57 protein-coding genes (2 of these 57 running past the window's edge) are annotated in these 55,716 nt (G+C 61.8%); 28 read left to right on the forward strand and 29 right to left on the reverse strand.

Annotated elements, in window-relative coordinates; all coding sequences use genetic code 11:
• On the forward strand, window positions 1-714 hold the 3' portion of the coding sequence (locus V8P86_RS00860) for an outer membrane protein assembly factor BamB family protein (RefSeq protein ID WP_336325343.1). 474 nt of this gene lie to the left of the window's left edge; 714 of the gene's 1,188 nt are visible here — the last part of the coding sequence; the start codon falls outside the window, past its left edge; its stop codon occupies window positions 712-714.
• A gap of 13 nt (window positions 715-727) precedes the next feature.
• Here V8P86_RS00860 and V8P86_RS00865 read toward each other — a convergent pair whose 3' ends face one another.
• The 6 genes from V8P86_RS00865 to V8P86_RS00890 all read right to left on the reverse strand — a co-directional run bounded on the left by V8P86_RS00865 (window position 728) and on the right by V8P86_RS00890 (window position 8,286).
• Window positions 728-1,681 carry an alpha/beta fold hydrolase gene (locus V8P86_RS00865; protein WP_336325344.1) on the reverse strand — a complete coding sequence of 318 codons (954 nt, stop codon included), beginning with the start codon at window positions 1,679-1,681 and terminating at the stop codon, window positions 728-730.
• 60 nt (window positions 1,682-1,741) lie between these two features.
• On the reverse strand, window positions 1,742-2,407 hold the full coding sequence (locus V8P86_RS00870; RefSeq protein WP_336325345.1) for a hypothetical protein: 666 nt from the start codon (window positions 2,405-2,407) through the stop codon (window positions 1,742-1,744).
• A gap of 46 nt (window positions 2,408-2,453) precedes the next feature.
• Window positions 2,454-5,153: a DNA mismatch repair protein MutS gene (gene mutS, locus V8P86_RS00875; protein WP_336325346.1), complete on the reverse strand. Its 2,700-nt coding sequence runs from the start codon at window positions 5,151-5,153 to the stop codon at window positions 2,454-2,456.
• Window positions 5,154-5,197: 44 nt separating this feature from the next.
• Complete coding sequence (locus V8P86_RS00880) at window positions 5,198-6,235, reverse strand: LLM class flavin-dependent oxidoreductase (protein WP_336325347.1); 1,038 nt, start codon at window positions 6,233-6,235, stop codon at window positions 5,198-5,200.
• A 46-nt stretch (window positions 6,236-6,281) separates the two neighbouring features.
• Entirely contained in the window at window positions 6,282-6,881 is a 600-nt protein-coding gene (locus tag V8P86_RS00885; protein ID WP_336325348.1) for a hypothetical protein, read from the reverse strand.
• Between the two features lie 97 nt (window positions 6,882-6,978).
• The gene (locus V8P86_RS00890; RefSeq protein WP_336325349.1) at window positions 6,979-8,286 is read right to left on the reverse strand and encodes an acetamidase/formamidase family protein; all 1,308 of its coding nucleotides are present in this window, start codon (window positions 8,284-8,286) and stop codon (window positions 6,979-6,981) included.
• A 145-nt stretch (window positions 8,287-8,431) separates the two neighbouring features.
• On the opposite strand from V8P86_RS00890, the gene V8P86_RS00895 reads away from it, so the two are divergent.
• Window positions 8,432-9,574, forward strand: coding sequence for an acyl-CoA dehydrogenase family protein (locus tag V8P86_RS00895; RefSeq protein ID WP_336325350.1), 1,143 nt, complete (start codon window positions 8,432-8,434; stop codon window positions 9,572-9,574).
• A 4-nt stretch (window positions 9,575-9,578) separates the two neighbouring features.
• Here the strand turns inward: V8P86_RS00895 and V8P86_RS00900 are convergent, their stop codons facing one another.
• Window positions 9,579-10,313, reverse strand: a complete 735-nt coding sequence (locus V8P86_RS00900) for an SDR family oxidoreductase (protein ID WP_336325351.1) — start codon at window positions 10,311-10,313, stop codon at window positions 9,579-9,581.
• A gap of 84 nt (window positions 10,314-10,397) precedes the next feature.
• Between V8P86_RS00900 and V8P86_RS00905 the strand changes: the two genes are divergently transcribed.
• Entirely contained in the window at window positions 10,398-10,853 is a 456-nt protein-coding gene (locus V8P86_RS00905) for a DUF5814 domain-containing protein (RefSeq protein ID WP_336325352.1), read from the forward strand.
• 45 nt (window positions 10,854-10,898) lie between these two features.
• A complete protein-coding gene (locus tag V8P86_RS00910) occupies window positions 10,899-12,032 on the forward strand; it encodes a serine hydrolase domain-containing protein (protein WP_336325353.1) in 1,134 nt (377 codons plus the stop codon).
• A gap of 34 nt (window positions 12,033-12,066) precedes the next feature.
• Here the strand turns inward: V8P86_RS00910 and V8P86_RS00915 are convergent, their stop codons facing one another.
• On the reverse strand, window positions 12,067-12,261 hold the full coding sequence (locus tag V8P86_RS00915) for a cold-shock protein (protein WP_336325354.1): 195 nt from the start codon (window positions 12,259-12,261) through the stop codon (window positions 12,067-12,069).
• A gap of 349 nt (window positions 12,262-12,610) precedes the next feature.
• Here V8P86_RS00915 and V8P86_RS00920 point away from each other — a divergent pair, with 349 nt between their 5' ends.
• The 3 genes from V8P86_RS00920 to V8P86_RS00930 all read left to right on the forward strand — a co-directional run bounded on the left by V8P86_RS00920 (window position 12,611) and on the right by V8P86_RS00930 (window position 14,334).
• A complete protein-coding gene (locus V8P86_RS00920) occupies window positions 12,611-13,783 on the forward strand; it encodes a tubulin/FtsZ family protein (RefSeq protein ID WP_336325355.1) in 1,173 nt (390 codons plus the stop codon).
• An 82-nt stretch (window positions 13,784-13,865) separates the two neighbouring features.
• A complete protein-coding gene (locus tag V8P86_RS00925; protein ID WP_336325356.1) occupies window positions 13,866-14,063 on the forward strand; it encodes a hypothetical protein in 198 nt (65 codons plus the stop codon).
• Window positions 14,064-14,154: 91 nt separating this feature from the next.
• On the forward strand, window positions 14,155-14,334 hold the full coding sequence (locus tag V8P86_RS00930; protein ID WP_336325357.1) for a hypothetical protein: 180 nt from the start codon (window positions 14,155-14,157) through the stop codon (window positions 14,332-14,334).
• On the opposite strand, the gene V8P86_RS00935 is transcribed toward V8P86_RS00930, so the two are convergent.
• Together V8P86_RS00935 and V8P86_RS00940 are read right to left on the reverse strand one after the other, a co-directional pair.
• Window positions 14,335-16,602, reverse strand: coding sequence for a CDC48 family AAA ATPase (locus V8P86_RS00935; protein WP_336325358.1), 2,268 nt, complete (start codon window positions 16,600-16,602; stop codon window positions 14,335-14,337).
• Window positions 16,599-16,841, reverse strand: coding sequence for a DUF7127 family protein (locus V8P86_RS00940; protein WP_336325359.1), 243 nt, complete (start codon window positions 16,839-16,841; stop codon window positions 16,599-16,601). The genes V8P86_RS00935 and V8P86_RS00940 overlap by 4 nt, the downstream gene beginning before the upstream one ends.
• 258 nt (window positions 16,842-17,099) lie before the next feature.
• Here V8P86_RS00940 and V8P86_RS00945 point away from each other — a divergent pair, with 258 nt between their 5' ends.
• The 9 genes from V8P86_RS00945 (at window position 17,100) to V8P86_RS00985 (ending at window position 25,261) form a co-directional block, all read left to right on the forward strand.
• Complete coding sequence (locus V8P86_RS00945) at window positions 17,100-17,657, forward strand: response regulator transcription factor (RefSeq protein WP_336325360.1); 558 nt, start codon at window positions 17,100-17,102, stop codon at window positions 17,655-17,657.
• A 46-nt stretch (window positions 17,658-17,703) separates the two neighbouring features.
• Window positions 17,704-18,168: a YbaK/EbsC family protein gene (locus V8P86_RS00950; RefSeq protein ID WP_336325361.1), complete on the forward strand. Its 465-nt coding sequence runs from the start codon at window positions 17,704-17,706 to the stop codon at window positions 18,166-18,168.
• A 65-nt stretch (window positions 18,169-18,233) separates the two neighbouring features.
• The gene (locus V8P86_RS00955; RefSeq protein WP_336325362.1) at window positions 18,234-19,271 is read left to right on the forward strand and encodes a saccharopine dehydrogenase family protein; all 1,038 of its coding nucleotides are present in this window, start codon (window positions 18,234-18,236) and stop codon (window positions 19,269-19,271) included.
• Window positions 19,272-19,332: 61 nt separating this feature from the next.
• Window positions 19,333-19,914: a DUF2150 family protein gene (locus V8P86_RS00960; protein WP_336325363.1), complete on the forward strand. Its 582-nt coding sequence runs from the start codon at window positions 19,333-19,335 to the stop codon at window positions 19,912-19,914.
• A gap of 92 nt (window positions 19,915-20,006) precedes the next feature.
• Window positions 20,007-20,921 carry an ABC transporter ATP-binding protein gene (locus V8P86_RS00965; RefSeq protein WP_336325364.1) on the forward strand — a complete coding sequence of 305 codons (915 nt, stop codon included), beginning with the start codon at window positions 20,007-20,009 and terminating at the stop codon, window positions 20,919-20,921.
• The gene (locus tag V8P86_RS00970; protein ID WP_336325365.1) at window positions 20,914-21,699 is read left to right on the forward strand and encodes an ABC transporter permease subunit; all 786 of its coding nucleotides are present in this window, start codon (window positions 20,914-20,916) and stop codon (window positions 21,697-21,699) included. The genes V8P86_RS00965 and V8P86_RS00970 overlap by 8 nt, the downstream gene beginning before the upstream one ends.
• Before the next feature lie 152 nt (window positions 21,700-21,851).
• The gene (locus V8P86_RS00975) at window positions 21,852-23,066 is read left to right on the forward strand and encodes a molybdopterin molybdotransferase MoeA (protein WP_336325366.1); all 1,215 of its coding nucleotides are present in this window, start codon (window positions 21,852-21,854) and stop codon (window positions 23,064-23,066) included.
• A complete protein-coding gene (locus V8P86_RS00980) occupies window positions 23,063-24,946 on the forward strand; it encodes a molybdopterin biosynthesis protein (protein WP_336325367.1) in 1,884 nt (627 codons plus the stop codon). The genes V8P86_RS00975 and V8P86_RS00980 overlap by 4 nt, the downstream gene beginning before the upstream one ends.
• A gap of 39 nt (window positions 24,947-24,985) precedes the next feature.
• Entirely contained in the window at window positions 24,986-25,261 is a 276-nt protein-coding gene (locus V8P86_RS00985) for a ubiquitin-like small modifier protein 1 (RefSeq protein ID WP_336325368.1), read from the forward strand.
• Between the two features lie 13 nt (window positions 25,262-25,274).
• Here V8P86_RS00985 and V8P86_RS00990 read toward each other — a convergent pair whose 3' ends face one another.
• Window positions 25,275-25,691: a MoaD/ThiS family protein gene (locus V8P86_RS00990; protein ID WP_336325369.1), complete on the reverse strand. Its 417-nt coding sequence runs from the start codon at window positions 25,689-25,691 to the stop codon at window positions 25,275-25,277.
• A 111-nt stretch (window positions 25,692-25,802) separates the two neighbouring features.
• Here V8P86_RS00990 and V8P86_RS00995 point away from each other — a divergent pair, with 111 nt between their 5' ends.
• The 4 genes from V8P86_RS00995 to V8P86_RS01010 all read left to right on the forward strand — a co-directional run bounded on the left by V8P86_RS00995 (window position 25,803) and on the right by V8P86_RS01010 (window position 28,086).
• Complete coding sequence (locus V8P86_RS00995; protein WP_336325370.1) at window positions 25,803-26,192, forward strand: DUF7971 family protein; 390 nt, start codon at window positions 25,803-25,805, stop codon at window positions 26,190-26,192.
• A gap of 19 nt (window positions 26,193-26,211) precedes the next feature.
• Entirely contained in the window at window positions 26,212-26,475 is a 264-nt protein-coding gene (locus tag V8P86_RS01000; RefSeq protein WP_336325371.1) for a MoaD-like domain-containing protein, read from the forward strand.
• Between the two features lie 4 nt (window positions 26,476-26,479).
• A complete protein-coding gene (locus V8P86_RS01005) occupies window positions 26,480-26,848 on the forward strand; it encodes a DUF8048 family protein (protein ID WP_442909359.1) in 369 nt (122 codons plus the stop codon).
• Window positions 26,849-26,982: 134 nt separating this feature from the next.
• Complete coding sequence (locus V8P86_RS01010; RefSeq protein ID WP_336325373.1) at window positions 26,983-28,086, forward strand: YihY/virulence factor BrkB family protein; 1,104 nt, start codon at window positions 26,983-26,985, stop codon at window positions 28,084-28,086.
• A 43-nt stretch (window positions 28,087-28,129) separates the two neighbouring features.
• On the opposite strand, the gene V8P86_RS01015 is transcribed toward V8P86_RS01010, so the two are convergent.
• From V8P86_RS01015 to psmA, 5 genes are all read right to left on the reverse strand, one after another.
• On the reverse strand, window positions 28,130-28,501 hold the full coding sequence (locus V8P86_RS01015) for a DUF8159 domain-containing protein (RefSeq protein WP_336325374.1): 372 nt from the start codon (window positions 28,499-28,501) through the stop codon (window positions 28,130-28,132).
• A 23-nt stretch (window positions 28,502-28,524) separates the two neighbouring features.
• The gene (locus V8P86_RS01020) at window positions 28,525-30,459 is read right to left on the reverse strand and encodes an aldehyde ferredoxin oxidoreductase family protein (RefSeq protein ID WP_336325375.1); all 1,935 of its coding nucleotides are present in this window, start codon (window positions 30,457-30,459) and stop codon (window positions 28,525-28,527) included.
• A gap of 113 nt (window positions 30,460-30,572) precedes the next feature.
• A complete protein-coding gene (truD, locus tag V8P86_RS01025) occupies window positions 30,573-31,907 on the reverse strand; it encodes a tRNA pseudouridine(13) synthase TruD (RefSeq protein ID WP_336325376.1) in 1,335 nt (444 codons plus the stop codon).
• 65 nt (window positions 31,908-31,972) lie between these two features.
• The gene (locus V8P86_RS01030) at window positions 31,973-32,662 is read right to left on the reverse strand and encodes an Ntn hydrolase family protein (RefSeq protein ID WP_336325377.1); all 690 of its coding nucleotides are present in this window, start codon (window positions 32,660-32,662) and stop codon (window positions 31,973-31,975) included.
• Complete coding sequence (gene psmA / locus V8P86_RS01035) at window positions 32,655-33,395, reverse strand: archaeal proteasome endopeptidase complex subunit alpha (protein WP_336325378.1); 741 nt, start codon at window positions 33,393-33,395, stop codon at window positions 32,655-32,657. Before psmA ends, V8P86_RS01030 begins: the two co-directional genes overlap by 8 nt.
• A gap of 382 nt (window positions 33,396-33,777) precedes the next feature.
• Here psmA and V8P86_RS01040 point away from each other — a divergent pair, with 382 nt between their 5' ends.
• The gene (locus tag V8P86_RS01040) at window positions 33,778-34,704 is read left to right on the forward strand and encodes a CheF family chemotaxis protein (RefSeq protein WP_336325379.1); all 927 of its coding nucleotides are present in this window, start codon (window positions 33,778-33,780) and stop codon (window positions 34,702-34,704) included.
• Between the two features lie 13 nt (window positions 34,705-34,717).
• Here the strand turns inward: V8P86_RS01040 and V8P86_RS01045 are convergent, their stop codons facing one another.
• On the reverse strand, window positions 34,718-35,002 hold the full coding sequence (locus V8P86_RS01045) for a DUF7967 family protein (RefSeq protein ID WP_336325380.1): 285 nt from the start codon (window positions 35,000-35,002) through the stop codon (window positions 34,718-34,720).
• A gap of 111 nt (window positions 35,003-35,113) precedes the next feature.
• Here V8P86_RS01045 and V8P86_RS01050 point away from each other — a divergent pair, with 111 nt between their 5' ends.
• Window positions 35,114-37,039, forward strand: coding sequence for a CheF family chemotaxis protein (locus tag V8P86_RS01050; RefSeq protein WP_336325381.1), 1,926 nt, complete (start codon window positions 35,114-35,116; stop codon window positions 37,037-37,039).
• A gap of 5 nt (window positions 37,040-37,044) precedes the next feature.
• Here V8P86_RS01050 and pth2 read toward each other — a convergent pair whose 3' ends face one another.
• Complete coding sequence (pth2, locus tag V8P86_RS01055) at window positions 37,045-37,383, reverse strand: peptidyl-tRNA hydrolase Pth2 (RefSeq protein WP_336325382.1); 339 nt, start codon at window positions 37,381-37,383, stop codon at window positions 37,045-37,047.
• Between the two features lie 87 nt (window positions 37,384-37,470).
• Between pth2 and dcd the strand changes: the two genes are divergently transcribed.
• From dcd to V8P86_RS01070, 3 genes are read left to right on the forward strand one after another with little or no spacing between them, the layout of a single operon-like run.
• Window positions 37,471-38,058 carry a dCTP deaminase gene (gene dcd, locus V8P86_RS01060; RefSeq protein WP_336325383.1) on the forward strand — a complete coding sequence of 196 codons (588 nt, stop codon included), beginning with the start codon at window positions 37,471-37,473 and terminating at the stop codon, window positions 38,056-38,058.
• A gap of 3 nt (window positions 38,059-38,061) precedes the next feature.
• Window positions 38,062-38,961: a thiamine-phosphate synthase family protein gene (locus tag V8P86_RS01065; protein WP_336325384.1), complete on the forward strand. Its 900-nt coding sequence runs from the start codon at window positions 38,062-38,064 to the stop codon at window positions 38,959-38,961.
• Entirely contained in the window at window positions 38,954-39,619 is a 666-nt protein-coding gene (locus V8P86_RS01070) for a class I SAM-dependent methyltransferase (protein ID WP_336325385.1), read from the forward strand. The genes V8P86_RS01065 and V8P86_RS01070 overlap by 8 nt, the downstream gene beginning before the upstream one ends.
• An 18-nt stretch (window positions 39,620-39,637) precedes the next feature.
• On the opposite strand, the gene V8P86_RS01075 is transcribed toward V8P86_RS01070, so the two are convergent.
• Both V8P86_RS01075 and V8P86_RS01080 read right to left on the reverse strand, forming a co-directional pair.
• The gene (locus V8P86_RS01075) at window positions 39,638-40,402 is read right to left on the reverse strand and encodes a DUF7001 family protein (protein ID WP_336325386.1); all 765 of its coding nucleotides are present in this window, start codon (window positions 40,400-40,402) and stop codon (window positions 39,638-39,640) included.
• 124 nt (window positions 40,403-40,526) lie between these two features.
• Window positions 40,527-42,272 carry a DUF7096 domain-containing protein gene (locus V8P86_RS01080; protein WP_336325387.1) on the reverse strand — a complete coding sequence of 582 codons (1,746 nt, stop codon included), beginning with the start codon at window positions 42,270-42,272 and terminating at the stop codon, window positions 40,527-40,529.
• Between the two features lie 146 nt (window positions 42,273-42,418).
• Here V8P86_RS01080 and V8P86_RS01085 point away from each other — a divergent pair, with 146 nt between their 5' ends.
• Window positions 42,419-43,534 carry a helix-turn-helix transcriptional regulator gene (locus V8P86_RS01085; RefSeq protein WP_336325388.1) on the forward strand — a complete coding sequence of 372 codons (1,116 nt, stop codon included), beginning with the start codon at window positions 42,419-42,421 and terminating at the stop codon, window positions 43,532-43,534.
• A gap of 3 nt (window positions 43,535-43,537) precedes the next feature.
• Here the strand turns inward: V8P86_RS01085 and V8P86_RS01090 are convergent, their stop codons facing one another.
• The 7 genes from V8P86_RS01090 to V8P86_RS01120 form a co-directional block, all read right to left on the reverse strand.
• Window positions 43,538-44,365 (reverse strand): ABC transporter permease, encoded by an 828-nt coding sequence (locus V8P86_RS01090; protein WP_336325389.1) that lies wholly within the window; start codon window positions 44,363-44,365, stop codon window positions 43,538-43,540.
• Window positions 44,362-45,462, reverse strand: a complete 1,101-nt coding sequence (locus tag V8P86_RS01095; protein ID WP_336325390.1) for an ABC transporter ATP-binding protein — start codon at window positions 45,460-45,462, stop codon at window positions 44,362-44,364. The genes V8P86_RS01090 and V8P86_RS01095 overlap by 4 nt, the downstream gene beginning before the upstream one ends.
• A 43-nt stretch (window positions 45,463-45,505) precedes the next feature.
• Complete coding sequence (locus tag V8P86_RS01100) at window positions 45,506-46,288, reverse strand: acetoacetate decarboxylase family protein (RefSeq protein WP_336325391.1); 783 nt, start codon at window positions 46,286-46,288, stop codon at window positions 45,506-45,508.
• Window positions 46,289-46,293: 5 nt separating this feature from the next.
• Window positions 46,294-47,658, reverse strand: a complete 1,365-nt coding sequence (locus tag V8P86_RS01105; RefSeq protein WP_336325392.1) for an alpha/beta fold hydrolase — start codon at window positions 47,656-47,658, stop codon at window positions 46,294-46,296.
• A 776-nt stretch (window positions 47,659-48,434) separates the two neighbouring features.
• On the reverse strand, window positions 48,435-48,791 hold the full coding sequence (locus V8P86_RS01110; RefSeq protein WP_336325393.1) for a DUF7344 domain-containing protein: 357 nt from the start codon (window positions 48,789-48,791) through the stop codon (window positions 48,435-48,437).
• A gap of 175 nt (window positions 48,792-48,966) precedes the next feature.
• The gene (locus tag V8P86_RS01115) at window positions 48,967-49,482 is read right to left on the reverse strand and encodes an Lrp/AsnC family transcriptional regulator (protein ID WP_336325394.1); all 516 of its coding nucleotides are present in this window, start codon (window positions 49,480-49,482) and stop codon (window positions 48,967-48,969) included.
• Between the two features lie 83 nt (window positions 49,483-49,565).
• The gene (locus V8P86_RS01120; protein WP_336325395.1) at window positions 49,566-50,900 is read right to left on the reverse strand and encodes a hemolysin family protein; all 1,335 of its coding nucleotides are present in this window, start codon (window positions 50,898-50,900) and stop codon (window positions 49,566-49,568) included.
• 171 nt (window positions 50,901-51,071) lie between these two features.
• Between V8P86_RS01120 and V8P86_RS01125 the strand changes: the two genes are divergently transcribed.
• Together V8P86_RS01125 and V8P86_RS01130 are read left to right on the forward strand one after the other, a co-directional pair.
• Window positions 51,072-51,629: a MaoC family dehydratase gene (locus V8P86_RS01125; RefSeq protein ID WP_336325396.1), complete on the forward strand. Its 558-nt coding sequence runs from the start codon at window positions 51,072-51,074 to the stop codon at window positions 51,627-51,629.
• A gap of 170 nt (window positions 51,630-51,799) precedes the next feature.
• Window positions 51,800-53,908 (forward strand): hypothetical protein, encoded by a 2,109-nt coding sequence (locus V8P86_RS01130; protein WP_336325397.1) that lies wholly within the window; start codon window positions 51,800-51,802, stop codon window positions 53,906-53,908.
• Window positions 53,909-53,989: 81 nt separating this feature from the next.
• On the opposite strand, the gene V8P86_RS01135 is transcribed toward V8P86_RS01130, so the two are convergent.
• Together V8P86_RS01135 and V8P86_RS01140 are read right to left on the reverse strand one after the other, a co-directional pair.
• A complete protein-coding gene (locus tag V8P86_RS01135; protein ID WP_336325398.1) occupies window positions 53,990-54,949 on the reverse strand; it encodes an acetamidase/formamidase family protein in 960 nt (319 codons plus the stop codon).
• 168 nt (window positions 54,950-55,117) lie between these two features.
• Window positions 55,118-55,716, reverse strand: partial view of a ferritin-like domain-containing protein gene (locus tag V8P86_RS01140; protein ID WP_336325399.1) — the 3' portion only. The gene runs 442 nt beyond the window's last position; the window shows 599 of its 1,041 coding nt (coding positions 443-1,041); its start codon lies off the right edge, out of view; the stop codon is at window positions 55,118-55,120.

Consider the following 55,716-nt stretch of genomic DNA (forward strand, 5'->3'; position numbering starts at 1 on the left):
ATCGACACCCCGGGGGTTCCGGGTGATCCGACACCGTACGGCGACACCGTTTACGTCGGGACGGACGACGGAACGCTGCTCGGCATCGACGCGCCCTCGGCCGACGTACGAACTCGGATCGATGCGGGCGAGGCGGTGATCACTCCACCCGCAGTAACCGACCAACTGCTGTACGTCGGGTGCGGACAGGATATGCTCGACAACGAAGTGTTCGCGTTCGGCCGGGGCACCGGGACCGAACAGTGGCGGGCGGAGAGTTTCGGACCACAAGCAGTCGTCGCGACCGAGTATCGTATCGTGACTGTTCGCCGAGATGGGTTGTACCTATACAACCACAGCGGAGAGATCCGCGGCCAGTCGAGCGCGTCGATACCGCCGGCCGCGACCGGAGAAGTCCTCTACACCGGTGGCGGGACCGTCTCACCGATTTCGCTAGTTGAGGGCGGCCCTGACTGGGTCCACTGGCTCGAGAAGAATACTGATGCCCAGCCCGAAGTTACCGGGGGCATGAGCCTCGGCGAGACCACGTTGTGCGTTCCATATGCGAACTTCGACGGCGAGACACCGGAACCAGTGTTGTTGGGCTTGTCGACGGACTCCGGCAACCAGCAGTGGAAGCGAGCCCTCCCGGACGGATTCCCGACTGCGCCAGTCCTCGCCGACGAAGGAATTTTCGTCGGGACCGACAGCGGCACCCTGCTCGCCCTCGATTGATTGCCCTGGGCTGTCAGACCTGATCGGTTCGTTCGCGCTCGCTCTCTCCGAGTTCACCGCGAACCACGTCGACGAACTTCTCCGGGTGTTCGATGTGTGGGAGCAGTTTCGCTCGATCGAAGACGATCAGTCCGGCGTCGACGTGTTCGGCGAGTTGTCGGCCCTCGGAGATTGGTGTCACGTCGGCGTTGCGGCCCCAGACGAAGGTGATCGGGATGTCGACGTTCGAGAGGTGTTCTTCGAGCGAGCCCTCCGGATTGAGAAAGCCGCTGACGAAGGAGGCGGGCGCGAATCGGGAACCGGGCTGGTGACCGCTCGTCCACTCGTAGTCGACAATCTCCTCCGACAGGTTCTCGGCGTCGTAGTAGCCGTGATCGGTGTTGAAGTAGCGAATGGAAGGCTTGCTAACCATGAGATTGTACAGCCCCGTCCCGATCACCGGCGAGCGAAGCAGCGCGCGGACCAGCACCTGTCGGCTCCCCATCGAGGAATCGGTCGGACAGATACAGATCAGCCGGGACATCTCGACGTTCTGGGCGGCAGCGGCCGCATAGGAGTTCGTCAGCGAGGAGGCGACGACAATCGGCTCGTCGGTCAAGTCCTCGATCAGATCCTCGACGAACGCCTCGTACAGGGACGCGGAATACAGAAGCGGGGGGCGATCCGAGTGGCCGTACCCGGGTAGATCCGGCACGATGACGTGGTACTCCTCGGCGAGTGTCTCTGCGACTGTATAGTACTCGTGGCCCGACGCCGCGGCACTGGTTCCGTGCAACAAGAGGAGGTCCTCGTCGGCGGGGTCACCGAGTTCGGTGTAGCTGATGCCGAACCCGCGCCAGCGGTAGGTTCCCTGATCGCCGTCGAGATACGGCTCGAACTCCCCAGCGCGCGATTCCAGCACGCGATTGACGAGGGCGGTTGCACCCACGGCACCGGCCGCGCCGAGTACGACGTTTCGCAGTTTCATATCACGTCGTTGGTCCGTCGCAGATATATAAGTAGCCTTCCCCGTCGTCACTGCCGGGGGTCAGGCGGCAGCGAGTTCTTCGACCCGTTCGGCTAGCTCAACGGTCGTCGCCGAGAGCTGTTCGAGTTCTCCCGATTCGAGCCTGGTGAACGGGACTTCGCACTCGATTTTGCTTCCGGTGATCGTGAACGTCCCGATGGTCTCGACATCCATCAGCATCGCCTGCACCTCGGGGGAGAGCAACTGGCTGACATTTTCTTTCGACCCCCGGATCACGAACGCATCATCGAGCGCGTCGTTGCCGGTCTGGATCCCCTCGTCGGTCCCCCCCGAGCCGACGTATCGAAACTGGACGGTGAAGGAGGCACTCACTCCCTCGACGGCCGTCCGAATCGTCATGTGTGCCTGCGAGAAGACATCCGGAATCTGTGTTCGAACAGTGACCGAACGGCCGGCTTTGATCGTTTCGAGATCAGCCAGCGTGGTCCCCGTGTTGGTTTTGAACGACGACTGCTCGACCATCTGACTCCAGTGTCGGCGGTCGTACAGCGCGATGATCACCAGCCCGGCGATCCAGACGGTACTCAGCGAGAGAAACACTTCGGGACGGAGCAGTCCGCCGACGACCGGCTGGATGAGTTGGATGCCAGCACCGACCGCCAGTGCGAAAATCGTCCACAGTGCCTGCAAAAACTGCGTCCCAGTGACCCGACGCCAGTCGTCCATCGTTCTCCCCGTAGACGCACTGCCTCAAAATACCCGGGGATTCCGGTCAATCTCGTGATTCCAGCCGCCGCTGCACCGTCGCGAGCAGATTCATCGCTTCGAGTGGAGTCATCGTCGCGATATCTGCCTGCCGGATCTCCTCGAAGATGTCCGCTCCCTCGCCGTCGGGTGGATGTGCGGCCGTCTGTCCGCCCGTCGCAGATCCCGGTTCATCCTTCGGCTTTCCTCCGACGGAATCACTCTGGCGTGGACTCTCGCCCCGACCCGTCGTCTCGCCGTTCGTTCTGACGCCCCGTGTCGTCTCTCCGGGGGGCTGTCCAGTCTCGTCAGCCAGCACCTCGCGCGCCCGCTCGACGACAGTGGGTTCGATACCCGCCGTGGCCGCCACTTCGACGCCATATGAGGCGTCGGCGGTGCCGCGGGTCAGATCGTGTTCGAAGACGACGCCGTCGTCGGTCTGTGCCGTCTCGAAGTAGCGATTCGTCGCCCCATCGAGCGATTCGGCTACCCCTGTCAGATCGTGGTGATGCGTCGCAAAGAGCGTGAGTGCACCGGCCTCGTCGTGCAGAAACTCGGTGACAGCCTGTGCGATTGCGAAGCCGTCTGCCGTACTCGTTCCGCGGCCGACTTCGTCGAGCAAGACGAGTGACTGCTCGCTCGCGTGGTCGAGAATATCGGCGAGTTCGGTCATCTCGACCATGAACGTCGAGCGCCCGCCGGCGATATCGTCGCTGGCACCCACCCGAGTGAAGATTCTGTCGACGAGTTCGAGGCGGGCCTGCTCTGCCGGGACGAAACTCCCGGCCTGTGCGAGAATCACGATCAGCGCGACCTGACGCATGTAGGTCGATTTGCCGCTCATATTCGGCCCCGTGATGACGGCGACGCGCTCGTCGTCGTCGAGTGCGGTGTCGTTTGGGACGAACGAGGCCTGTGTCTGCTCGACGACGGGATGACGGCCTGCCTCGATATGGATGCCTTCGACGGCAGGATCGTCCGGACCGACGACGACCGGTCGACTGTACTCGTACTCGGCGGCGACAGTCGCGAAGGTGACTAACACGTCGAGTTCCGCCAACACGGCCGCCAGCGCCTGTAGATCCGCCGAGGCGTCGGCGACCGTCGAGCGAACCTCGCAGAACAGTTCGTATTCCAGGTCGTCGGCCCGAGTCTCTGCCCGAATAATCTCGTCCTCTCGTTCTTTGAGTTCGGGTGTGTAGTACCGCTCTGCGTTTTTCAGCGTCTGGCGGCGTTCGTAATCGTCGGGCACGCGGTCGAGATTCGCGTCGGTCACTTCGATGTAGTAGCCGTGGACGGAGTTGTGTCCGACCTTCAGCGAGTCGATGCCCGTCCGCTCACGCTCTGTGACTTCGAGATCGTCGATCCAGTCTTTCCCAGTTCGCTCGGTCTCTCGCAACTCCGCGAGTTCCTCGTCGAAGGCGGGCTTGATGATTCCACCCTCTGTGATCTCTCGGTCAGGGTCTTCCTGAATCGCGTCGTCGATCAAGATCCGCACGTCGTCCAGCGGGTCGAGTCGCTCCCGGATGGATCGCAGTTTCTCACACTCGGGGTCGCCGAGGGCCTCGCGCAGTTGCGGGATCACGTCCAGTGTCGCTTTCAGCGAGCGCAGATCACGGGCGTTGGCCCGTCCGCGGCCGATCCGCGAGACGAGTCGCTCGATATCATAGACATCCCGGAGGTGGTCGTGCAGTTGCTCGCGTGTCCGTACGTCGTCGCGTAGTTCACCGACGGCGTCGTGGCGGTCGCTGATCGCGTCGGGATCGATCAACGGCCGGCGCAGCCACTCGTCGAGTTCGCGCCGGCCGAGCGCAGAGGCGGTTTCGTCCAGCACGCCGGCGAGTGTGGCCTCTCCGTGTCCGCGGACGCTCCGCCGCTCGAACAGTTCCAGGCTCTCCAGCGCGACGGCGTCCAGCAGCATGTACTCTCGCGGGTCGTACCGGGTCAGATGGTTGAGGTAATCGAGTCGGTCTTCGGTGCCGCCGCGGGCGTACTCCGCGTATGCGAGGACGGCCCCGCAGGCGCTGATCTCGGCGTCTGTCGCGAGCAGGCGATCCGGTGCGCGGAAGTACTCGCCGACTTTCTCTGTCGCTCGCGACCCCTCGAAGGCCTCGTCCTCGAACGGGCTGACAGTGTAGGAGTCGACCAAGTCCTCGGGGACATCCGGGCCGACGATGACCTCCGCGGGGTCGAATCGGCCGAGTTCGTCGCCCACGGTCTCTGGGTCGTTCGCACTCGTTGCGTAGAAATCGCCGGTCGAGATATCGAGCACCGCACAGCCGATCTGACCCTCGACGGCCACCGCGGCGAGGTAGTTGTTTCGCTCGGTGTCGAGCAGTTCGTCTTCGGTCAGCGTCCCCGGCGTGATGATTCTCGTCACTGCACGGTCGACGACGCCGGTCGTCTCCTCGGGATCCTGAACCTGATCCGCGACAGCGACTCTAAAGCCTGCGTCGAGCAGGCGGTCGATGTACGATTCGGCGTTCTCGATGGGAATCCCGGCCATCGCGTACTCGCCGGTGGAGTCCTCGCGCTGGGTGAGCGTGATCTCACACGTGCGCGCAACCGTCTCCGCTGCTTCGCAAAAGGCTTCGTAGAAATCTCCAACTTGAAACAGAACGAGCGCCTCGTCGTACTGCTCACAAAGCTCGAAATACTGGGCCATCATCGGCGTCAGATCCTCGCGCCGGTCGGCCATCTTCTCTGGTGGACCCAGTGCCTGATCCATAGCTATGTGGCCGTCTTCCGGGGACTAATACCTTTCATCTCCCGCTAGTCCTGTTCAGATTCGGTCAGTCCGACTCCGTCTGCCAGCAGTTCGTGCGAGCGCAGGGCCTCGTCGTGATCGGTGACGACGTGCTGAATCATCACCTCGTCGACGCCGACACGATCAGCCAGTTGATTGAGCAGTCCCGCGAGCGTCTCTGGACTCCCGGAGATAGCTCGCGGCCACTCGCCCTCGTCGAGCGTGGCGGGTGTCGGGTCGGGGACCGATCCCAGTTCGTCAATCGCTTCTTCGACGGACGGCCTCGTCCCGACGACGCCGCGTTGCATCCGCTTGTAGGTGGCCTCGGCCACCGCTCGCAATCGAGCCGCTGCCTCGTCAGAGTCGGCACAGACGGCGTTCACCGCAACCATCCCGTCCGGTTCGTCGATCCCGCCGCCGAGTTCGGAGGGCTGGAACTGCTCGCGGTAGGTCTCGAACGATTGGACGGCCAGTTCAGGTCGAATGAACGCTGCGAAACAAAATCGAAGACCGAGTTTTGCTGCGATCGCCGCGCTCGATGGGCTCGACCCGAGCACCCACGGCACGGGTGGTTCCTCGCCGGAGCGAGGTAGTTCGAGGTCACTGTAGGCGTGTCCGTCCGGGTATTCGTCGTAGAGGTGGGTGACGACCGCCTCGATTTTCTCGGCGTGGTCCTCGTCGGGGTTCTGGACTCGGCGGCTGGTTCCGAGAGCACGGTCGGCGGCCGGCGATCCGTTCGCCCGACCGAGGCCCGCGTCGATTCGGCCCGGTGCCAGCGCGTCGAGCGTGCCGAACTGCTCTGCGACTTTGAACGGACTGTAGTGGTTGAGCAGGACGGCCCCGGAGCCGAGTCGGATCGAGTCGGTCTTCGCGGCGAGATGGCCGAGTAACACCTCGGGTGTCGTCCCGGCAAGTGTTTCGGCCATGCCGTGGTGTTCGGCCACCCAGAACCGCTCGAATCCGAGTCGTTCGGCCTGCTGTGCTGTCTCGACGGTCTGTTCGTAGGCAGCAGTCGCCGTTCCGTCTTCGGGGACCGGAGAGAGATCGACCGCGGAGAGTTTCATAGACCGGGTTCGCGCTGGCGAAGGTTAGCTGCTGCGAAGCCCAGTTTCAGTAGCCCCACCGGATGCCAGACATCGTGGCGACGACAGCAACCATCAACACGAGTTCGATCAGACTCAGCATGCCGTACTTTTTGTTCAGGGCAGCGAGTCGTTCGTGGTCGGTCTCTTCGGCTGCGAGTTCGTCGAACATTCCGGAGGTGAAAGAATGGAGCGGCCCGAAACCGAGGACGAGCAGTGCGATGCTGAGCGCCAGTGCAGCCCACAGCGATGGGGTGGGCGAGGCCCACAACTCCAGCATGCTGGCGAGGCCGATTCCCGACCCGACGACGCCGACGGAGACGGGTTCCATGAGGAGGTTCATCTTCGGAACGAATCCCTCGGCGAACTCTACGTTCGCTTCGTCTGAGAGACTCCCCATGACAGGACCGAGCACCACCGCACCGAGGACGGCCGTTCCGAACCAGAACGCACCGAGAAAGAGGTGGATGGTGAACATGAGCTGGTAGCTGCCCGAGACGTAGCCAAAGATGGGGAGCACCAGCGGCAAGACGACGGCACCGACCGTGAACGGTCGGCTCGCAGCATCAGCCATCAACCGATACCGTTCGCGTCGTGTCGCGGGCCGTTGTGCATCAGCTAGTGACACGTACGATCACCGTACATGGAATGTCCATTATAACCATCTCACAAAAAAGTGGTGAGCACAGCCAATATTGCAGGGGTCGCGCGTGGAGTTGCCTCCCCTACAGATCGTATTGGTCGCGAACGAGTCCGTCGATGCCGCGGTCTTCGAGGATATCGAGTGGCGCGAGCATGTCGAGTTGGACGACACCGGGGAGTCGGCCGATCTGGACGCCGCCGGTGAAGGTACACCGCGCTCGGATCTCGCCTTCGCTCATATCGAGCAACTGGCCCGTCCGGTCGAAGGCGTTCTGCGTGGCGTCGTTGACGGTCGCACCGGAGCCAACGACCTGAATCGGCCCCATCTCTTCGTCGACTTCGACGCCGTGTTCTTCACCGAGTCCCCGACCTGCTTCGCGCTCCTCGTCGCTGTACGGTTTGCTGATAAATGGCAGATCCTCCTCGTTGGGGAGTAGGACTGGCCCATCGAGTTCGAGGCCGTCGATCACCTCGACATCCATCGTCACTGTGCCGCTCACGTCGGTGGTGTGCAGCGACAGTTCACCGTCGCCTTGATTCGCGTGCAGATCACCGACGTAGACCCCACCGCCCTCGATATCCACAGGGCAGATCAGCGTCGCGCCCGGCCGAACCTCCGAGATGTCCATGTGACCGTCCGTGCGCTTTTCGAGGTCTTCCTCGGTTTCGACGCCGTAGTCGTGGTCCGCCCCGATGAGGTTCTGGCCGAAGTCACCTGCGTTGTGCGAGTCCGGCATCGTCACCGAGGGCGTGGTCCCGATGTTGCCGATGAAGGGTTGGAGACGGCCGAGTGTGCCGGGCATCCCGTCGGGTTCGTACAGCAAAATCGGGTGCTGGCGGGAGTTCTCGGGGATGTCCATCACTTCCTCGGCGTTGGTGGCGAGTTCGTGCGCGCCGTCCTTGTCGAGTGTTAGCCCCACTGCATTCTCGTGGTCGAAGGCGACCGTGTAGCCGTACTCGAAGCCGAATGAAGAGGCGTTTGCCCCGCACTCGGCGCATTTGATCGCGTCTTCTCCCGTTCCCTCAACGACGGAGTCGGGCCACGTCGTCCCGCACTCTGGACACTTGTGGTCGACGAACGGGTCGTCGCCGAAGGCTTCCTCGCGTTCGGCCATCGATCCCGTGCTGGTCGCCATGCTCGTCACTTCCACGTCACGGATGTGGATCGCCACGGCGTCACCGACTTCGGCCCCTTCGACTCTGATCGGCCGTGTCACCTCGTGGCCGCCGCGAAACGAAGGTGTAACCATCGGTCCCCAGCAACCCGGCGGTGTGTACGTCTTGACTGTTCCCCCGTCAGCGACGGTCCCGGCCCACTCCTGGTCCGGACCGACGAGTCCGACCGTGTACTGATCCACGTACAGTTCCTCCTCGACACTTTGTTGTGACATACCATAACATAGAACGGCGCTGAGAAAAATAACACTGGCGCTCGCGGCACAGCAGGAAAGCCCCGCCTGTTCAGTCACGTGGCCCTCGTCGGGCGGTGCATCACCAAAGTGCTTAGTAATCCAGTGTGAGTGTGTCTGGGGTATCATGGAGTTCCAGCTAACTAAGGCCCAGCGCCACCTCCGCGAGGAGGCCCGGAGGTACGCACAGGAGGTTATCGAACCACAGGCAATCGAACTGGATCGGGCCGGAGCACATCCGACCGATATCCTCGACGAACTCGGCGAGCGGGGGTACGCGGGCATCACAGTTCCAGAACAGTACGGCGGAATGGGGGAGGGACCGGTCGAACTCGCAGTTCTGATCGAAGAACTCTCCGCCGCGCTCATGCCCGTCGCGAGTGCGCTCGGGCTACATCTCGGCGTCGCGGAAGTCATCGAGCGGTTCGGCACCGACGAGCAGCGCGAGCAGTATCTTCCGGAGATGGTTACCTACGATACGGTCGGCGTCCTCGGACTGAGCGAGGAACACGCCGGCAGTAACAAACTCCAGATGGAGACGACCGCACAGCGTGAGGGTGACGAGTGGGTTCTGGACGGGCACAAGCAGTGGCTGACCAACTTCCTGCACGGCGATTACGTCCTCACCTACGCCAAGACGGGTCCCGAGGAAAAGAGTCCGAACAACATCACGGCGTTTCTCGTTCCAACAGCGGAATTCGAGGTCGAGGAGGTCTGGGACACCCACGGCGCTCGAACCGTCAAATCACCGCGGGCTTCGCTGTCGGGGGTGCGGGTGCCAGACGCCCAGCGCGTCGGAGCGGTCGGTGAGGGGTACGTCCAGCGCGGCGAACTCACGACGGGGATCAACGTGCCCGCCCGCGGCATCGGTATCGCCCGGGCAGCGCTCGACGACACTGTCGACTACACCAGCCAGCGCGAACAGGCCGACCAGCAGATCAGCGACCATCAGGGCGTCAGGTGGGAAGTCGGTGAGATGGCCCAGCGTGTCGATTCCGCACGGCTGTTGACCCTCCGGGCGGCGTCCCGTGCCGACCGCGGAGCAGACACGGCCCGCGAGTTCAGTATGGCCAAGGTGACTGCGACGGAGGCTGCCGTCGAGAACGCCAACACGGCGATGCAACTCCACGGCGGTATCGGCTACACGACCGAAACACATGTCGAGCGATATCTCCGGGACGCCAAGCTACTCACACTCGCCGGCGGTCCGAACGAAGGCCACAAGGACACGCTCGGGGATGCGGTCTACGCGGCCCATCCTCGTGAATGAACGCTCACAGAAGCTTCTGCTCCCAGTCGTCGGCCGCGAGTGATTCGCCGGTGATCCCGTCGGGGCCCTGGGCCAGCAGCGCAACGGCGGCGTCGTCCATCACGTCGGCATCGAGAATGTCTTCGCGCTCCTCGTCCGGCAGTTGATCCCAGAAGCCGGTATCGACGCGGCCACCCGGATCGAGGCCGTTGACGTTGACACCGTGCTCTTCGAGTTCCATCGACTGCGTCCGGAGGATCCCTTCGAGGGCCCACTTGGTCCCGACGTAGGGACCGAAGTTCGGAGCCCCTCGCCGCCCGAACCCGGAGGAGATGTTGATGATGTTGCCCCGCCCTGCGTCGACCAGTTCGGGCACGACGTATTTCGAGAAGAGGAACACGCCCGTGATGTTCACGTCGACAATTTTCCGGAAGTCCTCGGTTTCGACTTCGTGCAGCGGCATTCCGCCGCCGTACATGCTCAACAGGCCGATGCCGGCGTTGTTGACGAGGCCAGTCACTTCTCCGTACTCCTCGACGGCCGCCTCGACGACCGCCGACACCTCGGATTCCTCGGTTACGTCCGCCGTGGCGACGAGCGTCTCGCCGTCGGCCTCCGCTGCAACCCGATCGAGTTCGTCTTTGCTGCGGGCCGTCAACACGACGTTTGCGCCCTCACGTGCGAATCGCTTCGCCATCGACTCCCCCAGTCCTGCGCTCGCACCCGTTACGATTACCGTCTCACCGTCCAGTGTCGTCATGCCTCGCTGTTCGACCTCCGGTGATTTGTATGCTGTGTCAAATCGGACTGTTTTTGCGAACCCGTGACGTAACGTAGGCTAACTGTGGCGATCACCGACAAAATCTATCTGAAAAACCACCAACAGATCGTCTCCCAGATGGAGACATCCTTCCCGAAGGGCGCGTTCAACGGGGCGACGATGGACATCCTCTATCAGGGGTCGGGGCTGGCCGAACTCGACGACGCGACCAGAGACCGTATTCTCGACTTCGCCGAGGATTTCCTCGATTGTGACTGTGAGGCCAATCCCCACTGTGGCTGTCCGGAGCGGAAATTCACTCGCTACCTCCTCGAACTCCGCGAACAGGGTCTCGGGCCGGACGCCGTCGTCGACGTGATGGGCGACGACTACATGCTCTACGCCTACCCCGGCGACATCCTCTCCTTTCTGGATAGTTCGGTCCGAACACTCGAAGCAGCCGAAACCCTCGCCGACGTGGACGGCCAGACCGAGGCTGGCGAGCAGATCCGCGCAGTCCGGGAGAATCTCGTCCGATAGTTCCGCCGCCCGTACTTTTAACTCACGTCCTGCGGAGTATCCGGTATGTCATCACTGACAGACGAGGAAATCGAGCGACTGCGCGGGGCGTTCGACCGGCATATCACAGTCGGCCTCCACCACGGCGCACAGTTGGCGGTCTACCTGGACGGCGAGTTGGTCGTCGACTTCGCAGGCGGGACGACCGGCCCCGACGGCGAGGAGACGACGAGCGACCAGCGTCATCTGGTCTTCTCCTGTACGAAACCGTTCGTCGCGACGGCGATTCACCAACTCGTCGAGGAAGGTGAACTCTCCTACGACGACCGACTGGTCGAGTACTGGCCAGAGTTCGCCAACGAGGGCTCTCAGAAGGCCGAGATCACTGTCGAGAACGTCCTCGATCACACGGCCGGCATTCCCGTCGGCGAACTCGACGAACACACCGAGCGGTGGACCGACTGGGAGGCCGTCGTCGAGGCGATGGAAGAAATCGAGCCGCTGTTTACGCCGGGCGAACAGCCCGCCTATCACCCCACGAACTACGGCTGGCTCACCGGCGAACTCATCAACCGCGTGACCGGCACGCCGGTCCGAGAGGTCGTCGCAGAGCGTGTCTTCGACCCGCTGGGGATGGACGACAGTTCGATCGGGGTCGGCGAGGACGGGGATCCGGACGACGTCGCGACACTGGCTGGGTTCGAGGAGTTCGACCGCTGTCGGGATCCAGGAGAAGGACTCGGCATTCCAGCCCCCGGGTCGGCGAAAACGTTCAACGATCCGGCGATTCGGCGGGCGGTCATCCCCGCGGCCAACGGTATCAGTACGGCGCGGGATATGGCGCGGTTTTACGCCTGTCTCGCCAACGGCGGCACCCTCGACGGCGTCGAACTGCTCTCGGAGGACACCGTCGAGCACGCCACGTCGATCCACGCCGAAACCGACTCGGACGGGACGCTCAGTCGGCCCGCTCGCTACGGCCTCGGCGTCTGGATCGGCGGCCTCGCGAACGACATGTTCGGCACGGTCAGCACCGATTCGGCGTTCGGTCACGCCGGACTCGGCAGTAACTTCGGCTGGGGCGATCCGGAGTTGAACGTTGGCTTCGCCTACGTGACCAACGGGATCCGTGAGGAATCGTACGAACAGGCAGCCAGAATGAACGCCATGGCCGACGCTGTTCGATTAATAGTAGAGTAATTACGTCGCCGTCAGGCGACGGAGAAATCCCGAATTAGAGTCGAACGACGTCGGTCGCGCGTGGACCCTTCGGTGCGTCCTCAATCTCGAATTCGATCTCTGTACCTTCACTTAGATCCTCGCCGCCAACGTCCTCCATGTGGAAGAAAACGTCTTCGTCGGAATCGTCCGTATCGATGAAACCGTAACCGCCTGTATCGTGGAAGAAATCCACCTTACCGTTTACCATTGCAAATAGACGGATGTGATGTCGTTATATAAAGGTTCTGGATAAGTATCCAGTACTCCCTCCAGCAAAAGTACGAATGACTACTACGGTTCGGGATCTGAAGACATTGTCCGGTCAGTGTTTCGGGCGAATACAGCCGGGAGTTAGCTTTCGATCGGTATTTGTGTCGGATCGGCAGTTCTCCGAATGTCGTCTGCCCGGTATCGCCTCACCGGACGGTCGAGCCGGAGTGTGCGATAGGTGCGCAAATCTTGCCTCGGCGGCCGGTCGTCGGAGTAACGAACTATTACTTCGACCGGCGGGGAGTAACCAGCGATATACAAAGTGCAATCTCCGATACGATTCAGTGATGAAATTAGCAGTCATTGGATTCGGCAACGCGGGCGGGAAGATCACAGACAAACTGGTCTGGTACCAACAGGCGGCCGATCGTGATCTGATTCGGTCCGCGATCTCGGTCAATTCAGCGCGGGTCGACCTCGCGCGACTCGAGCATCTGCCCCGGGAGAACCAAATTCTGATCGGGCAGACCGACGACCGCGTGAAAGGTCACGGTGCCGGAGCAGATCCGGACCTCGGCGCAGAGATTACGGAGAGGGATCGCCACGAAATCGACCGGGCACTGGACATGGTTCCGATGTACGAAATCGACGCCTTCCTCGTCGTTGCCGGCCTCGGCGGCGGGACCGGCAGCGGCGGCGCACCCCGAATCGCCGAACAGATCAACGACCGCTACGACGAGCCAGTCTACGGGCTCGGGGTGCTGCCGAGCAAAGACGAAGGCGGTCGGACCGTACTGAACGCTGCTCGCTCGTTTCAGTCCTTCGCCGACGCGACCACGAATCTGATCCTCTTCGACAACGATGTCTGGCGGGGCAGCGGCGACTCGGTGGAGGCCGGCTACGAGCGAACCAACGAGGAAATCGCGCGGCGGATCATCACGCTGCTGGGTGCGGGTGAGATCGATAGCTCCAACATCTCGGAACACGCGATGGATTCAAGCGACATCCGGCGGACGCTTTCCGGCGGCGGGGTCAGCACCATCGCGTACGCCGAAAGCAAGGAGGTAATCGATTCGGGCGGACTGCTCAGCAGCCTCCGATCGAACGGCACCAAGCCACTGGACGATCCAGACTGGGCGACCAAGGTCAACGGACTGGTCCGACAGGCGGTCCAGTCTCGGATGACCTGTCCTGCCGAGATCGACTCGGCCGAGCGGTCGCTGATCGTCCTTTCCGGCCCGCCCGAAGCACTCTCCCGGAAGGGGCTCGAAAGCGGTCGCCGCTGGCTCGAACAGCAGACCGACAGCGTCGAAGTACTCTCCGGCGACGATCCTCGTCCGGGCGCAGGCTCTCTCGCCGCTGTGGTCTTGCTGGCGAACGTGACCGATGTCCCGCCGATCGACGCACTCCAGGAACTGGGCGTGAAAGCAAAAGAGAATATCGAAGCCCAGCGGGAACGTCGAGAAGAGCAGTTCGAAGAGCTCGTGACCGACGACGATGACGCACTTGACCCCGTGTAGGGTTCGATTTCTATACGTGTTTGTCAATCGTTACCGTGAGAGGAACTATTAAGATGACGTAGTCCAACCTTGTCGTGATAGTATGTACTGTGTGTACATGTCGGCAGAGCACCTAGAAGAGGAGCCAGCCGAGGAACTGTACGGCGACTTTATCGACGAGAACTACGAGTGGCGGCCGGGTGCAGCGGAGGAGGCTGACACCGACGACGGCCCCGACTTCTTGAACGACAATTCGGATGCCGACGTGGATTTGATGACTGGCGAAGGGAGCGACCGGTAGCTCACTGACCGGTTTTCGCGGTAGGCGTGCTCTCCGATGAGAGATCGCCACAAATCACAAACAGCATCCGTTTGGCACTCCCAGAACGGATATGGAACCGTGGCGATTTCTGGTCTCGATGGCTATCCTGCTGGTCGTTTACGCCGTGATCGTGACTGCACTCGGTGATCCGCCGGGCCCGATCGAACTCACGTTCGCGACAATTTTCGCTACGATCGGGCTGTACGTCAGCGACCGACTCACTCAGCGGGCCGCCGAACCGGAGGAGTAGTTACTGGAAGGTCCGGCTGACAGTTCCCTCGTCGGGGCTGTCGGGTTCGCGGCTGCCGAACTGCTCTTCGAGTTGTTCGTAACGCTCGCGGGTCGATTCGTCGACGCTCGCCGAGACTTCATCCAGCGCGTGATCGAAGTGTTTGCTGGTAATCCGGACGTTGCCCACGGAGTCGTCGACATCATCGGGATCGACGCTGCCGATGAACTCACGGGTGGCAGCCATCGACGCTTCGCGCGTGAGCGCTTCCAGATCGGCACCGACGTACCCCTCGGTCCTCCGGGCCAGTCGATCCAGATCCACGTCGTCGGCCAGCGGTTTGTCGCGGGTGTGAACGTCGAGGATCTTCCGTCGACCATCCTCGTTTGGCACCGGCACGTGGATGTGTCGGTCCAGTCGCCCAGGACGGACGAGTGCGGGATCGATCAGATCCGGTCGGTTGGTCGTGGCGATGACCACAACATCTTCGAGTTCTTCGAGGCCGTCGAGTTCGGTCAGCAGCTGTGAGACGACGCGTTCGCCGACGCCGGAATCACCGCTGTTCTGCCCACGCTTGCCCGCGATGGAGTCGATTTCGTCGAAGAACACCACCGTCGGTGCGTTCGCGCGGGCCTTCTCGAAGACCTCCCGAACGCCCTTCTCGGATTCACCGACGTACTTATTGAGCAGCTCCGGTCCTTTGATGGAGATAAAGTTGCTCTGAGATTCGTTGGCGATTGCCTTGGCGAGCAAGGTTTTCCCGGTCCCCGGCGGACCGTACATCAACACACCCTTGGCGGCCTGCATGTTCATCTGCTCGAAGACCTCCGGGTACTCAAGCGGCCACTGGATGGCCTCGCGCAGGCGTTCTTTGGTGTCTTCGAGTCCGCCGACATCCTCCCAGGTGATATCGGGAACCTCGACGAAGACCTCACGCAGCGCCGAGGGCTCGATTCCCTTCATCGCCTGCTTGAAGTCCTGCTCGGTGACCTGCAGTTTTTCGAGCGTTTCGGCGTCGATCTCGTCCTCTTCGAGGTCGAGTTCGGGACGGATCCGTCGCAGCGCGTTCATCGCCGCCTCTTTGCTGAGTTGGGCGATATCCGCGCCGACGAAGCCGTGGGTGCTCTCGGCGTACTGATCGAGGTCGATGCCGTCGACCAGCGGCATCCCACGGGTGTGGACCTGCAGGATCTCCTTGCGGCCTCCCTTGTCCGGGACGCCGACTTCGATTTCACGGTCGAAGCGGCCGCCACGGCGCAGGGCTGGATCGATAGCGTCGACGCGGTTGGTCGCGCCGATGACGATGACCTGTCCGCGTTCTTCGAGACCGTCCATCAGCGAGAGCAGTTGAGCGACGACACGCCGCTCGACATCGCCGGAGGTTTCGCCCCGTTTGGGCGCGATGGAGTCGATCTCGTCGATGAAGATCACGGCGGGGGAGTTCTCGGAGGCTTCGTCGAAGACCTCACGGAGTTGCTCCTCGGACTCTCCGTAGTACTTCGACATGATCTCCGGGCCGGAGATATCGGTGAAGTAGGCGTCGATCTCGTTAGCAACGGCGCGGGCCATCAGCGTCTTCCCAGTCCCAGGTGGGCCGTGCAGGAGGACGCCTTTCGGCGGCTCGATGCCGAGCTGTTGGAACAGTTCCGGGTGGCGCATCGGCAGTTCGATCATCTCCCGGACTTGTTCGAGTTCGTCGTCGAGCCCGCCGATGTCCTCGTAGGTCACGTCGGGCGTCTCGCGCTCGCCTTCGGGGGCCTCTTCGGCCAACTGCTCGGCCGGCTGTTCGCTGATTTCGACTTCCGTCGAGTCAGTGATGACGACCGTGCCGCTTGGCTCGGTGTCGGCAATCTTCAGCGGGATCTGCTGGCCCGACATCGAGGAGAGCGGCCCCAGTCCAAAGGAGACGGGAACCGTCTGGCCCTGCGTGACCGCCTGTCCGCTGAGGTTCTGTCGGATCATTGGCCCGACATTACCCCGAACGCGGAGGTTCTGCGGGAGCGCGACCGTCACCGAGGTTGCTGGCTGCACGTCAGCCTTCTCGACGGTGACGGAGTCGTCGATCCCAGTGCCGGTCTCCTTGCGGAGTCGGCCGTCGATTCGGACGATATCCTTGCCCTGATCTTCCGGGTAGCCCGGCCAGACGCGGGCGACGGTTCGTCCCGAGTCGCCTTTGATGATGATGTAGTCGCCGTTTTCCAGTTCCATCTCGGTCATCGCCTGGCGGTCGATGGCCGCGAGTCCCCTGCCCGCGTCTTTCTGTTTGAGCGGTTTGACAGTGAGTTTCATGCTTGGGCCTCCTCAGTCACTTCGACAGTAAGAACGCCATTTTTGATAAACGCTTGCGCGGAGCCGTCGACCTCCAAGTCGTAGGTCTCCTCCTCCGCGACGACGATAACCGTGTCGCCGACGACATCCACAGTGATGTCCGTGCTCGGGCCGAAATCAGCGATAAGTTCGTGGTGATCGCCGCGGTCCCGACGAGCGACTTCGATTCCTCGCTGCTCCAGCTTTTCTTGCAAATTCATACTAACTACAAGTAACCACTCAGAGTATTTAAAGCTATCGTCAAATCGGGCCGGAGCTTATATATAGCGCCAAATTAATTGAATTGCGGTTCAAAATAGCAGCATATAAACTTACTGGTCACTGGACCCAGCTTCGGCCAACTGCTTGCGTGCGCGCGGATAGACTCGAAACGAGCCACCACGTCCGAGGATCCTCGCGGGCTGTGGGATTCGAACCAAACAGCATAATTATAACTACCTACATATAGACATACACCTGTGACCGCCGGGACGGAGAAACCGAGTGTGTTGATCGTCGACGACGAGGAGCGTGTCGCCAATACGTACGAACTCCGACTCGGTGGCGAATACGAGACGGAGGTCGTCTTCAGCGGCGAACAGGCGATTCAGACGGTCGACGAGGAGACGGATATCATTCTTCTCGACCGTCGGATGCCCGGAATGTCCGGTGACGATGTCATCGAGCAGATTCGCAAACGGGGGCTGGACTGTCGGGTCGTTATGCTCACCGCCGTCGATCCGGATTTCGACATTGCTGACATGGATATCGACGACTACGTCGTCAAACCGGTCGACAAAGAGCATCTCCACGAGGTTATCGAACGAGCACTGACGATTTCCGAGTACAACGAACAGATGCAGGAACTCAGTTCGCTGAAGCTCAAACGGAACGTTCTCGAAGTCGAGCTCTCGGGCAACGAGCTGAGAGACAGTCGCGAGTACCAGCGGCTCACCGAACAGATCGAATCGCTCGAAGCAGAAATCGAGGACATGGAGGACACCCTCGACATCGATCAGGTCGATCTGTACCTCTAGTTCTGTGTTCCGATCATTCTAAGTATTCGCCGCGTCTGGCTGCTCTATGGACGAGTCTCAGGAGTTCGCCGACCGTGTCCACGAGGCCTACGGTATCGATATCAACATCCAGACCTTTCCCAAAGGGACAGAGACGGCCGCCGACGCGGCCGAAGCGATCGGTTGCGACCGTGCGCAGATCGCCAGTTCGATCGCCCTCGTCGCGGACGAACTCGTTGTCGTGGTTACCAGCGGTGCGAACCGCGTCGACACGCGGAAACTGGCCACGCTTCGTGGCATCCACACCGCGCGGATGGCCGACCCGGACGAAATCGACGAGACGCTCGGCTACGAAGTCGGCGGCGTCCCGCCCTTTTGTCACGACACGTCCGTGCCGGTTTATCTCGATGAAACGCTCACCGAGTTCGACACCGTCTGGGCGGCTGCCGGCTCACCTGATGCCGTGTTCCCGATTGCACCCGACGAGCTACTCGCCTGCGCCGACGCGACCGTGGCAGATATCACGGAGTAAGCTTACGGTACCGTTCACGAACCAGATGTAACGGGTTTTTAGTCCGGTCGTTCGAATCCTGTGACATGACAATCCTCGTTTATGGTGCGTACGGATACACCGGCGAACTGATCGCCGAGGAGGCCCGCGAACGCGATCTAGATTTCGTCGTCGCCGGGCGAAACGGGACGAAAACCCGGGGACTGGCGACGATGCTCGGAGTCGATGCTCGCGTGTTCGACGCCGAGGACGCGGCAGAGAATCTCGACGGTATCGATATTCTATTGAACTGTGCCGGCCCGTTCGTCCAGACGTACGAACCGCTCGTCGAGGCCTGTCTCGACACTGGGACACACTATCTCGATATCACGGGCGAGTTCGAGGTCTTCGAGGCGCTTGCAGAACGCGACCGCGACGCCGAAAAGGCGGGTGTCTGTCTGTTGCCAGGAATCGGCTTCGATGTCGTGCCGACGGACTGTCTGGCGGGCCATCTCCACGACCGCTTGCCCGACGCGACCAGCCTCCGACTCGGTTTCGACGCGCTGGGGGCCGTCTCGGGCGGCACGGCCGCTTCGGCCATCGAGCACGGGAGTGGTGGTGGGAAGGTCCGCCGCGATGGCAAGATCCTCGATGTTCCTGTCGCGTCGGACGAACGGACCATCGATTTCGGCCGCGGCCCGACTCACGCCGTGACAGTCCCGTGGGGCGACGTGTCGACCGCCTATTACACGACCGGCATCGAGAACGTCGAGGTATACACACCGATGCCGAAACGTGTCGGACAGGCCCTGCGCCTGAGTCAGCCGCTGCTGGGCGTTCTCGGTGCCGGCCCCGTCAAACGGGGGTTGCAGGCGCTCGCGCGGAGTGCGTTCAGCGGCCCATCCGCGGAGCAACGTGAATCTGACCGCGCGTATATCTGGGGCGAAGCCGAGAACGACGAACAGACAGTGGTTTCGCGGCTGGAAACGCCGGAACCGTACGCACTCACCGTCGATGCCGCAACGACGGCAGCCGCTCGCTTCGACGACGGCGACGTCCCAACTGGCTACCACACGCCAGCGGCAGCGTTCGACCCGGGATTCGTTCTCGAACTCGACGACGTCGTGGGGTTCATCGACGACTGAGCCGGAACATGTCGGGCCAGCGGGTCGAAAGTAATAACCCAAGAGCGACGTACCGAGTAGTATGAGCAACGAGCCGCGGGAGTACTACACGGACGAACGGTGGCAAAACTGGATCGACCGATTACGCGAAGAAGAGATCGACCCCGAAGACGAGGATTCCGCCCGCCTGCTGTTGAATCTGCAGGACGACACCGCCATCGCGGTGGCGAAGATTATCACAGACTACGACGACGATGTGCTCGAAGAGGAGGCGGCCATCTCGGAACTGGAGGACATTCAGCAGGTCGTCCTCTCGGAAGTCGAGTTCGAGAACGAAGAGAAGGCGATGTTGATCGACGGCGTACAGACCTCGCTGATGTGTGTCTTCCACGCGGCCCAGGAGTACGTCGTCGGCGGCCCAGCAGACGAGGGAACTATCGAGGAGTACATCGAGGCTGCCGCCGAAGCAGAACAGCAGGAGGAACTCGACGCAGCACTTGGCTACTGCGTCCAGGCCGGCACGCTCGTCATTGCGGGCGATGACATGGACATCGGCATGGCGGATGAACTCGAATTCGGTCTCGTTGCCGAGTGGGTCAACGGCATCGACAGCCTGCAGACGGCGATGCGTGACCCCGAAGTCGTCGAGGAAGAAGAGGAGTAACTCCCGCGGCGGAGCACCAATCTCTATTCAGCGAATCATTTTGCAGTTCACGGCGCCGATAAAACAAAGATCCGGATTGCTGTAGGGCTAGTATGGCCGCGATCGAACTCGAAAATCTCACGAAGACCTACGGCGATGTCCGCGCAAACGACGGACTCACGCTCGATGTGGATGAGGGCGAGATATTCGGCTATCTCGGTCCAAACGGCGCAGGAAAGACGACCACGATTCGCCTCCTGATGGGCTTTATCCACCCGTCTGCCGGCGGGGCGCGCGTGCTCGGGACAGATATCACCGATCGCCACGCCCTCGTCTCGGCGAAACACCGGATCGGCTACCTCCCCGACGAACCCGGATTCGACCGACAGGACACGGGGCGAGGGGTGCTGAATCTGCACGAACGGGTCAAGGGCGGACCGCGCCGGGCGGAGATGCTCGAACTGTTCGAACCGCCGTTAGATCGGGAGATCCGAGAGTATTCCCGGGGGAACGTCCGGAAACTCGGCCTCGTCACGACGTTCATGCACGACCCTGATCTCGTGATTCTCGACGAACCGACCGGCGGACTGGATCCGCTCCTCCAGCAGCGGTTCGCTGAGTTTCTCCGCGCAGAGCGTGATCGCGGTCTGACCGTCTTCTTTTCGTCGCACATTCTCAGCGAAGTCCGGCGGCTCTGTGACCGGGTCGGAATCATCAGACAGGGCCAACTCGTCGAGGTCGAGCCGGTCGACACGCTGATGCATCGAACTGGCAAAGTCGTCAGAGTCGACAGCGCCGAACCGATTCCCGTCGAGGAGTTCCAACTCGACGGGGTTTCTGATCTGGAGTTTTCGTCTGCTGAAGGGGATTCCGACGAGTCAGTAACTCACTGTACATTCACGTTTACGGGTAATCTCACCGCCCTGCTCGACCGCCTTCGCGAGTATCACCTGATCGATCTCACGATCGAAGAAGCGCCGCTGGAAGACGTGTTCTTGCAGTTTTACGGGGGCGATGTCGATGCTTGAGCTGTTCCGCTACCAGTCTCGCAAGCGCCTGGTCGGGAGTGCAGCATTGTCGGCCGGGATGGCAGTTCTGGCGGCGATGATCGTCTGGGTCTACCCCTCCTTCCGGGAGAGCTTTCAGGAAGACGAACTGCTCAGTGCCTACCCGGAGCAACTGATTCGGCTGTTCGATATCGAGACGATGAGTTCCCTGGAGGGCTTTCTTGCCTTCGAGCTGTACGCCTTCGGCTGGATCATCCTCCTCGGGCTGTACTTCGCCTACAGCGGAGCGGATCTGGTCGCGGGCGATATCGAGCACGGTCGGATGGATACGGTGCTCGCGATGCCAATCTCGCGGCCCCGATTGCTCGCCGAGCGGTTCGGCTCACTCGTCGTCCCCGCGCTGGCAGCCAACAGCCTCGCCCCTCTGGTTATCCTCGTCGGCGGCCGCCTCATCGACGAATCGGTGCCGGTGGGTGACCTGCTCGCGGTCCATCTGCTCTCCATTCCGTATCTATTCACCTGTGCGATAATTGGCGTCATCTGTTCGGTGACATTCAGCCGAGCGAGCATCGCCCAGCGAGTCGCCCTCGGTGTGACGTTCTTTCTGTTCTTGCTCGAATCGCTGGTGGAGGGAACCGAGTACGAACCGCTCGGAGCCGTCGCGCCGATGCGGTACTTCTCACCGAACGAGATTTTGTTGGAGGGAAGCTACGACCTCACGGGTGTGGGCGTACTGGTGATCATGACGGGTCTGGCGCTGCTCGTGAGCCAGTTCGTCTTCCTCCGTCGTGATCTCTGAGACGAACGACCCCGACGCTCCTTACTCGTCGCGCTCTCCACCGCACCGCAGCGACCCCGACGCCTTTTGCCCGTCGCGCTCTACGTCAGAAACGAGTAACCAGGGTCTGTGTCCACACACGACCCATTACATCGGAAATCCAAACACGAGCCATGACAGGACATTCACACAGCCCGTTCACGGAACGGTCCGCGTTCAGCGACGCCAGAGAGGCGCTGGCCGAACAGGTCGACCAGCACGGCCGAACCGAGACAGTTCCCCTCGGATCGGCAGTCGGTCGGACGGTGGGAGAATCGATCACTGCACAGCGAAATGTTCCGCACTACCCGCGTGCGGCGATGGACGGCTACGCAGTGCGTGCGGAGGATACCTTCGGCGCGAGCGATCGCTCGCCGCAGATCCTCCGCGCGACCGACGAGGAGGTTGGCCCCCGAGAGGCAAGGCAGGTCCACACCGGAAGCAAACTCCCGGAGGGCGCTGACTCGGTCGTGATGATCGAGCAGGTCGAGGAAGTCGGTGACGACATCGAACTCTTCGACGGCGTTAGCGAGGGTGAAAACGTCGGCCCCGTCGGCGAGGATGTCGAGGCGGGCCAGCAATTGTACGAACCGGGCCACCGCCTGCGCCCTTCGGATGTCGGTCTCCTCAAATCGGTCGGCAACACCGACGTGACGGTCTTCGAGCGCCCGCAGGTGGCGGTCATCCCCACCGGTGAGGAACTCGTCCAATCCGATCCCGACCCCGGAGAGATCATCGAGACTAACGGACTCACCGTTTCGGAACTGGCGGAGTCGTGGGGCGGCGAGACGACCTATCACGACGTTGTGACCGACGACATCGAGAAACTGAAAGCCGCAATTCGGGACAATCTCGATCACGACATCATCGCCACGACTGGCGGGTCCTCTGTCGGCAAGCGGGATCTGCTGCCGGAGGTCGTCTCCGACCTCGGCGAGGTTCACGTCCACGGCGTCGGCATCAAGCCCGGCCATCCCTTCGCGTTCGGAACCGTAGAGGGGACACCACTTCTGATGCTGCCGGGCTATCCCGTCTCCTGTCTGATCAACGCCGTCCAGTTCCTCCGACCGGCGATCAAGTGGGCCGGCGGACTGCCGTTCGAGGACCCGCCCGAAGTCGAGGCGGAACTCGCAGAGAAGGTCTACAGCGAACCCGGTCTGCGATCCTTCGCGCGCGTCCAACTCGACGACGATGGCGAGACACGGGTCGCGAAGACGGTGCGATCCAGTGGTGCTGGCGTCCTGTCGAGCGTCGCGCTGTCGGATGGCTGGGTCGTCGTCCCCGAACAGCGAGAGGGACTGGCCGAGGGTGAAACCGTCGCGGTCCAGAACTGGGAGTGGTCGCCATGAGAAAGCAGTTCCGCGACCTGGTCGAACCGGATGTCGTCCACGACCTCATCGCCGACCTCGAAATCGGTGCCGAGGAGGAGACGGTTCCGCTGACCGACGCCCGGGGCCGCATACTCGCCGAGCGCGTCGACGCCGAACTCGACGTGCCGGGCTTCGACCGCTCGAACGTCGACGGCTACGCGGTCCGCGCGGAGGATACCTTCGGCGCGAGCGAGAGCGATCCGGTCGAACTCGAACAGATCGGGCGCATCGATGCAGGCGAGCAAGCCGACACGACGGTCGAACCCGGAACGGTCGTCGAGATTGCGACCGGCGGTGTCGTTCCGCCGGGTGCCGACGCCGTCGTGATGGTCGAGCGCACCGCCCGCGAGGACGAGACGGTCACCGTCCGAACAGCAGTTGCGCCCGGCGATAACATCATGGTTGCCGGCGCAGACGTGGCGGCCGGCCAGCGGACCCTCGGCCCGGGCACAGAACTGACCGCTCGTGAAATCGGGCTGCTCTCCGCGCTTGGGATCGAATCCGTCCCCGTCCGCTCGCAGCCAACGGTCGGAATTCTCTCGACTGGTGACGAACTCGTCGCGCCCGGCGAGCAGTTGCACAGCGACGCAGGCCAGATCTACGACGTGAACAGCCACACTATCGCCGCGAGCGTCGAGGAGGCTGGCGGTCGCCCCGAGGTCTATCCCATCGTCGGCGACGATTTCGAGGCGATGAAGACGGTGCTCACCGAGGCCGCGACCGAGTGTGATCTGGTGCTGTCCTCGGGGTCGACCAGCGCCGGCGCGGCCGATCACATCTACCAGTTGATCGACGACCACGGCGAACTCCTGCGCCACGGCGTCGCGGTCAAGCCGGGAAAACCGATGCTCGTCGGGCGATTCGAGGAGACGCCGTACATCGGCCTGCCGGGCTTTCCGGTTTCCGCGCTGACGATCTTCAGACACTTTGTCGCGCCGAAGATCCGGGATGCGGCGGGCAAACCGCCCCGCAAGCGCGAGCAGATCACCGGCCAGATGGCCGTCACCGAACGCTACAAAGAGGGTCGAACGCGGCTGATGCCCGTCGGTCTCGTAGAGGACGACGCGGAGAACCTGCTAGTCTATCCTGTCGACAAAGGCAGCGGCGCGACGACCAGCCTCGTCGACGCCGACGGTACCGTCAGGCTCGCCCCGGAAACTGAACAGCTCGATGCCGGCCAGGATGTCGAGGTAACGCTGTTCTCAGCAGACGTGCGCCCGCCGGAACTGCTCGGCATCGGCGAAGACGATCCGGTTCTCTCGCGGTTGCTCGACCGACTCGACAACCCCCGGTATCTCCCGCTAGGAAGCCGTGAAGGACTGCGACGCCTCCGGAACGGCGTCTCGGATATCGCTGTCGCTGCCGGCCCGACCGAGCGCGATGTCGAGGCGGTCGAACTCGGCTCGTGGTCCCGTGAGTGGGGACTGCTGGTGCCGGCCGGCAATCCTGCGGACGTGACCGGTGTCGCTGATCTCGTCGAGACCGATCTCAGTTTCGTCAACAGAGGGCGGCAGTCCGGTCTCCGTGCCTCTCTGGACGCCGGGATCGACGACCTCGCAGACGAACGGGGCACGGACCGCACAATCCTGACCGACGCGATTTCGGGCTATACGCTGACCGCACAGGCCTACGAGAGTCCGCCGCGACGCGTTCGCGCCGGCAAGGCCGAAGTTGCCCTCGGGCTTCGGGCATCGGCCGAGCCACTGGGACTGGACTTTGTCTCACTCGGCGAGCAACCGGTCCGGATACTCGCTGCTCCGGATCGAGTCGAGAAGGTCGGGGTCGAATCCCTCGAAGATCTCCTGCCTCTCTCGGACTCACTTATCGGTGGTCTCGACGGCATCGAATCGACCGAGTGACGGGGGTGTTTTATGAGCGTCCGACCCCTGCATGTGTGTATGAACATCGAGTTGCGCTTTTTCGCCAACTTTCGGGAAGCGGTCGGTCAGAAAGAAATCGGCTGGGCAGTCGACGACGGAGCAACGGTCGGTAGTGTGCTCCACGATGTCGAGGCGGAGTACCCCGAGGTCGATATTTTCGACGAGGATGGAGAGGTCCGGGAGTTTTTGAGCATCATGAAAAACGGCCGCGATATCACCTATATCGAGGGGCCGGACACGCCGCTGGACGACGACGATACGATCAGCGTCTTCCCTCCGGTGGCCGGCGGATAGCGACCGGTCCGTCTCAGCAGCAGTAGATGAACGGGTAGATGAGCGTGATGCGGTCACCGTCGTCGAGACGCGTGTCGAGGCCGTCGATGTGTTCGTTGAAGATTCCGTCGACAAGAACGCGGGCGAACCGGCGACTCTGTTCGCCCTCGGGGTTTTTGTTGTAGTTCTCGCCGGGGAGTTCGCCGAACTCCGGTGCCCACCCGTCGGTCATCGCCTCTTCTTCAGTCTCGGCGATCAGCATCTCTTTGACATCGTGCTCCTCGAAAAAGTCGGCGAGAAACTCACGGAGCGTGTCTCCCTCGAAGGTGTACTCGAATCGGCCGACGCCGAGTTCTGTCCGGACGTGGCCGGTACAGCGGACCGTCACCGTCGTCTCCGCCGTCGGCGCTTGCTCGGACTGGTCGGCATCCAGTTCTGCTTTCGTTTGCATAGTGTCCGCTAGATCTTTCGGATCCGAGAACGTTTACCCGAACACGTTCGCTCTGTCTCTGCAGTCGCCGGACGCGTACAGCTTTATTGGTGACCCTCCCCAACGGTGGGTGTGGACGAAATCGAACTCTACATACCGGAAGGGATCATCGAATCGCTCCCGCCGGACGGCGAGGATACCAAGCAAGACATGGGCAAGGCCATCCAGGGCTGGGAACGCGAACTCAACGCCGCGCTCACTGTCGAAGACGACGAACAGGCGGTCAGTACCGTCGTCGATCACATCCAGCATTTCGAGACCCGGTGGGAGGAGTACGACGAGTACGTCGTCGAACTCCGGGCGTGGGGCCAGTCGCCGATTTACGCGATGGCCTGGCGCGATCTCCACGCCTCGATCATCCAGCAGATCTACGACCATGAGGATCTCTCAGATCGGATCGACCGCGAACGGCACGCCCGCATTTTCGCCGACGGCATCCGGCCCGGCGGAGGCTCCGGATGAACTCGGGTGAGTCGAGACGATGACTGTCGAGCGAAGTCGGTCGTATCGCGGAATCTCGGTCCGCGCCGCGCTCGGCTATCTGGAAAACGTCGGCGGCGAACAGGTCGACGACCAGCGAGTCGAGGGCGAGGGCTGGTCTGCCTCGCTCTCCTCGGAGAAAGTCGAGGTCGGTCCATCGATACGACTCACAGAGGTGACCGTCGAGTTCGAAGGCGACAGCGCCGATCTGCTCGATCCGGTGATCGAGAAGTTCTCACAGAAGGCGATCCGCGCCGGTGGCTGAGATGATCGAAGAGCCGAGTCACCCCATCGAGGGACAGGTCGTCCTGCTCGCGGGTGCGAAAGCCAGCGTCTCGCTCACTCGGCTCTCAGATCTGCTGTCGGAGGCACAGGAACATCTCGCGGACGAGATTGCGGAGTACGAACGCCGGTTCGAGCGGATCGATGGCTGCAATGGCAGTGTCTACTTTCTCGCCGAGGAGGGCCACTGGGAGCGTCTCGGGACCGAACTCGGCTTCACGAACCGAGAGGCACAGGCTGTGGGCCGCACGCACAAAGCGCAGTTCGAGCGCGACGGGCGGCGGATGGACCGCCAAGCGGAGTTCGAGACGACGCTCGAAATCCGCGATATCGTGGCCGTAACTCCGGCCGATTGAGCAGGCAACACGCCTCCGGACGACACCTGCGCCCTCTCAGCCAGCTAGAGCGGCTTCCTCACTCCCAGGGGTCTATCAGATACCACGCAGTTGCCGGCACGTGCGTTTTCCGAGTGGACCGTCAAGTCTAGTGTATGGCTTCTATCTCTAACGCCAGTGGATTCCTCAAGCGCGTTTATACAGAGTTCACTGAAAAGAACGTATCACTGATGGCGGGGGGTATAGCCTACAGCGCGTTCGTCTCGCTGGCTCCGCTGTTGATCCTCCTCTTTCTCATGCTCACGCTGGCGGGCAGTGGCCTCGAAAGTCGGATCGTCGAGTTGAGCAACCAGTGGCTCCCGGGGCCGATCGCCGATGTCGTCGACCAAATATTCGTGGGCAACTCCGGCGTCGGAAGCGCGTCTATCGTTGGACTCGTCGTCCTGATCTGGGGGGCGCTGAAGATATTCCGCGGCCTCGACACGGCTTTTTCGGAGATATACGAGACTGTCGACGAAAACTCGTTCGCGGATAAACTCAAAGACGGTCTCGTCGTCCTCTTCGCGCTCGGAATCGCGGTGTTGGCCACGATCGGAACCGTCGTCGCATTCGCCGCCTTTTCAGATATGATCCCCTTCAGCGGCTATCTCATTCCGCTGGTGTTGCTCGGCGGACTCGTCATCGCCTTTCTGCCGATGTATTACGTCTTTCCCGATCGCGACCTGAAGTTACGTGATGTCCTCCCCGGTGCGGTCTTCGCTGCGGTCGGGTGGGCGGTGTTTCAGGCGCTCTTTCAGGTGTATCTAACTTTTTCCGATCCCAGCGCAGGAAGCTTCGCCGGCAGCATCATCGTCGTGATTACCTATCTCTACTTCTCGTCGCTGATCCTGCTGCTCGGTGCCGTCATCAACGCAGCGGCTGGTGGCCACTCCACCGGGCGACCCGGCGGCGTTGGCCGAGGGGCCAGACCACACCAGACCAAACGTGAACAATCGCTCAACCGTGCGGAACTCGCCGCCTACCTCCGCGCGCTGGACGAACGACTCACGACTCCAGGGAAACGCGGTCAGGCCGACGAGGACCACTCGATTCCACGGTCCGAAGGCGAGATCGATCTGGTCGAATATTACTCACAGGACGAAGAGGCGGGAGAGCGTTGGACTGTCCAACTCAGTTGGGTCCCCGCGACTAACGTACCGTCCGAAGAGACAGCCAACCGCCAGCGAACGAGAGTTGCGGCCGACGAACAGTCACAATAGCGCGGGTCGTGCTACAGAATCCGACGAGCGTGAGGGGATTCGCTCAGCTGTCCTGCTCGACAATTGGCTCGACCGTATCGATGACCTTCTGTGAGAAATCGACTTCCGAGAGGTCGCCGTTGTGCAGACGGTCGATCCACTCCGCCTCGACGTGCCAGGTGCCGAGTTTGTTGCCGTCGAAATCCATGACTTCCGCCTCGATGCGCGCGCCGGACCAGTCGTCGTCGTGCAGGTCCCGGAAGACGTTGATCACCCGGCCCACTTCGCGGTGGGGAATCATCCCCTGATTGTCGACGTTGACCGACTCGTAGGTGAGACTGTACCCCTCCTCCTCGTCAGTCACTTCGTCGACGTAGACGCCGTGGCTGGTCAGACGGGACTCTACTCGGAACTCGAAGTCGTGTTCGTTGCTCATAAAAATTGAAGCGCTAGAGGCGATCAGTCGTCGGCGGGCGCCGCGGAGTCACCGCTGGTGACGCCCGTGCCAGGGCCGATGTCGATGCCGAGTTCGTCGAGTTTGTCGTCCGGCACGACGCCGTCGACCCAGTCACGCACCTCGTAGTACTCTGCTTTCATCTCGTCGAGTTCGGCGAGTTCACCCTCACTACCGCCCTGTGCGGGAATGGCCTCTTCGTGGCCCTCTATGAAGCGGTTCGGCAGGGTGTCATCTTCGCCGTCGAAGCCGACGAGGTTGTTGTAGTACCGTTCGAGGTTGTAGATGCGCTCGCCGGCCTGGATCAGTTCTTCCTCGCTCACGTCGCGACCGGTCATCCCGTTGTACTGGAGGACGTACTCCTCGATTCCCTCTGCGAAGGCGTTGAACTTGCAGATGTCGAAGGAATCACTGATCGCGTGTAGGTCCTGGAAGGTGGCACAGAGTTCACCTTTTCCGACGTGCTCGTGCGGGTCGACCTGCTCCGGAATGCCGAGCAGTTCGGCCGCGGGCGTGTACCCGCGCAGGTGACAGGCACCGCGGTTCGAGGTGGCGTAGCCGATTGCCATCCCTTTCATCGCTCGTGGGTCGTAGGCGGCCATCGTCTGGCCCTTCACGGCCAGCGAGTTGCTCTGTGCGTCGAACTCCTCTTCGAGGTGTTTTGGACCGTTCGCGAGATGGTCGGCGAGGTCGTCTTCACGGCTGGCGATGCGGTCGAGCATCTCGATCATCTCTTCGGAGTCGCCCCAATCGATCCCGTCGCCGAGATCGTCGAATTTGCCTTCCTCGGTCATTTCCATGGCCATTGCCATGGTGTTGCCGGCGTCGATGGTGTCGATTCCGAGGTCGTTACAGCGATCGACCATGATGACGGAGTCGTCGAGATCGGTGTGTCCCGAGTTCGGGCCGAGCGCCCACGCCGATTCGTACTCGAAGGACTCCATCTGGACGTTCATTTCTTCGCCTTTGTGCATCGCCTGGACTTCGACTTCCTTCTTGCAGGCGACCGGACAGGAGTGACAGGTCGGCTCGTCGACGAGGATGTTCTCACGGACGTACTCGCCGGAGACGCCCTCGGCGTCGATGTCGCTGTCCTCTGACTCACGCATCGACCGGGAAGAAGAGTACTTCCCGTTTTTGACCGGCAGACCGTCCATCTCCTCGGTGACGTTCATCAGGACGTTGGTCCCGTACATCGAGAGTCCGCCCTCGTTCGGTGCGGTGACCTCCGACTCCTGGATGAGTTGCATGGCCTGTTTGTGGCCTTCGCGGAACGTCTCCTGATCGGCTGGCTTCTGCATCTGCGTCGACGATTTGATGACGACGGCTTTCAGGTTCTTGTTGCCCATCACACAACCGGTCCCGCCGCGGCCGGACGCGCGGTCGTCCTCGTTGACGATACAGGCGTAGCGAACCTCGTTCTCTCCGCCCGGACCGATGGCCATCATCGAGAGGTTCTTGCCGTACTGCCCCTCGATTTCTTCCTCGATGGTGTCGCGGGTTTCGTGAACGCCTTTGCCCCAGAGGTGGGAGGCGTCTCGGAGTTCGACCTCCCCGTCCTCGATGTAGGCGTAGACCGGTTCGTCTGCCTGCCCCTCGAACAGGAGTCCGTCGAAGCCGGCCCACTTGAGTCGGGCTCCACTCCATCCCCCGTGGTGTGAGTCGGTTACCTGTCCCGCCAGAGGAGACTTCGTACAGATGGCGATCCGGCCACTCATCGTGACCTGCGTTCCCGTGAGCGGTCCGTTCATGAAGGCCAGCAGGTTGTCCGGCCCCAGCGGATCGACATCCGGCCCCTGATCGAACACGTACTTTACCCCCAGCCCGCGTGCGCCGATGTACTTCTTCGCGTCCTCGTCGTCAATTCCCTCGTAGGCGACCTCTCCCTCACTGAGATCGACCCGTGCCACGTTGTCGTGGTATCCACCAAGATCAGTCATGAATCTCTATTACATATGGTAGGCTACGAGCTACTTAATGATTCGGGGGGATTGATATTCTTCCAGCGGTCCCAAACTGGGATTTTAACCGCTGTCGCCGGTGACCAAATTTCTCAGAGCTGTTCGGGGTCACTCTTCAGATATTCACGGAGCAAGACTGTGGCATACGATCCGCGAGGGAGGGCAAAAGAGAGCGCAAGTGGATCCTGTCTGAGTTCGAGATCTGTTCGGACGAGGATCGCTCGTCTCGTGCCGGTCGAGGTGTACTCGTCGGGAATCTCGAAATCCGAGGGTTCGAGATTCGCTGCTGCGAGCACCTCCCGTTCGATCTCTCCGGGTTCGCCCTCGCCCAATTCCGTTTCGGTTCCCACCAGCGGGGCCGTCACGAACGCCCGTCCCCGCTCGCAGTGTCGCCGTACTGACGCTACTCGATCAGCACTTACCCGCTGCGTTCGGTCCTGATCAGGTAGTTCCAGTCCCTCCGGGCCGTCGTTGTCGGCGAAACAGACCACGTCACCCTCCACTGGCTCGTCGAACGGCAGCCCCCGCTCCAGCCGCTTCGAGAGCATCTGATTGAACAGAGACGACTGCGCGGCGTTGACGAACAACTGCGTCAGGTTTTCGGGCAACTCTCCCAGCGCGGCCCTGAAATCCGCCTCGCTCGCTGGTTGTTCCCCGCCGTCGGTCCGCCGATCCAGTTCGTGCAGCATCGACCGCTCGTAGCCGAGATAGCCCGGCATTCGATCGAGTGCCTCCGACCAGTTCCGCGTCTCGTCGACAAACTTTCGAGCGTCTTGTGTCTCCTCAGGCTCACGCTCCGATGGGTTACCCACGTAGGCAAGGACTGCTCGTTCCCAGTTTTCTCGGACCATCGCCAGTCCGATTTCGTGGCTCACGGGTCGACGGCTCCCGAACCGCTGTTGTCCGAAGAAGTTGGGGACACCGACCTGGTCGCCGCCGAACTCTCGGAGTGAGTCGGTAATTGCCGTGGCATTCTCCGGTTGCGGAGGCTCTCGAACCCTGATCTCGAAGGCGTTGCCCGCGAGGTCGCCGAACAGAATCGACCGGCCGGTGCGACCGACGACCTCGACATCGGCGTCAGAGATTTCCGGCAGATCCTCGGGAGCGATTCCTTTGACAGAAAAGAGCTGTGTCGTCACGGCGTGTTTGTCCTTGGTTCCGGCCCACGAGACGCGTTCGCGGGAGATACCCAGTTTGTTGGCGAGTTCTCGGGCGAAGTCGTTGGTATCCCAGCGTCGGAGCGTGACACGGACGAGGAGATGTGGATACTTCTCGGCGGGCGCGTCGACTGGTTCGGCCTCGAACTGTTCGAGCTCGCGGACGCGGAAATCCTCGGGCTCCTCGCGCAGGTGGCCGCCGGTGCCGTCCTCGTCGGTTAGATAGTACTCGATGCCGACCGCACGCTCGACTGGGTGTGCCTGCCGCATTAGCTGTTAGATAGCGATGCGTGCCGAGAAGAAAGGGATGTCGGCCTGTGACCGCGAATCGCCGATTACAGCAGATCGGTCGCAGCGTCGTACTCCTGAATCTCGACGCCGTCTTCGGTTACCGTCGCCGTGACGAGTCCGTTACCCGATCCGGTGTCGCGCTCGGTTGCGGCCTGCACTGCACGCGCAGTGAGCACTTCGGCCTCCTCGATGGAGAGTTCGGGGTCGTACTCCCCTTCGAGAGCACCGTGTGCCAGCTGCATCCCGCTGCCGGTGACCGTGTAGTCGTCTTTCATGACACCGCCGGCCGGGTCGATGCTGTAGACGTGGCTACCTTCCTCGTCGACGCCGCCGAGGATCGGGTTGATCGCGAGGAACGGTCCGCCACGGGCGAAGTTCCCTGCGAGCGTCGCCAGCGCGTGAATCGACATCGGCTCGCCGCGGCGACTGTCGTAGAGGTTCGACTCGGAGCGAAGCGTCCGAATGAACGACTGTGCGCCACCGACGGAGCCGACGAGTGTCAGCGCCGCCGTCGGGTGGATCTGTTCGACTTTGGTGACGTTCTTGTTGGAGACGAACCGGCCGCCGAGGCTTGCTCGTCGGTCAGTGCCGATCACGACGCCGTCCTCGGTACTGACACCAACCGTCGTGGTGCCAGTCTTGACGACAGCATCGCTGTCCTGTTCGCTCATCTCCTCGAACGTTCCGAGTTCCGGTTCGTATGGGTTCTGTGGGAAGTCAGTTGGTTCATTCATCGTCTTCACCTCCGAGGTCAGCCTCGGCCGCGTAGTCGGCCACTTCCTCGCTGGAGAGTGACTGTAGTCGTTCCGTTTCGGTATCGATAGTCGCGATGTCGACGCTACTAGCGTCGAGTTCGTCGGTGCCGACCGCCAGCGATTCCAGCGCGAGGGTCACGCCGCCGTCGAGGTCCATCTCTGGGTCGTAGGCCTCTTCGAGGTGGGCCTGGATGTCCTCGCGGCCGCCCCCAATGGCGACTGCCTGCCACTCGTAGGGCGTCCCGGAGGGGTCGGCCTCGAACAGGCGCGGTTCGCCGTCCTCGATACCACCGATCAGCAGCGCGACACCGAACGGGCGCGCGCCGCCGGTCTGTGTGTACTGCTGGATGTGATCGGTTGTCCGTTTGGACAGCGTCTCGATGCCGATTGGCTCGTCGTAGCGCAGGCGCTCGACCTGTGACTGGCGGCGAGCGAAGTCGACGAGTTGCCGTGCGTCCGCGACGTGACCCGCACTCGCGATGCCGGCGTGTTCGTCGGCCTCGTGAATCTTCTCGATGCTCTCCTCTTCGATGAGCGGCGAGCGTGTCTGTCGGTCCGCAGCGAGGACGACGCCGTCGGCGGTCCGAATACCGACGCTCGCACTGCCTCGTTTGACTGCTTCTCGGGCGTACTCGACTTGGTAGAGTCGGCCGTCCGGCGAGAAGATCGTAATTCCCCTGTCGTAGGCTTGCTGTTGTTGATTTCCTTGCATTGGATAGTCACACCGGTTGTGTTTACCTCACGTTAGTCCTTCTCGCATATAAACTGGTGGCTTGCGGCAGCGTATGCGCCAGCCACGACGACTCCGTATTCGACGTGGGACTGTATCGCGAAGATACGCCCGCGAAGGGGCAACGTGACCGCTACACGTAGCTTGTCGACTCGGAACTAAAGCCCTTCTGGCACCGGAAAATACCACTTCTCGCCAGCCGTAACGGGCGATTTCGCGGCCCTGATCGGATTCCGGTTCGGTTCTCTGGTAGACGGGGCCAAACAGAACCGAGTCGACAATCATTACATCCGCGTTCGGTATGATTATTATATTTGATACTGGATCGGGAAAGTTTAGGTACACAGCAGGAATCGATTCAATGATGGCCAATTCCGGCTGGGAGCGGGGGCTGACAGTGAGAGCCGACGGTGGCCAGATCGAAGAGCCAGTGCTCGAAACCGACGTTGGCTTCGTCGTCGAGAGCAACGAGGAACACGACCCGGCGAGTGGTCGAGTCGTCCTGGGGTCGGACCAACTCGTGATCAAAAGCGGCGACCGCAGCGTTACGGTCGAGTTAGAATCACTCACTGATATCGCACCGGGATACGTTCCACAGGCCTACCGAAACGTCTTCGATACCAGCGTCGCGTTTTCGTATGCCCGTGGAAACCAGCGCGGAATCATCGTCGTCGAGCCGATTGACATCACCACACGGCGGTTTCTCGTGGCCCTACTCTCGGCGATGCTCGACGGTGTCCCGGCGGCTATTGCCCATCCTGTCGAGCGTGGTGAACAGGAGACAGACGAGGAGCCAGCGGTGCGGGACCTCTACGCCCACCCGTACGAACTCGAATTTGGCGGCACCGGGGACAGGGGAACAGGGACGACGATCAAATTTTCCTCGCTGATCCATCTCGACGACAGACAGATGTCTTACGGGGGCGACCGCGTGTCGGCGCTTACGATCCGGTATTTGCAACTGATCGGGCCGCCGCTGACGACCGAAATCAGACTCGTCTCCGACCGACAGCACACGCTCGTTCGCAGGATTCTCCAGTGGGAGTACAATCGCCGCGTCCGGGAAATCAAACGACTCTCGCTCAGTGCAGATCAAGAAGATGTCTTGCGCGCGCTGCAGGCATCCCACGATAGCCGTGACCGGGCGCTGATTGCAGCACTCGACAAGACGCCCGAAGAACTCGCTGCAATCCTGCAGACACTGAAACAGGAAGGACTCGTCCGAGAAACTGGGACGAAACTCAAACTCACTCAGACTGGCCACATGCTGTTCACCCACGAGAGAATCTGACCGGCCGAGCCGATCAGATCGGATCGTCGGGGTCGTGAACGTCGGCCATCCGCTCCGCTTCGGCGGCGTACCGCTGCTGTAACTGTTCGTCGTCGACGCTGCCGAGATTTTCTGGCTCCGCCTCGACCGCTGCCGTCGTTGCCCGCGTGTCCGTGTAGGACGTGAGCGCCCGCTCTTTGCGGAAGTACTGGCTCCCGTCCGGCGTCGCGTAGGTGAGGATGATCAGATTCTGTTCGTCGTCAGAGTACGTCCGCTCGACGAGCCAGACTTGGACCGTCTCCTCGGATTCTGATTCCATACTGGATCTTGACGGCTCGGCGAGAAGAAACTGCTGGGCGTTCTCATCGCCAGAGAGTCCTGCCGGGTTGACAGGGATAGATTTTCATTGTGGGGGGCCTCACTGCCACCAATGGCGTCAACGCCCTCGCCCGCCGACGCGCTCTCTCCCGAGGGATTCTACAGCCTCTATCTCGGCGGGCTGACTCTCGAATCCGAGACACGTCGCAGGGACGCGTGCTACGTGATCGCACTCGTCGGCCGGCTCGGTCTCCGTCCCGAAGAGGTGACACACCTCCACGAGGACTGGATCGACTGGGAGCGCGGCGAGGTCCAGATTCCCGCACGAGATCCCTGCGCCTGCCGTCACTGCTTCGCCGACGCCCGCCAACGCAAGGAAGAAACGGGAACGGACCGCTCGGTCGAGGAGATTGTCGGCGAAACGTGCTGGTCGCCGCCCGGCGGCGCTTCCGGCGCGCGAACGATCCCGTTCGGCTGGTCGCGTCGGCTCACTGCCGCTATCGACGGCGTGCTCGGCGAACATCCCTATCTCGATACCGACGTGGCGGGAATCGAGCAGATTCTCACTGATGCCGCAGCGAACGCGTGGGAACTGGACACGGAGTCGATCACGACAGAGACACTCCGCGCCTCGGCCGGGGAGTTTCTCGCGACGGCCGGCTTCGGCCCGCGGCGACTCGCCGACCTGCTTGCAGTCGACGAAGAGACAGCAGGGGAGTTCGCACGCGTCGGCGGCGGCGAACTCAGGGAGTATCTCTACCGGTCGCTCGGTCCCGAGGCAGCACCCGACATCTGCGGAGAGGATTCGCAGTACCGGCTCGTCTGCGACCCGACACCGTTCGAGCGCGAACCGTTCGATCCGGTCCAGTACGACGCTCGGTGGCGCGGAGACCGAGCCGAAGAGGTCGAACCCCGCGGTCGAAACCCGAGACCGATCGAACCATCTTCCGGGAGCACGTTCGATCCCGCTGCGCTCGACATCCGCGAGCCGTCGGCTGACAGCGGCTCCCAACTCGTCAGTGCTTCTCTGGTCGACTGGGTGCGCCGACGCGAATCCCAGCGAGACCGCTACGCCGAGACGGGATCATCCGGTGTCGGTGCCGGCGACCAGCCCGTCGAGTACCGCGATCAGGTCACCTCACCTGTGCAGGTCTCTGTCTCGACGCGATTCGCCGGGCAGGGTATCGAGAACGGGCGGCCGACCGGTGGATCGATCGTCCTCGGCCAGCGCGAACTCGTGCTTGTCTCGCGCGATCAGACCGGCGTCGCCGACACGCTCCGGATCCCCTTCGACTCGATTGTCGACGTCGCGCCAGGCTACGTCCCCGGCCCGCTCGAAGGCGTCTTCGACGAGACGGTCGGCGTCGCCTACAACGACGACCGCGACGATCGGAAAATCGTCGTCTGTGAACTCCCGCGCGATATCGGCTGGGACTTTCAGCAGACGCTGTTCACCTCTCTGCTCGACGACGTCGAGACTGTCGCGGCGAATCTCTCCGAAGGGATCGACGATATCTCCGAAATCGAACCCGAGACGCGCACTCTCTCGACGACCGAGCGGACGATCAAACTCGAAAACCCGGACACAGAGACGCTCCCGGTTCGGATTCGCCTGTCGACGATTGTCGGTATCGAGGAGAAACCGATGGAGACGGAGGTGGGCTACCAGATGGGCCTGACGATCCATCACCTCCGGGTCAACGCCAACGTCGTTACGATGGAGATGCGGCCGACCAGCGAGGTCGAAAAACAACTTCTCCAGCGCTTCCTGACCGAACATCACGAGCGACAACTGGCGAAGGCCCGCAACGCCTCGCTGTCGAACGAACAGCGGGAAGTGCTCGACGCGCTGCACGACGCGGGCGACGGCCGTGATCTCGTCGCAATTGTCGATATGAACACTTCTCGGGTCTCGAAGGTCGTCCAGTCGCTGAAAGACCTCGGTCTCGTCCGGGACAGCAGAACAGGGGTCGCACTGACTGGCACGGGCTATCTGGTCACCAGCGGCGGCTCACTGCTGTTCGACAGGACGGATTGAGTATCTCAGTACAGCGAGAGTTCGCCGGTCACAGCGTCGACAGCGCGTTCGCTCGCCGGGCCGACGGCGACGGTCGTCGCGGTCCCGGGTTCGAGTTCTGTGTGGCCTGCATCCCGGACGATGGCGTGGGGCAGTCGCTCGACCTGGGCTTTCTCGTTGATCTCGAACAACTCGGCCTCGCTGTTGGCCTGGAGGACGATTTTCTTCTGACCGCCACCTTTCCATTCCCGCTGTGCGGCCCCGTCTGCCTCCTCGTAGGCTTGCAGTGAGGCGTGAGCCACTTGTGCGGCGAGTTTGCCCTCGCCCATGCCGAGGTCTGCGCGCGCGACGATTGCCTGTTTCATGCTCCGGACTCGGTGAGCAGGCTACAAAAAGATTCGATTGTCCGACCGGATCGGCGATTTTATTTTCTCGTGGTTCGCGTACCCAGTATGATACTCTCCGACGGTGATATTCTCGACCGCCTCGAAGACGGAGACCTCGTGATCGAACCGCTTGACGATCCCGAGATCCAGATCCAGCCCGCGAGCGTCGATCTGCGACTCGGCCGCACCTTCCTCGAGTTCCAGCGGACGAACATCCCCTGCATCCACCCCAACTCCGAACAGGAAGTCGACGACTACGTCGAGGAGACGATCATCGACGAAGACGACGAGTTCGTACTCCACCCCGGCGATTTCGTCCTCGGAACGACGAAAGAACGCGTCGAGATTCCGCCCGACCTGATCGCCCACGTCGAGGGCCGGTCGTCGCTCGGTCGGCTTGCGATTGTCGTACACGCCACAGCCGGATTGTGCGACCCCGGATACAAGGGCCAGATCACACTCGAACTCTCGAATCTCGGTGCCGCGCCCGTCGCGCTTGATCCCGATATGCGGATCTCTCAGCTGACCTTTACGGAACTCAGGAATCCGGCAGAGCGGCCCTACGGGAGCGACCGGGGCTCGAAATACCAGAATCAGGAGGGTCCGCAGGCCTCCCGGATCGGCGGCGACCGTGAGTTCGGCGGTGAGCAGTGAGCCATGAAATTCGTCGAAGAACTCGTCGTCGAGGAGTTTCTGCCCACCTTCCGTTCGCTGCTCGCCGAAGCACTACGCGAGCGCGGGTTCACCCAGAATGAGGTCGCCGAGCACCTGGGAATCAGCCAGAGCGCCGTCTCGAAGTACGTCCACGGCGACGTGGCTCGTAACGAGGCGATCATGGAGACCGAGCAAGTCCGGGAACTGGTCGACCAGCTCGCCGAGGGGCTTGCAACGGGGGAGATGACGACAGCGGAAGCGTTGATCGAGGCGGAAATCTGCATCCGAGAACTGGAACGCGGGGGCATCCTCGCCGATCTGCACGCCGAGGCAGTCCCGGAAATCGACTCTTACGATGGCGAGTTTGCCATTCACGACCCGGACAGTAGGCTCCGCGAGGCCAATCGCGCTCGTGCGTCGGTCCGGCGAGGGCTCCGAACGCTCCAAAACACGCCGGGATTCCCCCAGCGGATTCCCGCTGTCGGCTCAAATCTCGTCCAATGCCTTCCCGACGCCGAGACGATAGACGACGTGGTCGGCGTGCCGGGACGACTGCTGTCGGTCCGCGGACAGCTTACGGTCCCCGGCGAACCGGAGTTCGGCGTCAGCCAGCACGTCGCGAGCGTGTTGCTGGCCGCTCGGGCCGCCGGCAGCGACCACCGCGCAACCGTTAACGTCAGCTACAGCGAGGAGTTAGTCGAGACGCTGACTGAACAGGGACACACCGCCGTCGAGTTCGACGCCGACGCCGAGATCGAACAGGCAATCGCCGACGCTCTCGACAAGCATCCGGAGGCGACTGTCCTCTACCAGAGCGGCGGGTACGGAATCGAGCCGATCCTGTATCTCTTCGGTGAGGACGCGCCGACGGTCGCGACGGCGCTCCGGGAACTCGATGAGTGAACTCGATCCCACCCAGCAGTTCTACACTCGCTGGGCCGAGTTGTACGACCACATCGCGACAGCGCCGGGCGTGACCTCCTGGCGCGAGCGAATCGTCGGGATGCTGTCGCTGTCACCCGGGGACACTGTCGTCGAAATGGGCTGTGGCACCGGCGCGAACTTCCCCTACCTGCGGGAGGCGGTCGGTCCGAAGGGGACGGTAGTCGGAGTCGACCTCGTTGAGGCGATGCTCGCCGGCGCTCGCGACCGGATCGACCGCCGTGGGTGGCAAAACGTCCACGTCGTCCGCGGCGATGCAACTCGGCCACCAATCGAGCAGGCGGATGCGATCGTTTCGACGTTTCTGATCGGGATGCTGCAAGATCCGCAAACAGCAGTTGCGGAGTGGATCGATCACCTCACACCGGGCGGCCGGATTGCGATTATGAACGCCGGCCGGTGTGATCGGGCGCTCGCTGCTCCCATCAATCTCCTCTTTCGGCTGTTCGTGCGATTCTCCAGTCCGGGCGGTCGACTCGCTCGGGAGTCTCCGGCCGCAGCACTCGAAGCGCGCTGGCGAAGTGCGCGTGACACGCTCGAACGCGAGACTCTCGGGTTCGAAACGGAGACTATGGGGCTGGGATTCGTTCGCAGCGCGCGCGGTCAGGTGCCCGATTGAGAACTCACCGCCGTTCGATTACGGACTGTACAAGTCGTTGTGCTTCGAGCAGAACTCGGGGTCCCGGAGCTGCGCGTCGATGACTCCGGGCTGGCGGTGCGGATTGGCCAGTCGACAGCCATCAGTCACACAGAATCCCTCGCCGGTTTCGAGATAGTGGAACGCCTGCAGAACGTAGCCTTTCAGCGCGTCGGTCGTCCGCGGGTCGTCCTCGACGAGGAAGTCGCCCTCGACCTGCGATTCGAGGACTTCCCGCGGCGGCGTGTCCCCGGAGACCAGCGCATGTTTCTGTTTCTCTTTGTAGTAGGATTCGGGTTTGGCCGGTGCTTCGTACAATCCGGGAACTGAAACCAAGGCTGGTTGGCCGAGCACGTTGACACGTTTGTGCCACCTGCCGTCGTGGTCGCCCCACGTCCCGAGTGCCCGACTCGTGAGAACGATATGCAGGTGATCCAGTCCTCGCTCGCCGTCGGGGAGTCGCTCGCCGAGCAAGCGCTGTACCGCCAGGCCGTCGTAGATGACGCCCCCTGCCTGCTCCGGTGAATCGAGCGCTCGCTGCTCGTAGCGGACGATACCCAGCATCGTGTTTCCGGTGTCGCGGTCGTACGGCGAGAGAACCCGCGTTTTCGCGAACTCTTCGGCCAGTTCGTCGTCGGCCCGCGTCGCGGTGAACCGCTCGCGAACGTCGACCGAGGGCTCGATCCGGTCGTCGAGCCACCCCGCAATCTCTCCGGCATCGGCGACTGTCGACGGCGCCCGATAGAGTGTAACCTGCTCGACCATACGATCCCTACGTGGTCCCGTCAATGAAACGTTTTGTTCTCCGATACAGCAACCTGGACAGGGTAACCGTGTACTCGGTTGATCAGTCGTCAGGACTGAGAACCGCCGGAGTACTCAGGCGAGGTTAGTTGTCGTCGCTGTCGTCGTCATCGTCGCTCTCCCCCTCGTCGTCGTCATCGTCATCAGTCTCTTCGTCGTCATCGGATTCTTCGCCGTCTTCCGTTTCTTCCTCAGTTTCCTCTTCTTTTTCCTGCTCATCGTCCCCTTCGGTGTTTTCGGTTTCTCCTTCGTCGTCCTCGCTCTCCTCTTCGTCATCTTCACTCTCCTCGCCGTCTTCTCCCTCCTCTTCGTCATCTTCACTTTCCTTGCCGTCTTCTCCCTCCTCTGTCTCATCTTCCTCCTCTTCGTTTTCTTCGCTGTTTTCCTCTTCTTCTTCTTCCTCATCCGATTCGTCTTCTTCGTCCAGTTCGTATTCGAGTTCGGCTTCGCGGTCGTCGTACTCGATGTCGATTTCGAGTTCATTCTCGGCGAAGGTCAACGAAGTCGTTCCGTCTGGGCCGGTCGTGTTCGTCACGTTCTCGTTGAGCGTGACAGTCGCACCCTCGACCGGTTGGCCGTCGAGACCGACCGAGACGGTGATTGTATCACCCTCGATGTCTGCGGTCGCGGCGAGTTCTTCGTCGTCTTCGTCCTCGAACTCGAATTCCAGTTCACCCTCGGCATCGTTCAGGGTGGCGCCGATATCGATCTCTTCCTTCTCGGGGAGGGTCACGGAAATCTGGCCGTCAGCGTCCGTCTCACCGACGCGCTCGTCGTTGATTTGCACCGAAGCGTTCGAGACCTGCTCCCCGCCACCAGTGACCGCGAGCGTGACATTCGCGCCCGGTGCTGGCTCTCCCTCGACCACGTTGATCGCGAGGTCTTCGAGTTCTGATTCCTCGTCGTCATCGTCGTCGGGTGCTTCGATCGACTCCTCGAACTCGAAGATCGTCCCGCTCGATCCGTCGACGGAGACTTCAGCCTCGCCCTCGCCGGGGCCCTGATACGCGAACTCGAACTCGTAGGCTCCGTCGTCGGTACTGATGCCGGTCAGCGCCCACTCCTCTGCGGGTCGGCTGAGTTCCGCCTCGGCGATATTTAGCGCGGCAGACTGGTTGATGTCGTACGAATTCGAGTCGTCGTCCTCACGAGGTCGCTCGAACTGCCGGGAATGCTCGCCGTCGCTCTCGACGGAGAGTTCGATCCGGTCGCCGACCTCGATCTCGATCTCACTGGCGCCGCCCTGGGTGAACTGGCCGAGCACTGCGGCAGCGCTTTTCCCGGTCAGGGGATTGATCCCTGCGGTGATTTCCGCGAGGTCGTCCTCGGTAATACCGACTGCTCGACGCTCTGCATCCGAGAGATCTGCCGCCCGTGCTTCGAGCCGAGCGGTGCTCTTCTCGACGTTGGTCGCCGTCCCGCTTAGTGCCGCGATTCGCTGTGCGTACTCGTCCGTACTGACTTCTCCCTGCTCGTAGGACTCTGTCAGTGCTGCGTACGCTGTTTTGAGTTCCGCCGACCGGTTTTCGAGTTCAGCCGCTCGCTCGGCGATCAGGTCGGCGCGTTCGGTCGCGTTTGCCTGCTCGAACCGCTGATCGAAGCCGACGTTTTCGGCCTCGGTTCGGATCTCAGCGCTGGTCGTCGTGACGACCGTCGAAAGTTGTTCTCCGACTTCCACCGAGAGTTCCGTTCCGTTTGTTGCGTCCTGTGTTGCTGTTCCCGAATCAGAGCCCGTGTCGACGAGACCGACAGCGGCCCCTGCCGGGAACAGCAGTGCCAAAACGACGGCCACGGTGACGGTGACCGTCGCGGCAGGTTTGAGCTGACTCATTACCGATCGATAGATGTCATACCTACTTTAACCGGGCTGATACTCCCGGCTCTTTGCCCCGAGTTGCCCACAGTTGCAGCGAATTTCAGCCGTTTGCAGCCCGTTCAACGTCGTATTTATATTGATCCGAGAAAAACCCACAGGCAGTGCCTACCTGTCGAAGACAGTTGAGTTCGCTCGCGCTGATTGCCGCGCTTCTGCTCGGACTGACGATTGCCGGCCCAGTCGCTGGGACTACTCCGAGCAGCACCGACATCGCGAGCGTCGAATTCACCCAGTCCTCGCCCGATATTCAGACCCAATCCACGCCGGAAACCGATACGACGACGACCCGGATCGCGATCCGAGAGAATGGCTCCGCCGAGTGGGAGTTGACGATCCGCATGGCGCTTGAAACCGACACGGATGTCGAAGAATTTGCAGCGTTCCAGGAAGAGTTCGAGCAGAATCGCTCACAGTACGTCGGTCAGTTCCGCGAGCAGATGACCGGCGTCGTCGAAAACGCAGCGACGGCGACGAACCGGGAGATGACCGCGGCAGCCTTCGAGGGCGAGACGGGGGTCCAGGAAGCACCCCGGCGATGGGGATACGTGACCTATCGCTTCGACTGGGACGGGTTTGCCCAGACTGCGGAGGGAACGGTCACAGTTGGCGATGTCTTCCGGGGCGGCTACTTCCTCGAAGAAGACGACATCCTGATCATCGAGGGTCCGGGCGAGTACGACACAAAATCGACCGACCCGACCCCGGACCGGCAGCGAAGCGGGGAACTCCAGTGGAACGGGCCAGCCTCCTTCGAGAACGAACGACCGGAAGTCGTCTTCACGGATGGCTCCGGAACGACTGACGACGGATCGGACACGCCCGCCAGCGGGACCTCCCCCACGCTGTTCGCTGTCGCCGGAGTCGTTCTCGTTCTCGTCGTCGCCGGCATCACCTACGGCCGGTATTGGCAGTCCCGTTCCAACGAGGATCATCTCGACGAACGGGCTTCAGGGGCCACAACGGCCCCAATCGACGAGTCCACGACATCGGAGGCAGCGACAGCGGATCTCGATGAGCTAGCGACGGACGAAGATCAGGTGGTGTCGCTGCTGGAATCCGAGGGCGGTCGCATCCGGCAGGCAGAGATCGCAGACCGACTCGACTGGTCGCCCTCGAAAACGTCTCGCGTGCTCTCGGACCTGGCCGAGGAGGACACCATCGAGAAACTCCGCATCGGTCGCGAAAACGTGATCGATCTGGCCGACGAGGAGACGTAGCGCTCAGTAATCGCCGAGGACGCCGAGTCGCCTCGCTCGCCGTGTGGCCACCTCGAAGACGACGTAGCCCCCCAGCAGATAGCCCGCCGCGACGGCGACCAGTAGCCCGAGATCGAGCAAACCGAACTCCCAGAGCCGAACACCGTCGACCATCGCTCGCTGGAGCATGGCGCTGCCGTGTGCGAGCGGCAGCACTCTGGTCCACGGCAGGTCGAACACAGGTGCGGAGATGAGCACGACGAAACCGAACTGGAGGAGATTCAGCCAGTTGCCGATGCGCTTGTACAGCACCGTTACGCCGCCGGCGGCAAAGCCGAGTCCGAGCACCGAGGTGATCGACAGCGCTGCAACCGGGATCACCGTCAGCGGATCGAGACTGAGAGATCTGCCTGTGAGCAGGAGCATGACCGCGAGCACCACCGCCGAGGTGAGAAATGTTCTGACGAGTTTGGCGACGCCTTTGATCAGGGCGACTGGTGCGAATCCGAACGGGGTCGTGATGTGCCGTTCGAGCGTCCCCCACTGCACCTCGCTGCCGATATCGTTCGAGACTGCCGAGTAGGCACCGACCGACAGTGTCCAGAGGAAGTAGCCGACGATGATGCCGTCGAGCGAGTCAGTCAGCGCCTGCCCGGCGATCAACCGACCGCCGTAGAACAGCATGCCGAAGAAAATCAACGACACGACGATGCCACCGATTGCGTTGGCAGGGTATCGGACGAAAATCAGATACTCGCGGTACAGCACCGCCCGCGCGAGGTGGTAGAACGTCGCCGGTCGTGGCCCGGATTCCTCGTCGGCCCCAGGGACCACTGGGTCTGCTTCCGTCATCGTAGCCCTCCCGCCTTATCGGAACTGATTCCGCTTCCGTCGCCAGTGAGTTCGACGAACACGTCTTCCAGCGTCGGATCGAGCGTCTCGATTCGGTCGATCACAACGCCCGCTTCGCGGAGCAGATCCATCAGATCGTAGAGATCCTCGCCGCTGGCTTCGATATCGAGTTGGCACCCGCTCGCGGAGCGGTCGACTGTGGCCACGTCGAACCAGGTTTCGATGCGCCGCACCGTCGCCGGGGTGATCTCTGGGCTCTCGATACTGACGAGATCACGGTCCGCCCGAGCGAGCAGCGCCTCGACGCTGTCGTCGGCGACGATTCGCCCCTCGGACATGACGATCACGCGGTCACACACGTCCTCGATGACGGTCATGTTGTGGCTACTGACGACGATTGTCAGCCCTTCCTCGCGAGCAAGCCGTTTGAGTTCGGCCCTGAGAGTCCGCGAAGACTCGATATCCAGCCCCAGAGTCGGTTCGTCCAGAAAGACCAGTTCCGCACCGCCCGCGAGCACGCTCGCCAGCGAGACTTTCTGTTTCATCCCTCGCGAGAGATTCCGAACCGGCGTGTCGGCGTACTCGGTGAGGTCGAGACGGTCGAGCAGTCGGTCGTGTCGGTCCGCGACCGAGTCGGGGTCGACGCCGCTGATCGTCGCGAAGTATCTGAGATTCTCCCGGACCGTGAGCCGCCAGTAATCGTTGCGAGCGCCTTCGAGCATAGCGTCCACGTCGGCGTAGGCTGTGCGGCGACCGTCGGTCACGTCCGATCCGAACACCCGAACATCCCCCTCGTCCGGGAGCACCATCCCCAGCGCCGACTTGATCAGGGTTGTCTTGCCCGCGCCGTTCGGGCCGAGCAATCCCACGACAGCGCCGCGGTCGATACTGAAACTCACGTCGTCGACTGCGAGGACGCCGTCGTCGCCCCCGAACCGCTTCGAGACGCCATCGACGACCAACGCCGCGTCGCTGATCGATTCCGCACTGTCGGCGGACGTACGGCTCACCCCGGAACGCTCGTTCGCTGTCGAAGAATCCGACCGAAGATCAGTAGCATCTGCTGGTTCACTGCCGGTCGACGCGGGCCGTTCCATTATCGTCCATAGGGGTTCGAGCGAAATAAACTCCCCGCGGGAGCTACTCTTCGCTCAGGTAATCCCGAACCGGTCTGCCCTGCGAGTAGGTGATCGTGATCGTCCCGTACAGTACGGATGGCGTCGACAGCGGTTCGATCGGGGCGAACTGCTGGAACGAAGACCCCTCGGGAAAGTCGAACTCGACAGCAGAGACCTGTGCACTCGCCAGTTCGCAGATGAAGGGAATCGGAATCTCGACAAGTTCGCTGATCTGCGGTGTTCCGCCGCTTGGATCGGGAATCTGCCGGTGCGCGTAGTAGTTGAGATGGCCCGACAGCGTGTCGATCTGGTCGTCGTCGACCGAGGCCGTCGTCGTGATTACAGGTTCATCGTCGACAGTTAGCGTCGAAGTCAGTTCGTCGCCGTCTTCTTCCCACGTGCAACTGCCGGGCATGCAGGGAATACCCATCGTCTCCCGGACGAACGATTGCATCTCCGGTGAGTCGTTCCAGTAGCCGACCCAGTATCGCCCCGGAATCGACATCTCACCGCCTGCTTCGCTGAGCGCCGAGCTATCGTGATCTGCAATCTCGACGGTCAGATAGGTCAGTGAGTACGGCGGCAGATGGCCCGTCTGTGTCGCCGAGGGGACCCGGTACATGTTCATCTGGACCAGATTGTTAGGATGGGGTTCCAGCCCCGGCGGAAGCACCGACTCCAGCACCTCGGGGTCGGCCTCGTAGCCGATCACGAGCGCGCGTGCGTCCTTGACGATCTGTGGTGCGGGTATCTGTTCTCCTTGCGGCATGCCGCTGTACGTCGTTGGATCAAGTGAGTCTGTCATCGTGATCACCGATTTGCGTCCACGTCGAAGTCCTCCGGACGGAACACTTCGGGCAGCGGTTCTGCTCGGTCGCCTCGAATATCCGCCAGCACCGGTTTCAGATACTCGGGGAATAGATGCGGCCGTTCAGCCATCGGGAAGTGGCCGGTCGCTTTCATCTCGTGGGCCGTTGCGCCCTCGCCGATCGCGTCGGCCGCCTGCCGGGCGTCGTCCGGGTTGGTCAGGTAATCGTACTCCCCGTTCATCAGGTACATCCGCGTCGCCGTCGCGTCGATATTTGCGGCGTCCTCGCGGTAGTCGTGTTCGACCGAGTAGTAGTACAGATCACCTTTCAGAACGCCGTTAGCACTTTGTTCGTAGTTGTACAGCGTTTCCCGGCGCGCCCACTCGGGACTGTGTGGCGCCATCAGCCCCCACGTCGCCCACGAGTTCACGTCGTTGGTGTTGATATGTGGATGGTCCAGCCAGCCGATGTAGAATCCGGGCGTGAACAGGCCGACTTCCAGCCCGATCAGTGCCCGGAAGCGGTCCGGGTACCAGTCGCCCAGTTCGAGCGTAATTGTTCCGCCCATGCTCGATCCGATGAAGACTGGATCGGCCAGATCGAGCGCGTCGGCAATCCCGACGATGGTGTCGGTGAATCGTTCGGCCGTCAGATCGTACTGGTCGGTCCACCACGATTCCCCCGACGGCGGGACGGACTTGCCGTGATGTGGCAGGTCGTAGGCGATAACCCTGAACTCGTCGGTTATCTCCTCGTCGTTGAGGACGTGGCGCCACTGCTGGTTGTTACAACCGGCGGTGTGCTGACAGAGCAGCGGAATCCCGTCCTCTGGACCGGCCGCCTCGTAGTAGATCCGATGATCGACGCCGTCGAGTTCGACGGTCACGAACCCACCCTCTGCGGCGTCGGTGGCCTCCGGCGGCCGCGTCGTTCCCTCCGTTTTCGGCGTTCTCCCGTTTTCGGTCGTTCGCATCAGTTCGATTGCTCGCTGGAACGACCGGAAGTTCTGGAAAATTTTCTTGTGATCGCCGATCAGGTCGAAATAGCCCTCCTCCTGTTTGACTGCCGTCCGGTAAAACGAGGCGAACAGTTCGTTGTGGTGTGCCGGCGGCACTTCCTGGACGAACTGCTCCCACGCCTCTCGGGGTCCGACGACGCCGAACGACCACGAGTCGTCGAGTCCCGGGGTCCGCACAGTCTCGACCGCACCGTCGTCCATTTCGATGAGATGGTGCTGCTCTCCGATTCCGATTAGGAAATTCTCGTCGAACGCGTCCCGCCCGTGCATCGTCATCTCGGTGTCCTCGTTGACCACGTCCCGATACGCCTCCCACCACTGGTCGCTTGCGAATGTTGTCTCTGTCATATCCCTGTTTCCCGTTGTGTGGTACGGTACCGTACCATCAGTATCTGTCATCTGGTAAAAGCATAAACCCACCGGCGAGCGAAACGTCGTAATCTCGAAGGTTGAGTGTTTTCACCTCCCGATTTTGGAGCGGTTTCGAGACAGTTGCAGTCCATTTCACGTCCGTGTTCGGGTCGAAATTCGCTGCAACCGTCGGAGAACCGTTGCATTTCATTCAATTTCACTGAACAGTTTCCGCGGTTTATGATCGGGTATTCACAAGGGGAGTCTGCAATGAGACTCACAGCGTCGGCGACCGGCCCACCCACACAGCGTCTGCCGGTCCCGGTTAGTTCGCGTCGCACCGTCCGGGAGTCGGGTACCGAATCGAGCCAGACCGAAGGGGTGAGTAGTTGATGTCCGCCGGCAATTCCCTTCCCGGAGAGAGTCTTGGCTCGCGGGTCGTCGACCGCATTTAGCCGTATCTGGGGCTGTTCGCGTTGCTCGGTGCTGTCCTCGGTGTTGGGCTGGCAGTGGAACGGTTCGTCGGCGATCCGGGTTCGGCGCTGGCTCCCTACCGGTTGTTCTTTCAGTTGATCGTCGCCGGCGTCGTTCTCGCGGTCCTGCAGAACGATATCGGGCTGAGTACGTACGGTCTCTTCGGGCCAATGATCATTGCATTCATCCTGGTCGCGGCCGGCCCGCTGTGGGGGCTGGCCCTCTTTTTGAACCAATTCGACAGACAAAAAAACCCGGCACAGCGTCGTGGATGGAGCGACTGTGATCGAGGCTTGTTTTCACTCGTTCGCGTCGGGATTCGCATAGCCGTCGATACGTGCGGCCTCCTCTACAAACGGGCCGTGGCCGTTCATCCCTTCGAGTTCGACCGATTGCTCGTCCTGCGTGAACGTGATGAGGCCAGCATCGGCGAGGTGCGGAAGATGCCTATGATGGAGGGCGATCTCGATCTGTCCGGCCGTCTCTCGTCCCCCAGTCACGGATGGACCGTCCAGTTCGTTGGCGAGCATTGCTGCGAGGGTCTCGATGTCGACTCCCCCGGAGTGTGTTCGCAGGTAGTACAACACGTACCGTCGGTAGGGATGTTCCAAGAGCTCGAACGTCTCACCCAATCTCGCTGCGTTCGATGATGCCATATTTTACCCCTTGAGCCGAACCGACTTAATGTCTTTTTTGAAATAATTATATGTATTTTACATTTCCGAGTGAGGCCGAGGGTTTGTTTGACATTTCCAAGGAAGAGGGGCCGATGGAACGGAGAGCGCGGGTCGGAATTCAGATCTCCAACAAATCGTCCGACTTGGCGGGCGGCTACTCGTCGTCCGAACCGATTTCCTCGGGTGTGTCGGCGTCCTCGGTGGCGAACTCCTGATGGAAGTGATTCCACGGCTGGATGTGTTCTTTTGCCAGGATGTCGCTACTTACGATTCGCAGACCGAGGTCGTCTAACTGGTCGGTACTCTCCTCGATCTCGGAGGTCGATTCGGCGACAACTTCGACGTGGAGGTTCTCCTCGCCGGACAGCATCTCCCGGACGTTGACGACACCCCGAACTTCGAGGGCTTTCTCCGCCATCTCCGACCGGTTGGAGAGGTCTGTCGAGCAGATGAACAACACCTGCATCGGATAGCCCGCCGCCTCGTAGTCGAGTTCTGGATTGTAGCCGAGGATGATCCCCTCCTCTTCCAGTTGCTTGATTCGGTTGTGGATGGTCGTTCCAGTTACGTCCGTTTCCGCCGCGATGTCCGTGTCAGAGGCTCCGCGAGCGTCCACCTGCAGCAGATGCAGAATGCGGCGGTCGAGATTGTTGAGTGGGTTCTCACTCATCACTGTCTATTCGTCGCCGAGTCAATTTAGTTACACGCCCGGATGTGCGGACTCGTTTCGGAACGAATCCAGCAAATCGCACCCTATTCGGATTCGTCGTCGTCCGAGTTGTCGACTGGGTGCGCTTCGACCGCGAGAATGCGGTTTCCGTCCACCTCCGTCACCTCGAACTGATAGCCCGATTCCTCGACCTCGTCGCCGACTTCGGGAGCGCGGTTGATCCGTTCGAGAACCATTCCACCGACGGTGTCGAATCCGTCGGTCTCGAACTCGCCGCCGAGGGTCTCGCTGGCAAGCGACAGCGGGACGCTCCCGTCGATGTCGTAGGCACCGTCATCTCGCCGCTGCATCGCCGGCTCTTTTTCCTGGGCGTCGAACTCGTCCCGGAGATCACCGACGACGGCTTCGACGACGTCCTCGACGGTCGCGATCCCTTCGAGCGCCCCCCACTCGTCGATGATCGCGGCCATCTGTCGCTGGTCGTCCCGGAACTGGAGGAGGAGGTCGTTGATCGGCATCGTCTCGGGAACGACGATGATCTCACGGGACAGATCCTCGGCCGTCGACCCGTTGTCGCCGTTATCGGTGGCTTCCATCACGTCTTTCACGTCGAGAAATCCGAGGACTTGGTCGTCGTTTCCGCCTTCGACGACGGGATAGCGAGTGTGCTTGGTCTCTTTGACGGTCGAGCGAATCTCCGTCAGCGAGGCGTCAGCCGGAATGCTCACCACGTCGGGTCGGGGGATCATCACCTCGCGCGCGATGGTGTCGTCGAGGTCGAACACCCGTTCGATCATGTCGACTTCGGCCATGTCGATGTGGCCCTCTTCACCGGATCTCGCAAGCACTCGCCTGATCTCGCGTTCACCGAGCGTCTCGTCGGTCTCCGAGGCCGGCGGGATGCCGATCATCCGCGTGAAGGCGTTGGCCGTTCCGTTGAACACCACGAGGCCGGGGTAGAAGATGTAATAGAAGAACTTCATCGGTGGCGCGACGAACAGTGAGAGTTTCTCTGCCTCCGCGATGGCAATCGTCTTCGGGGCCAGTTCTCCGAAGACGACGTGCAGGAATGTGATGACACTGAAACCGACGATAAAGGCGACGAGATGGATGAGACTGGCCGGGAGAATTGGTTCGAGCACGGGTTCGAGCAGCGCGGCCACAGCGGGTTCACCGACCCACCCGAGACCGAGTGAGGCGATGGTGATCCCGAGTTGGGTGACGGCCAGATAGTTGTCGAGATTTGCCACGACATCCTGAAGCGTGCCGGAACCAGCACGCCCCTCCGCGACGAGTTGTTCGACAGATGTCGAGCGGATGCGGACGAATGCGAACTCCGAAGCGACGAAAAAGCCGTTCAGGATGACCAAGAACACCGCCAGCAGCAACTGCGACGCAGAGAGAACCAGATCTACCATCGGTACCCCCGCCGGACAGCGGCCGTAGGTGAGAGCGTTTGCATACACTCCGTTTCAGCCCGTTCACTGAAATGATTGACTGATTGTCCCGTCGTGACAACGTTTGAGAACCCGCCGTTCGTAGTCGGGAACTGATGATTCGAGTGTTCGCACGCAACGGGTGGGTGGACGATGACTGACGAGGAGACCGACCGTCGGCTCGTCTCCGGCTGGGAGGGCCGGTATTTCGAGGACTTTGCCGTCGGGGACGTCTACAAACATCCCTACGGCCGGACAGTCACGGAGACGGACAACGTCTGGTTCACGAATCTGACGATGAACCTCAACCCGATGCATTTCAACGAGGCCTACGCCGCCGAAACCGAATTCAGCGAACGCCTCGTCGACGGCACCTTCGTCATCGCCCTCGCAGTTGGGATGAGCGTCATCGACATCTCCGCCAACGCGACAGCGAATCTCGGCTACGACGAAATCCGCCATCACGAGCCGGTCTATCACGGCGATACGATCTTCGCCGAATCGGAAGTCCTCGACAAGCACGAGAGTGACTCGCGCGAGCACGTCGGTATTGTCACGACCGAACTTCGGGCGTACAATCAGGACGACGACCTCGTGCTCTCGCTCGAACGGACGCCGATGGTACTCAAACGAGAGTATGCCGAGCCAACCGCAGCACAACCGACTGGCTGGCCGGAGGGAGTTGGGACGCAACCGGAGGATATCGAGTGAGTCCGGGCCGTCGCAGTGTCGAGTCGCGGTCAGCGAGAGCGGGGATCGAAACCGCTTGCTGCCAGAAGACCTATTGACCTCCCCGCTGTACGAACTTGGAATTATGAGTCTGCTACATTTGCGATCAACTGTACTCGTATCTTCCGGAGGGTGGCTCACGAGAGGAAAACATGGACGATAGGTCGGACTCGTCGATGAATCGTCGGAAACTCTTGGCCGGAGTCGCGGGCGGGGGTGTCGCCGCACTCGCAGGCTGTTCGTTTTTCGACCGCGGGGACGACGGAGAAACGAACGAAGTCGAGGGCGAGCGAGCGCAGAGTCTCGCCGAGGAGTTCGCGCCGGCGCTGTATTTCGATACCAACGAGAAGTGGTTCCCGACCGATCCTCGACAGTTCGAGAGCGAACAGGACGGTTCGACTATCGTCGACGGCTTCGATGCGTTCGAGGGGTACGTCAACGCGGGCGGCAGTGAGGACCCGCCGGAACCGAGTGTCTTCTATCACGTCGTCGAGTACGAGGACGCTCCGTTGGCCGTCGTCCAGTTCTGGCTGTACTCCGCGTTCGATCAGTTCAGCACCAACTTCCACTGGCATGACTGGGAACTCCTGCAGGTCTTCGTCGACACGGACAGCGGCGAACCCCAGTTACACGTCGCCAGCGCCCACTCCCGGTCGGCACCGAACAACGAACATCTGGATCCCGACCCCGACCAACAGCCACGACTGCTTTCCGAACTCGGCTCGCATTCCAGCGGGCTCTCTCTCAACGACGACGAGACGCGGTTCCAGCGGCTCCCGCTAGACGGCGGAATCGCCGACATCACGAACAGCGTCGTCGACGAACTCGGTGATCTGGCGGCTATTCCGCTTGCGTACGGCCTGCCGCGCGACGAGGGACTGGCGCTTCCGTATCTCGTTCCCGAACTCGACGGCAACCGGATCTACGAACACCCCGACCTGCCTTCCGTTGAGCAGTCCGACCTCGTCTCTGACGACCTGGTCATCGAGTCCTTCGACGCGCTACAGTCTCCCCCCACGAACCTGCCGACCCGTGAGACGGGGCTGTACTTCGAGTACGAGGGCAGAGAGAGCGACGCCGACGAGAGCTACCAACTGCTCCCGACCGCCGACCTCGAACATATCGAGAATTTCGCGGGAGAACAGCTCAGTTTTCCCTTCGCTATCCCACAGTTTGCGGAAGATATCGTTGCTAGTCATATCACGACCACCGGTGTCCCGTGGAAAGACCCCCGGTACGAGCAACCGGCGAGTGACATTACAGAGACGGACCACCGGCAAGCCCTCGCCAACCGGTACGACGCGATTGCGCCACCCTCACAGGCCAATCAGGTCGTCGCGAGAGTCTCCAACGTGGTCGCCTCCGAGGACGCTCCCGAAGGCGACGGATTAGCGAGTATCGAGTCCCCGCTCGAGATGTTCGCGCTCCTCCAGAGTGATCCCGTGGCCGTCCCGACCTTTCAGGGGCTGGCGGTTCTCAAAAACGTCCCCGAGGGTGAACACAGGCTGACGATCAACGGGGCGGGCGTTGCCCCGCACAGCGAGACCATTACTGTTACGAGAGACGATACACCCGACCTCGCGGGTGCTGATGGGGAGATTCCTGTGGTCGCAAACGAGAAGGCGACGAAACTCGAAGTCGACCCACGTGAGTCCGACGCCGATCTGCGCAAATTCGCCGTCGAGGACGACTTCGCCGGTCGGCTCTACGACGCCCCGCTATCCGGTCCCGACGCCGTCTACGTCCATCAGGGTGGCGCGTTCACTGCCGAAGTCCGGGATGTAGACGACGAGATCGGCGCGGTTCGTGTCAATCCCAACCCCGAGGAGAAGATCCGGATCGAGCGCCCGGAAACTGGCAAGGGTTCGCTCGCCGAGTACCTCGCCGACGTTGCCGAAGAGACGCGGGCGCAGGTCGCCGCCGCCGCGGACGAGGTGGATGTGGGCGATACCGACGACGACGACGAATCGAGTTCAGGAAACGGACAGTCTGGCGGCCCGGAGAACGCGATTCGCGGTCTGGAACAGGCGCTTGCAGCGGTCGTCGAAGCGGCCGAGCGAGCAGCCGAACGAGCGCGATCCAACGACCGTGCCAATACAAATCAGCAACTCGAAGCGGTTGCGACACGACTGGAACGCGTCCAATCCCGACTCGAAGCGGCACGTGACTCGCTCCCGCCCGGGGTCGCAAACGCCGCCTCGAACCGCCTCGATCAGTCCCAGCGTCGCTCTGAGCAGGCGCGTAAGGCTGACAAACTCTGAGTGAGACGGGCTAGTTCCCACTCTCTGGGGCTGGGCGGGCGGAGTCGACGGCGCAATCGGTCCTGATGGGTGATTCTGTGGCTAGTTTGGAAAGAGACTCTCGGGAAGGTACGCTGAAACCGTCCACGCCGGCTGATTCACGACCTCGTTTATCTTCAGATCGACAGCGGCCGAACAGAGGAGATACGCCTCCGACCGCTTCAATCCGCGCTGCTCGTGGAGATGGTCGATCATGTGCCGAATGGCCAGTTTCGTCGCGTCCATGAGATCCTCGGCAATTCCCGTCGTCGCGTACATCGACTCGTCGCTCCCGGTCGGAGTAAAGGGCCCAGTCGTCTCGAACTGTGGGTGTTCGATCTCCAGATCCGACCGGACGGTCAGCCGTGCAGTGACGAACATGGGGGCTTCGATTCCCGTCACACACACCTCGCCGTCGCCCTGTGCGGCGTGACAGTCGCCGATACTGAACAGCCCCCCTGCGACCTCGACGGGAAGATACAGCGTCGATCCCGCGGTGAGATGTTTGATATCCAGATTCCCTCCGACGCGGCGCGGTGGAGTCGTGCTGTGTTCGCCGTCGTCGGCGGGTGCGACACCAGCGATTCCCGGAAACGGATCGAGCGGGACCTCGATACCGTCGACGAATCTCCCAACATCGTCGTCGAGGTCCCAGATGTGAAGGCCCGGTTTGTCGAATTCGGCGGGGAGCAGTCCCTTGTCTTTTGCTTCGGGGTAGAAGTAGGTCACGCCGAAGCCTTTGTGCTCGAAGTCGAGCAATTCGATTTCGAGCACGTCGCCCGGTTGTGCTCCCTCGACTGCGACGGGGCCGGTCAGCGGATGTCCCTCGAAGGACATCGCTTCGAGGTCTTCGACCGTCGAGTCTTGGTCGAACGCGCCGTTTGGCGCGCCGCGGCACTCGAACTCCACGACTGCCCCCGATTCGACGGAGCAGACGGGGTCGAGCGAGTTGTCCCAGACGCCGATATGAACGTTCTCTGCGCTGTCGCCCAGTCGATGATCGATCTCGTATTCCCCGGACACGCCCGATCATCGACCGCTGCCCTCTAAGGTCTACTGCCTGCTCGAAACGGCGGCCCCGCCACGGCCCACCTCTCTGATGAGAGTATCCCGGGTACAAATCGGCCGTATAAAAAAGTCGGGCGTGGAATTGACAGAGTTAGCTACTGAACAGGTACGAGACGTTGCTGGTCACGTTTCGTTTTCAGTCTCGTTGCCGTCCGTTCCGTCGTCTTCACCAACGCCGGTATCATCTTCCTCGTCTCCGCCGACTCCGGTATCAGCACCGCCTCCGCCGGCGAACTGGCTGACAGTATCCTGAACTTCAGACTGGGAGAGCGCCTGCTCGAAGGCTTCGGGGGCCGCCGGCTGACCAGCGGCTCTGTTGACGACGCCAGCGTGGCGAGCGTCGACAGCGTAGATCGACAGCACCGCGTTCAGAAGGTCCGGGCTCTCGATGTAGCCGGCCGCACCCAGGTGTGCACCCGCGATGGTGTTTTCGACTTCCGCGGCCGTTTGGAGGAACCCGTCCGCATCCTCGAACTCAAACTCGAAGCTCTGTTCCTGCTCTGGCTGGGTCGTTCCCTCGGTACCGCCCGTCTCGTCGTCTTGTTGAGTCGTGTTATCGTCCTCATCCGGCTGTTCGGCCGTATCCTCGGAGTCCTCTTCTTCCGTGGTGTTGTCGTCCTGCTCTGGCCGGGTCATATCGCCCCCTGGCTGGGGTGTGACTCCGCCGCCAAGCAGTTCGACAGTCTGTTCGAGGACGGTCACGTGCTGTTCTTTCTGACTGC

Source organism: Halovenus anhuiensis (genome assembly GCF_037080055.1).
Classification (GTDB): domain Archaea; phylum Halobacteriota; class Halobacteria; order Halobacteriales; family Haloarculaceae; genus Halovenus.

Excerpts from the sequence above, each read along its gene's own strand:
- V8P86_RS00865 (WP_336325344.1), bottom strand. The coding sequence starts at position 1,681 with ATGAAACTGCGAAACGTCGTACTCGGCGCGGCCGGTGCCGTGGGTGCA.
- V8P86_RS00870 (WP_336325345.1), bottom strand. The coding sequence starts at position 2,407 with ATGGACGACTGGCGTCGGGTCACTGGGACGCAGTTTTTGCAGGCACTG.
- mutS (WP_336325346.1), bottom strand. The coding sequence starts at position 5,153 with ATGGATCAGGCACTGGGTCCACCAGAGAAGATGGCCGACCGGCGCGAG.
- V8P86_RS00880 (WP_336325347.1), bottom strand. The coding sequence starts at position 6,235 with ATGAAACTCTCCGCGGTCGATCTCTCTCCGGTCCCCGAAGACGGAACG.
- V8P86_RS00890 (WP_336325349.1), bottom strand. The coding sequence starts at position 8,286 with ATGTCACAACAAAGTGTCGAGGAGGAACTGTACGTGGATCAGTACACG.
- V8P86_RS00895 (WP_336325350.1), top strand. The coding sequence starts at position 8,432 with ATGGAGTTCCAGCTAACTAAGGCCCAGCGCCACCTCCGCGAGGAGGCC.
- V8P86_RS00900 (WP_336325351.1), bottom strand. The coding sequence starts at position 10,313 with ATGACGACACTGGACGGTGAGACGGTAATCGTAACGGGTGCGAGCGCA.
- V8P86_RS00910 (WP_336325353.1), top strand. The coding sequence starts at position 10,899 with ATGTCATCACTGACAGACGAGGAAATCGAGCGACTGCGCGGGGCGTTC.
- V8P86_RS00915 (WP_336325354.1), bottom strand. The coding sequence starts at position 12,261 with ATGGTAAACGGTAAGGTGGATTTCTTCCACGATACAGGCGGTTACGGT.
- V8P86_RS00920 (WP_336325355.1), top strand. The coding sequence starts at position 12,611 with ATGAAATTAGCAGTCATTGGATTCGGCAACGCGGGCGGGAAGATCACA.
- V8P86_RS00925 (WP_336325356.1), top strand. The coding sequence starts at position 13,866 with ATGTACTGTGTGTACATGTCGGCAGAGCACCTAGAAGAGGAGCCAGCC.
- V8P86_RS00930 (WP_336325357.1), top strand. The coding sequence starts at position 14,155 with ATGGAACCGTGGCGATTTCTGGTCTCGATGGCTATCCTGCTGGTCGTT.
- V8P86_RS00935 (WP_336325358.1), bottom strand. The coding sequence starts at position 16,602 with ATGAAACTCACTGTCAAACCGCTCAAACAGAAAGACGCGGGCAGGGGA.
- V8P86_RS00940 (WP_336325359.1), bottom strand. The coding sequence starts at position 16,841 with ATGAATTTGCAAGAAAAGCTGGAGCAGCGAGGAATCGAAGTCGCTCGT.
- V8P86_RS00950 (WP_336325361.1), top strand. The coding sequence starts at position 17,704 with ATGGACGAGTCTCAGGAGTTCGCCGACCGTGTCCACGAGGCCTACGGT.
- V8P86_RS00955 (WP_336325362.1), top strand. The coding sequence starts at position 18,234 with ATGACAATCCTCGTTTATGGTGCGTACGGATACACCGGCGAACTGATC.
- V8P86_RS00960 (WP_336325363.1), top strand. The coding sequence starts at position 19,333 with ATGAGCAACGAGCCGCGGGAGTACTACACGGACGAACGGTGGCAAAAC.
- V8P86_RS00965 (WP_336325364.1), top strand. The coding sequence starts at position 20,007 with ATGGCCGCGATCGAACTCGAAAATCTCACGAAGACCTACGGCGATGTC.
- V8P86_RS00970 (WP_336325365.1), top strand. The coding sequence starts at position 20,914 with ATGCTTGAGCTGTTCCGCTACCAGTCTCGCAAGCGCCTGGTCGGGAGT.
- V8P86_RS00975 (WP_336325366.1), top strand. The coding sequence starts at position 21,852 with ATGACAGGACATTCACACAGCCCGTTCACGGAACGGTCCGCGTTCAGC.
- V8P86_RS00980 (WP_336325367.1), top strand. The coding sequence starts at position 23,063 with ATGAGAAAGCAGTTCCGCGACCTGGTCGAACCGGATGTCGTCCACGAC.
- V8P86_RS00985 (WP_336325368.1), top strand. The coding sequence starts at position 24,986 with ATGAACATCGAGTTGCGCTTTTTCGCCAACTTTCGGGAAGCGGTCGGT.
- V8P86_RS00990 (WP_336325369.1), bottom strand. The coding sequence starts at position 25,691 with ATGCAAACGAAAGCAGAACTGGATGCCGACCAGTCCGAGCAAGCGCCG.
- V8P86_RS01000 (WP_336325371.1), top strand. The coding sequence starts at position 26,212 with ATGACTGTCGAGCGAAGTCGGTCGTATCGCGGAATCTCGGTCCGCGCC.
- V8P86_RS01010 (WP_336325373.1), top strand. The coding sequence starts at position 26,983 with ATGGCTTCTATCTCTAACGCCAGTGGATTCCTCAAGCGCGTTTATACA.
- V8P86_RS01015 (WP_336325374.1), bottom strand. The coding sequence starts at position 28,501 with ATGAGCAACGAACACGACTTCGAGTTCCGAGTAGAGTCCCGTCTGACC.
- V8P86_RS01020 (WP_336325375.1), bottom strand. The coding sequence starts at position 30,459 with ATGACTGATCTTGGTGGATACCACGACAACGTGGCACGGGTCGATCTC.
- truD (WP_336325376.1), bottom strand. The coding sequence starts at position 31,907 with ATGCGGCAGGCACACCCAGTCGAGCGTGCGGTCGGCATCGAGTACTAT.
- V8P86_RS01030 (WP_336325377.1), bottom strand. The coding sequence starts at position 32,662 with ATGAATGAACCAACTGACTTCCCACAGAACCCATACGAACCGGAACTC.
- psmA (WP_336325378.1), bottom strand. The coding sequence starts at position 33,395 with ATGCAAGGAAATCAACAACAGCAAGCCTACGACAGGGGAATTACGATC.
- V8P86_RS01040 (WP_336325379.1), top strand. The coding sequence starts at position 33,778 with ATGGCCAATTCCGGCTGGGAGCGGGGGCTGACAGTGAGAGCCGACGGT.
- V8P86_RS01045 (WP_336325380.1), bottom strand. The coding sequence starts at position 35,002 with ATGGAATCAGAATCCGAGGAGACGGTCCAAGTCTGGCTCGTCGAGCGG.
- V8P86_RS01050 (WP_336325381.1), top strand. The coding sequence starts at position 35,114 with ATGGCGTCAACGCCCTCGCCCGCCGACGCGCTCTCTCCCGAGGGATTC.
- pth2 (WP_336325382.1), bottom strand. The coding sequence starts at position 37,383 with ATGAAACAGGCAATCGTCGCGCGCGCAGACCTCGGCATGGGCGAGGGC.
- dcd (WP_336325383.1), top strand. The coding sequence starts at position 37,471 with ATGATACTCTCCGACGGTGATATTCTCGACCGCCTCGAAGACGGAGAC.
- V8P86_RS01065 (WP_336325384.1), top strand. The coding sequence starts at position 38,062 with ATGAAATTCGTCGAAGAACTCGTCGTCGAGGAGTTTCTGCCCACCTTC.
- V8P86_RS01070 (WP_336325385.1), top strand. The coding sequence starts at position 38,954 with ATGAGTGAACTCGATCCCACCCAGCAGTTCTACACTCGCTGGGCCGAG.
- V8P86_RS01075 (WP_336325386.1), bottom strand. The coding sequence starts at position 40,402 with ATGGTCGAGCAGGTTACACTCTATCGGGCGCCGTCGACAGTCGCCGAT.
- V8P86_RS01080 (WP_336325387.1), bottom strand. The coding sequence starts at position 42,272 with ATGAGTCAGCTCAAACCTGCCGCGACGGTCACCGTCACCGTGGCCGTC.
- V8P86_RS01090 (WP_336325389.1), bottom strand. The coding sequence starts at position 44,365 with ATGACGGAAGCAGACCCAGTGGTCCCTGGGGCCGACGAGGAATCCGGG.
- V8P86_RS01095 (WP_336325390.1), bottom strand. The coding sequence starts at position 45,462 with ATGGAACGGCCCGCGTCGACCGGCAGTGAACCAGCAGATGCTACTGAT.
- V8P86_RS01100 (WP_336325391.1), bottom strand. The coding sequence starts at position 46,288 with ATGACAGACTCACTTGATCCAACGACGTACAGCGGCATGCCGCAAGGA.
- V8P86_RS01105 (WP_336325392.1), bottom strand. The coding sequence starts at position 47,658 with ATGACAGAGACAACATTCGCAAGCGACCAGTGGTGGGAGGCGTATCGG.
- V8P86_RS01110 (WP_336325393.1), bottom strand. The coding sequence starts at position 48,791 with ATGGCATCATCGAACGCAGCGAGATTGGGTGAGACGTTCGAGCTCTTG.
- V8P86_RS01115 (WP_336325394.1), bottom strand. The coding sequence starts at position 49,482 with ATGAGTGAGAACCCACTCAACAATCTCGACCGCCGCATTCTGCATCTG.
- V8P86_RS01120 (WP_336325395.1), bottom strand. The coding sequence starts at position 50,900 with ATGGTAGATCTGGTTCTCTCTGCGTCGCAGTTGCTGCTGGCGGTGTTC.
- V8P86_RS01125 (WP_336325396.1), top strand. The coding sequence starts at position 51,072 with ATGACTGACGAGGAGACCGACCGTCGGCTCGTCTCCGGCTGGGAGGGC.
- V8P86_RS01130 (WP_336325397.1), top strand. The coding sequence starts at position 51,800 with ATGGACGATAGGTCGGACTCGTCGATGAATCGTCGGAAACTCTTGGCC.